This window comes from Streptomyces guryensis, from assembly GCF_021261325.1.
GTDB lineage: Bacteria > Actinomycetota > Actinomycetes > Streptomycetales > Streptomycetaceae > Streptomyces > Streptomyces guryensis.
Genome location: NZ_JAJSBI010000045.1, coordinates 1 through 45431 on the forward strand (window position 1 = coordinate 1; position 45431 = coordinate 45431).

A 45431-nucleotide genomic window follows, 5' to 3' on the forward strand; every position below is an offset into this window, starting at 1 on the left:
GGGCAGTTTCCCTTCGGTCTTGCGTTTCCGACTCTATCAGACCGTTTCCCGATCCGATTTCCTCGGCGCTTTCCAGGTTCCCGCTTTCGCGTTTCCCTTTCCGGCGGCTCCGACTTTATCAGAGATTCTGAGTCGGATTTCCCGCCCCGATCGGGGACTGGTTCCGGTGCACGAGGCGGCCGGGTTCCCGTTCTGGCGGAGCCGTAAACGTACTGGAGCGGGGCGCCCCGATGCAAATCGAGGCACCCCGCTCCCTGTTCACACGTACGAGGAGTCGTACGTCGGTCAGACCTCCACCACCACCGGGAGGATCATTGGCCTGCGCCGATACGTGTCGGAGACCCACTTGCCGAGGGTGCGGCGGATCAGTTGCTGCAACTGGTGCGGCTCCACCACCCCGTCCTGGGCCGAGCGTTCGAGCACCTCGGTGATCTTCGGGAGCACCTCGCTGAAGGCGGAGTCCTCGATGCCCGAGCCACGGGCCTGCACATGCGGGCCGCCGGTGATCTTGCCGGTGGAGGAGTCCACGACGACGAACACCGAGATGATGCCTTCGTCGCCCAGGATCTTCCGGTCCTTCAGGGCCGGCTCGCCCACGTCGCCGACCGAGAGCCCGTCGACGTAGACGTAACCCGCCTGGACCTTGCCCGAGATCTTTGCCTTGCCCTCGACGAGGTCGACGACCACGCCGTCCTCGGCGATGACGATGCGGTCGTGCTGGACGCCGGTCATGGCGCCCAGCTCGGCGTTGGCACGCAGGTGGCGCCATTCGCCGTGGACCGGCATCAGGTTCTTCGGGCGGCAGATGTTGTAAAAGTACAGGAGCTCGCCGGCGGACGCGTGGCCCGAGACGTGCACCTTGGCGTTGCCCTTGTGGACGACGTTCGCTCCCCAGCGGGTCAGGCCGTTGATCACGCGGTAGACCGCGTTCTCGTTGCCGGGGATCAGCGACGACGCCAGGATCACCGTGTCGCCGTTGACGATGCGGATCTGGTGGTCCCGGTTGGCCATCCGCGACAGGGCCGCCATGGGTTCGCCCTGGGAACCCGTGCAGACGAGCACGATCTCGCTGTCGGGGAGATCGTCCAGTGTCTTCACGTCGACGACCAGGCCCGGCGGGACCTTCAGGTAGCCCAGGTCCCGTGCGATGCCCATGTTGCGGACCATCGAGCGGCCGACGAAGGCGACCCGGCGGCCGTACTCGTGAGCCGCGTCCAGGATCTGCTGGATGCGGTGGACGTGGCTGGCGAAGCTCGCCACGATGATGCGCTTGCGGGCGCTCGCGAAGACCTGCCGCAGGACGTTGGAGATGTCGCGCTCGGGCGGGACGAAGCCGGGCACTTCGGCGTTCGTCGAATCGGCGAGGAGGAGATCGATGCCCTCTTCGCTCAGTCGTGCGAACGCGTGGAGGTCCGTCAGACGACCGTCCAGCGGGAGCTGGTCCATCTTGAAGTCGCCGGTGTGGACCACCATGCCGGCCGGGGTGCGGATGGCCACGGCGAGGGCGTCCGGGATGGAGTGGTTGACCGCGACGAACTCGCAGTCGAAGGGGCCGACCCGTTCGCGCTGCCCCTCCGCCACCTCGAGGGTGTACGGGCGGATGCGGTGCTCCTGGAGCTTCGCCTCGATGAGGGCGAGGGTCAGCTTGGAGCCGATCAGCGGGATGTCCGGCTTCTCGCGCAGGAGGTAGGGGACGCCGCCGATGTGGTCCTCATGGCCGTGCGTGAGCACGATGCCCTCGATGTCGTCGAGGCGGTCCCGTACGGACGAGAAGTCCGGCAGGATCAGGTCGATTCCGGGCTGCTCCTCCTCGGGGAAGAGCACTCCGCAGTCGACGATCAGAAGACGACCGCCGTACTCGAAGACCGTCATGTTTCGGCCGATCTCGCCGAGACCGCCGAGCGGGGTGACCCGCAGCCCTCCTTCAGGGAGCGGCGGGGGCGGGCCGAGTTCAGGATGCGGATGACTCAAAAGACTCTCCTCACCACACGCGCCACGTACCGGTGGGCACGTGGCGCGCGTGACGTTCGTGCATGAGCAGTTGTCGTTGTGGGCTGCGGGCACCGGTGGCCCGCCTATTCAGTTGTGAAGCCTGTGGTGCCAAGTCTGTTGTCAGAGCTGTACCCCGCCTGCAGCAAGATCGATCTTGAGCTGGGCGATCTCTTCGGGCGTGCACTCCGCCATGGGGGCGCGCAGGGGCCCCGCGGGCAGGCCCTGGAGGGCGAGGGCGGCCTTAGTGGTCATGACGCCCTGGGTGCGGAACATACCCGTGTAGACCGGGAGCAGCTTCTGGTGGATCTCGGTGGCCTTCTGGACGTCGCCGGAGACGAACGCCTCGACGAGGGCCCGCAGGTCCGGAGTGACCACGTGGCCCACGACCGACACGAAGCCGACCGCGCCCACGGAGAGCAGCGGCAGGTTCAGCATGTCGTCGCCGGAGTACCAGGCGAGCCCGGAGCGCGCGATGGCCCAGCTCGCGCGGCCCAGGTCGCCCTTGGCATCCTTGTTGGCGACGATCCGCGGGTGCTCGGCGAGCCGGACCAGCGTCTCGGTGTTGATCGGTACGCCGGAGCGCCCGGGGATGTCGTAGAGCATGACCGGCAGCTCGGCGGCGTCGGCGACGGCCGTGAAGTGGCGGTACAGGCCCTCCTGCGGGGGCTTGTTGTAGTACGGCGTCACGATCAGGAGGCCGTGTGCGCCCACCTTCTCGGCGGCCTTGGCCAACTCGATGCTGTGGTGGGTGTCGTTGGTTCCGACGCCGGCCACGACGTGGGCACGGTCGCCGACCGCCTCCAGTACGGCTCGTACGAGATCCGATTTCTCCGCGTCACTGGTGGTGGGGGACTCGCCGGTGGTGCCGTTGATGATCAGGCCGTCGTTGCCTGCGTCCACCAGGTGGGCGGCGAGTCGCTGCGCGCCGTCGAGGTCGAGTGCGCCGTCCGCCGTGAAGGGCGTGACCATGGCGGTGAGGACCCGCCCGAAGGGGGTCTGCGGAGTCGAGGTCGGAGCCATGGGTAACACGCTACTCGGTGCCCATTGCGTGGTCTGCCCTTGGGGTGCGGGATAAGTCCGGACAAATGCGGAGCCCGGTACTGCCTGCTCGGGGGTTCAAGCAGTACCGGGTCCGTTTGATCAGGCTAGATGAACTTCCCCAAATGCCGCAATACGGACACCTGGCGAGGTCGGCCGCACATCTGTCCTCGACCGGGGAACGGGGGGTGCGCTACGGCGCCACACGGCCGTTCCCATTGAAGGCGGCGTAGGTGAGCGGCATGAGCTTGGCCCACTCGGCCTCCATCTTCTCGCCGACCATCTCGATCTCCCGCTGGGGGAAGGACGGGACCTTCGCCAGCTCGTGCTGGGTGCGCAGGCCGAGGAAGTGCATCAGCGAGCGGGCGTTGCAGGTGGCGTACATCGAGGAGAACAGGCCGACCGGGAGGACGGCGCGGGCGACCTCGCGGGCGACGCCGGCGGCGAGCATCTCCTGGTAACGCTCGTAAGCCTGGATGTACGATTCCTGCATCGAGCGCTCCACGATCTCCTGCTGGGCTTCGGTGCCCGCGACGAACTCGTACTTGCCGGGTCGCCCCTGCTGTACGAGTTTGCGGTCCTCTCCCGGCACGTAGAAGACGGGCTGCAATTCCCGGTAGCGGCCCGACTCTTCGTTGTAGGAGTTGTGGACGACGACTCCGTTGGCCAGGAAGTTGTGCCAGGGGCCTTCCACGGTGAGGTCGTACGTCATCTCCTCACCGTCTTCCTCGATCGAAACGACCGGATCCGGAACGGCCACAGCGATCTTTCCGCCGCGCCGGGCGAGCTTTTGTTCCGTCGCACTCTTGGTGGCGTGACAGGGCTCGCAGGCGGGTGCCAGATTCCGCTCGTCGAGGGCCCGGGTCAGGTCTTCGGCCACAGGAACGACGTGATCGAGAGCAAGCTGCTCGCGAGGGAAGGACCGTCCGCAGAGGTGGCAGAGATCGGTCTCGCGAATCAGCCGGTCGCGCTGCATCGAGGTCCAGACTCCCACACCGCGACGAAGGCTCGGGGGAACGAGCCTCTCGGAGGGGCGAGGCGCGGTCCCGGCGGACATGACAGCATCGCCGACGGCGAGCTCACCGGCCTTCCGCCAGCCGTCCGGAGTGAGCACCGCGTGGTCGACGGTGGAACGTAGAACCTTGCCACTCTCAGTGGTGATCCTGATCAGTGGCTTGATGCCCGATTGGATGACGTCCAGGATCTGAGCCCGCTGAGCGGTCAGCGTCTCCTCGTCGTAGCAGCGGACGTGGTTGCGCCGCACCGATTCGAGCTTGCGCAGCCTGGTGGACGGGTGTTGTTCGCGGAATTCGGCGACGGCGGAGTCGGCCGCCTCACGGTTGTCGTACAGCCCGAGGTAGTGGTTCGTCTCTCCACGACGGACCTGCGCCATCCACTTCTGTGCGCGTGCATGCCAGGTCACGCCACCCGCGGAATGCGGCAAGTGGTCCTCGACGCCGAGATGCCACAGCTTGTAGAGATCCTCGATGGAACGCCGCCGGAGATTGCCCGCCTCGCTTACCAGCGTGATCTCCGTGTCACCGGCGACGCACCAGCCCACCCGATGCCGCATGAACTCGCGGAAGACGAAGATCGGGGCGCTGATGAAGAAGGTCATCGAGTTGTGCTCGAACGGACTGCCGTGGCGGTCCCGCATCAGGTAGTTGATCAGGCCCTTGGAGCGCTCGGGGTCCTTCGTCAGCTCGTCCAGGGACTGCTCGCCGGCGGTGGAGACGCGGGCGGCCCACAGCACGTCTGAGTCGGCCGCGCTGTGCTTCACCAGCTCGACGCTGACATCGCTGCGGAAGCTGGGCTTGAGGTCGTCGGCGGGGGTGTCGGTCACGGCTCGGAGGGTCCTTCCATCACTTCTGGCGGGCGGCGCCCACTCTACGGCCCGCCACTGACAACGGGGCGTTCGGTGGCGGGTCGCGACATACGCCAGCGAATTTCAGTGAATTCGGCGAAACCGGGCACCTTTTGGGGCACTCGACCGTCTGTGTAGATGACAGTCACTCGTTCGATCCCGAGAGGAGAGGCTCCACCCATGTTCCGTCGGCGTGAGCCCGTCCCGTTCGCCTTCGTCGCCGAAGCCGACAGGTTCCGCAGCAATGTCGCTCCCCCGCCCCGTCAGCGGGCGTCCGCCGGTCAGATGGCCGGGCGCTGGCTGCTCGGACTCACCATCGTCGCCGGGCTGGTGGGCTCGCTGGTCCTCGGTATGCCTGCGCTGTCCGCCACGGCCTCCACTCCTGCTCAGCAGTCACAGGCTTCTCAGGGGCACTGACTCCATCGGACCCCCAAGGGTGGTGAGCAGGTACACCGGCGGATAGCCTCACCGGGCACAGCCCATGCATGGATTGAGTGAGGACCAGCCGTGCCCCTGCCCTTCCTGACGGCCGACCGTGCGTATGAGACGGCGGACGATACCGCGCTGCCCTTCGACGACCGCGACCGCTGGCGGCGGCCCTACCGTCCCGGGCCGTGGCGCGTGGGTGTGGCGGCACTCTGGCTGTTGCTCGCCTCGTTCGTACTGTTCGCTGCGGTCATCATCGCGTTCACCGCTTCGGCCTCCGAGGCCGGCGTGGTCTTCGGTATCGCGCTGGCCGTCATCGCGGGCTCCCTCAGGCTGCTGCGCATGGGCGCCTGGGTGAGCGCGCGCGGGCTGCGCCAGGTGGGCTTCTTCGGCACGCGTACAACGCCTTGGGAGCGGGTCGCCGCCCTGCGGACGGTGCAGCAGCCGGTGCGCTGGCTCGGGCTGCCGCGCACGGTGCAGGGGCAGGCGCTGATCCTCGTACGCAGCGACCGTCCGGCACAGGACGGGCCGGTGCTGCTGACCACGCACGGCGTCGACTTCCTGGCGCGGGCCGGGTCCTTCGACCGGGCCGCGGACACGATCGAGGCATGGGCGGCGGAGAACAGGCACGGCTGACCCTGCGCTCGTACGCGAAGGGGCCGGTCCGCGGTGAGCGCGGGCCGGCCCCTTCGGCGTACGGCTGAGGTGTGGTCGTCGACCTCAGGCCTCGACCGTTCTGCCCTCGTGCAGGGCGATGGCGCGTTGCATGGCCTTGCGGGCGCGTGGGGTGTCGCGCGCGTCGTGGTAGGCGATGGCGAGGCGGAACCAGCTGCGCCAGTCGTCCGGAGCCGCCTCCGTCTCGGCCTTTCGCCTGGCGAAGACCTCGTCCGCCGAGTCGCGGTCGATGCGGCCGCCGGGGGTGCGCTTCAACTCGTCCACGGGCAGGCCGCCCTCGGCGTCGAGTTCGGCGGCGAGGGCGTTGGCCCTGCGGACGAACTGGGTGTTCTTCCACAGGAACCACAGGCCGATGACCGGCAGGATCAGCACCGCCACGCCGAAGGTCACGGTGAGGACCGTGCCGGACTGGATGAGCATGACGCCACGGCTGCCGACCAGGACGAAGTAGAAGACCAGGACGGCGGCCGTTATGGCGTAAGTGAGCTTGGCTCGCATGGCGGGTGTCAGCCCAGGTCCAGGAAGTGTTCCAGGCCGAAGGTCAGGCCCGGAGTGGTCACCACGCGGCGTGCGCCGAGCAGGATGCCCGGCATGAAGCTGCTGTGGTGGAGCGAGTCGTGCCGGACGGTCAGCGTCTCGCCCTCGCCGCCGAGCAGGACCTCCTGGTGGGCGAGCAGGCCGCGCAGGCGGACGGCGTGCACGGGGACCCCGTCGACGCTCGCGCCGCGCGCGCCGTCCAGTGCCGTCTCCGTGGCGTCCGGCGCCGGGGCGGTGCCCGCCGCGCGCCGCGCCTCGGCGATGAGCTGGGCGGTGCGCGTGGCGGTGCCGGACGGGGCGTCGACCTTCTTCGGGTGGTGCAGCTCGATGACCTCGACGGACTCGAAGTAGGGCGCGGCGATCTGCGCGAACTTCATGGTGAGCACGGCGCCGATGGAGAAGTTGGGCGCGATCAGTACGCCCGTCTCCGGGGAGGCGGCCAGCCAGCCGCCCAGCTGCGTGAGGCGCTCGTCGGTCCAGCCCGTCGTACCGACGACCGCGTGGATGCCGTGGCTCAGGCAGTACTCGAGGTTGTCCATCACCGAGGCCGGCGTGGTCAGTTCGACGGCGACCTGGGCGCCGGTCTCCGCCAGCGTCTCCAGCTCGTCGCCCCGGCCGAGGGCGGCCACCAGCTCCATGTCCTCGGCCGCCTCGACGGCCCGTACCGCCTCCGAGCCGATCCGGCCCTTGGCACCGAGGACCGCCACGCGCAGCTTGCTCATCTTCTTGCTTCCTTCAGGAGAGGACTTACGCGACCGCTTCGTGCAGACGGGACGCCTGCTTGTCCTTCAGCGGGCCGATGACCGACAGCGACGGGCGCTGTCCCAGGATCTCGCGCGCGACCGAGCGGACGTCGTCCGGGGTGACCGAGGCGATCTTGGCCAGCATGTCGTCGACAGACATCTGCTCGCCCCAGCACAGCTCGCTCTTGCCGATACGGTTCATCAGCGCGCCGGTGTCCTCAAGACCCAGGACCGTCGAACCCCGGAGCTGGCCGATGGCGCGGCCGATCTCGTCGTCGGACAGTCCGTGTTCGGCGACGTGGTCGAGTTCGTCGCGGCAGATCTTCAGGACGTCGTGGACCTGCGAGGGCCTGCAGCCCGCGTACACGCCGAACAGGCCGCAGTCGGCGAAGCCCGAGGTGTACGAGTACACGCTGTAGGCCAGGCCGCGCTTCTCGCGGACCTCCTGGAACAGGCGCGAGGACATGCCGCCGCCGAGGGCCGTGTTCAGTACGCCGAGGGCCCAGCGGCGGTCGTCGGTGCGGGCGAGGCCCGGCATGCCGAGGACGACGTGGGCCTGTTCGGTCTTGCGGCCGAGCAGTTCGACGCGGCCCGCGGTGCGGAGGGTGCGGCTGCCGTCGCGCGGGGCGATGGGGGCCGCCGCACCGTTCTTGAAGGCACCCGCCTTCTCGAAGGCGGCGCGGACCTGTCGTACGACCTTGTTGTGGTCGATGTTGCCGGCGGCCGCCACGACCAGGTGGGTCGGGTCGTAGTGCTTCTTGTAGAAGCGGCGGATGCGGTCCGCGGTGAGGGAGTTGACCGTGTCGACCGTGCCGAGGACCGGGCGGCCGAGGGGGTTGTCGCCGAACATCGTGTGCGCGAACAGGTCGTGCACGCAGTCGCCGGGGTCGTCCTCGGTCATGGCGATCTCTTCGAGGATGGCGCCGCGCTCGACGTTGACGTCCTCTTCGAGTATCAGGGAGCCCGTCAGCATGTCGCAGACGACGTCGATGGCGAGGGGCAGGTCGGCGTCGAGCACGCGCGCGTAGTAGCACGTGTACTCCTTCGCCGTGAACGCGTTCATCTCGCCGCCGACCGCGTCGATGGCGGAGGAGATGTCCAGCGCACTACGGCGGGTGGTGCCCTTGAAGAGCAGGTGCTCCAGGTAGTGCGTGGCGCCGTTCAGGGCCGGCGTCTCGTCGCGGGAGCCGACGTGGGCCCAGATGCCGAAGGTCGCGGAGCGGACCGAGGGCAGGGTCTCGGTGACGATGCGCAGGCCGCCGGGGAGGGTGGTCTTGCGGACCGTGCCGATGCCGTTCTCGCCCTTGATCAGGGTTTGGGTACGGGCGACGGCCCGCGCCTCCGAGGAGGTGCGGGCCGTCGCCTTGAAGCCACGGGGCGTCACTTGTCGCCGTCGTCCTTCGTCTCGTCGCCTTCTTCGCCCTCGATGACCGGGATCAGGGAGAGCTTGCCGCGGGAGTCGATCTCCGCGATCTCGACCTGGACCTTGGCGCCCACACCGAGCACGTCCTCGACGTTCTCCACACGCTTGCCGCCGGCGAGCTTGCGGATCTGCGAGATGTGCAGCAGACCGTCCTTGCCCGGGAGCAGCGAGACGAACGCACCGAAGGTGGTCGTCTTGACGACCGTGCCCAGGTAGCGCTCGCCGACCTCCGGCATCGTCGGGTTGGCGATGCTGTTGATCGTGGTGCGGGCCGCCTCGGCGGAGGGACCGTCGACCGCACCGATGTAGATGGTGCCGTCGTCCTCGATCGTGATGTCGGCGCCGGTGTCCTCCTGGATCTGGTTGATCATCTTGCCCTTGGGGCCAATGACCTCACCGATCTTGTCCACGGGGATCTTGACCGTGATGATCCGCGGGGCGTTGGGGGACATCTCGTCCGGCGTGTCGATCGCTTCCATCATCACGTCGAGGATGTGGAGGCGGGCGTCACGGGCCTGCTTCAGAGCGGCGGCCAGAACCGAGGCCGGGATGCCGTCCAGCTTGGTGTCGAGCTGGAGCGCGGTCACGAACTCCTTGGTGCCCGCGACCTTGAAGTCCATGTCGCCGAAGGCGTCCTCCGCACCGAGGATGTCGGTGAGGGTGACGTAGTGCGTCTCGCCCTCGATCTCCTGGGAGATGAGGCCCATGGCGATACCGGCGACGGGGGCCTTCAGCGGCACACCGGCGTTCAGCAGCGACATGGTGGAGGCGCAGACCGAGCCCATGGACGTCGAGCCGTTGGAGCTCAGCGCCTCGGAGACCTGACGGATCGCGTACGGGAACTCCTCGCGCGTCGGCAGGACCGGCACGAGGGCGCGCTCGGCGAGGGCGCCGTGGCCGATCTCGCGGCGCTTGGGGGAGCCGACGCGGCCGGTCTCGCCGGTGGAGTACGGCGGGAAGTTGTAGTTGTGCATGTAGCGCTTGCGGGTCACCGGCGAGAGGGTGTCCAGCTGCTGCTCCATACGGAGCATGTTGAGGGTGGTGACGCCCAGGATCTGGGTCTCGCCACGCTCGAACACCGCGGAACCGTGCACGCGCGGGATGGCCTCGACCTCGGCGGCCAGGGTGCGGATGTCGGTGACACCGCGGCCGTCGATGCGCTTCTTCTCCTTGATCACGCGCTCACGGACCAGCTGCTTGGTGAGCGAGCGGTACGCGGCGGAGATCTCCTTCTCGCGGCCCTCGAACTCCGGCAGGAGCTTCTCGGCGGCGAGCGCCTTGACGCGGTCCAGCTCGGCCTCGCGCTCCTGCTTGCCGGCGATCGTCAGCGCGGAGGCGAGCTCCGGACGGACCGCGCCGGTGAGCGCCTCCAGGATGTCGTCCTGGTAGTCGAGGAAGATCGGGAACTCGCCGGTCGGCTTGGCGGCCTTCGACGCGAGGTCGGCCTGGGCCTTGCAGAGCACCTTGATGAAGGGCTTCGCGGCTTCCAGACCGGCGGCGACGACCTCTTCGGTCGGCGCCTCGGCGCCGCCCTTGACCAGCTGGATGGTCTTCTCGGTGGCCTCGGCCTCGACCATCATGATCGCGACGTCGCCGTCCTCCAGGACACGACCGGCGACGACCATGTCGAAGACGGCGTCCTCGAGCTCGGAGTGCGTCGGGAACGCGACCCACTGGCCGTTGATCAGCGCGACGCGGACGCCGCCGATCGGGCCGGAGAAGGGCAGACCGGCAAGCTGCGTGGACGCGGAGGCGGCGTTGATCGCCACGACGTCGTACAGGTGGTCGGGGTTGAGCGCCATGATCGTGGCGACGACCTGGATCTCGTTGCGCAGGCCCTTCTTGAAGGACGGGCGCAGCGGGCGGTCGATGAGGCGACAGGTGAGGATGGCGTCCTCGGAGGGGCGGCCCTCACGGCGGAAGAAGCTGCCGGGGATCTTGCCGGCGGCGTACATCCGCTCCTCGACGTCCACCGTCAGGGGGAAGAAGTCGAGCTGGTCCTTGGGGTTCTTGGAGGCGGTGGTGGCCGACAGCACCATGGTGTCGTCGTCCAGGTACGCCACGGCGGAGCCGGCGGCCTGCTTGGCCAGGCGGCCCGTCTCGAAGCGGATGGTGCGGGTGCCGAAGGAGCCGTTGTCGATGACGGCCTCGGCGTAGTGGGTCTCGTTCTCCACTAGCGTTTTCTCCGTTACTTTTCGTCTTTTGTCCCGATCCGCCCGTGTGGCGGGGGGACGTGGGCGGAGAAGCGCTCCGTCTGGTGCGGGCCGGTCTTCGATCGAAGCACCCGGGTTCGCATTGCCCGGGGGCCACTACCGAGGACCGGCGGCGGCGAGGCGCGCTTCTCCTCGTGGTATTGCGTTGTGCTACCACACTACAAAGCGGGTGTGACACTCCGCACGTTTCCGTACGTACGGCAAAGGGAGCGGTCCCCGATCGTTTCGGGAACCGCTCCCTTCATCACGTCTTACTTGGCGCCCGCCGCACCACGGCGGATGCCGAGGCGGTCGACCAGCGTACGGAAGCGCTGGATGTCCTTCTTGGCGAGGTACTGCAGCAGGCGACGGCGCTGACCGACCAGGATCAGCAGACCACGGCGGGAGTGGTGGTCGTGCTTGTGGGTCTTGAGGTGCTCGGTCAGGTCGGAGATCCGGCGCGAGAGCATGGCGACCTGGACCTCGGGGGAGCCGGTGTCGCCCTCCTTCTGACCGAACTCGGCGATGATCTGCTTCTTCGTAGCGGCGTCGAGCGACACTCGTACTCCTCGTAGTCTTCAAGTTGCCACCGAGTGCCCCCGGTCTTTGTCTCGGGGGAGCTTCCGTTACTCGGGAGGCGGGATCCGTCGGCCGCGGCCTCCGGGGCCGACAGGTGAACCTGCGGGGCTCCGGGGGTGCGTACACAGACGGCCGTCACACAGGGTACCAGCCGGTGGGGCCGCTACTTCACGGCCATGCTCTCGATGCCCAGGACGAGAGGGACCCACCTGGGCTGCCCCTTGGCGGGCCCGTCTGCCGATCCCGCCGGCCTGGACGGCCAGGACGGGTGGCTCGGCGGAGGGGATGTTCAGGTCCCGGATGCCCTTCGCGGCCGAGTAGGTCCACAGGACCTTGCCGGTTCTCGGATCCACCTTGCGTGCCTTGTAGGTGGTGGCGTCCGTCGAGTCGGCGGGGGCCTTGTCGTTCCAGCACTGCCGGCGGACGAGCAGGGCGCCTCCGCCCGCTGCGCCCGTGTCCTGGCAGGAGCCGGTGGAAGTCGTCTGCCACGCGCGCGTGCCGTCGTTCATGCGGTACGCGTAACGACGGTCTTGTTGATGCCCTTGGCGAGGAACTTGTCCGTGGCCCACATGCCGGGCATCTCGTAGTGCTCGCCCGGGCAGAGGTCGCACACGGAGAAGCGGAAGGCCATCTTTCCGGTGGTGTTCGCCGGCTTCTTCTCGACGGTCTCCCGGATGTCGAGCAGTCCTTGCCCGGTGGCCGCCCCGGTCGGCGTCTTCGTGCCGTGGCCTGCGCCCCACAGCAGCCGGCCGCCGGTGCCGGCCGCCGCGACCAGCACGAGGGCGAGCAACGCCGGCGGCCACTTCGGGCGGCGCTCGGGCCGTGGGGGCTGCGCGGGCGGGGCGAGCCGCGTGTACATGGAAGGCGGCGGGCCGAAGCTCACGCGAGGGCCCTCTTCCTGGGACGTCTTCTGTGCGGTCTTCCTGTGAACGGCGCCACGGATTCCCGGGCGGCGGTCACACAGACGCCCCACCCCCTGCGTACAGGGGGTGGGGCGTTCGGCTTTTCTCGGCGGGTGGGTCTCAGTTCCCGATACCGCCGCGGACCTTGCCGTAGATGTCGAGGACGGCCAGGCAGACCGGCACCAGGGAGAGCAGGACCAGGGAGTCCGCGAGGTCGAGCATGCGGCCCCAGAACGGGGAGAGCCCCTTCTGCGGCACGATCAGGGCGATCGCGATCAGGAGCAGCACACCGGCCGCGACCGAGGCGCCGAGCCACAGGGTGCGTACGTTGACCGGGCCGTGGTTGTTCTGGAGCAGCTGGATGATGATGTCGGCCGGCGGAGAGATCGCGAGGCCGAGGACCAGCAGGCCGAGCGTGATGACACCGGCCACGAACAGACAGGTGACCTGGGCGGTGTAGCGGAACAGGCGCGCCCGCAGCATCGCGGCGAGGCCGGTGAACAGGGCCAGCAGCTGTGCCCAGCCGCTGTCGCTGAAGCCGAGCACCGCGCCGCCCGCGCCGACGATGACGGCGGCGCAGCCGCCGACCAGGCCGAGCAGCAGTTCGTGGCCGCGGCTGGTCTGGGCGACGATGCGCTGGACGTCGACGGCCTCGAGGTCGCCCTCGCGGCCCTCACGGCGGGCCCGGGCGAGGTCCTCGGGGTTGCGGAAGCCGATCGGCAGCTTGGCGAACCGGGCCGACCAGCCGGGCAGGAAGCCGACGACCGCCAGGGCGACCACCGAGGTGCCGGCCGCGATCTCCCGCGGTGCCGCGTCGGTGAGCACACCGCAGAACACGGCGAGCGTGCCGATCGCGGAGGCCAGCGCGGCGGCCACGAACGGGGCGTCGCCCTGCGGCAGCAGCATGATCAGCACGACGGAGAACAGCAGTACGGCGACGCAGCCGACGAGGAACTGAAGCCTTCCCGGCCCGTCGTGTGCCCCCTGCGCGATGACGCCGGAGCCCGCGATGAGCGCGTGCGGCAGCGCCGAGATGCCGAGCGCGACGGCGGAGCCCCGGTCGTCGTACACCCGGGCCCGTACGCCCGCGAGTGCCGTCAGGCCGAGTGCGGTCACGCCCGCGAGGATGCCCTGGAGGCCGTGCATGTCGTGCCGGATCGGGTCCGCGAACCAGAAGACGAAGCCGAGCATGACCAGCAGCAGCGATCCGGCGACGAGGCCGGCCACCCGCATCAGGTTGTCGTTCCAGCTGCGGGTGTCCTGCTTGACCGCGGCGGCGATGGCGTCCACGACGTCGTCGTGGACGGCCGGCGGAAGGGAGTCGGCGAAGGTCCGCAGCAGCAGCACCTCTCCGTCCCTGACCCGGTGCTCCAGCAACGAACGACTCGCGTCGAGCACCTGCCCCTCGCGGGTCACCAGGTGATAACCGGCGAGACTGGTGTCCGACTGGGCCAGGCCCGAGAGCCGGATGATCTCAGGAAAGAGGTCCTGGATCGGCAGGTCCTCGGGCAGCGCGACATCGACGCGGCTGTCCGGCGCTGCGATGGTGATTCGGCAGAAACCTGTCGAAGTCCCCGTGCTCACCTGGTGTTCCCCCTGCTAGACAAGGCTGCTTCATGCAGTTCGTACGACGCGAAGCGCCACCCTATCCCTTGCCGTACGGGGTGTTGGGACGCCCTCCCTCAATTCTCCCCGTACCCCCTCGGCATCTCCATCCTCCTGGCTCTCCGGTGGACCGGGGGCATCAGTAGGATCGACGACTGCACGCGAAAGACGCCTACGCGAACGGGAACTCGTCGCGGTACACGGGGGCGTCGATGCCAGGACGTTTCAATCACGAAGGATGAGTGCATCGGTGAGCGTCGTCATCATCAAACGACCACCGCGGATAGTGCCCCCGGTGGTACCGGACGGCGAGGTCAGACTGGAGACGCCCCCCGAGATCCCTCGTGAGGGCGACGAGAGCATGCTGATGAACCTGCTGCCCATGATGGGCATGCTGGGTTCCGTCGGCTTCTTCTTCATGCCCAACCTGCCCCCCTACATGAGGGTGGTCGGCGGGCTGATGCTCGCCTCGACGCTGGCCATGGCCATCGCGCAGTTCGCCAAGTCCCGGCAGGGCGGCGGCGCGGGGATGGCGCAGGACCGGCGTGACTACTTCCGCTACCTGGAGCAGGTCCGCAAGGACGTGCACAAGACCGCGGAACTGCAGCGGCAGAGCCAGCTCTTCCAGCATCCGGACCCGGAGCAGCTGTGGGCGGTGGCGGCCGACGGCAAGCGGCTGTGGGAGCGGCGCCCGACCGACGCGGACTTCGCCTCCGTTCGGATCGGCCGCGGCGTCCAGCAGCTGAACACGCCGCTCGTCGCCCCCGACACGGCGCCCAAGGAGGAGCTGGAGCCGCTGACCGCGGCGGCCATGAAGGCGTTCCTCGACGCGCACGGCAGCCTGCACGACCTGCCGGTCTCCATCTCCCTGCGCGCCTTCTACCACGTGACGATCGCCGGCGACACGGACACGGTCTACGGCAACGCCCGCGCGACGCTGTCCCAGTTGGCGACGCTGCACTCGCCGGAAGACCTGATGGTCGCCGTGGTGGCGCACCCGTCCGCTGCGGCGGACTGGGACTGGATCAAGTGGCTGCCGCACAGCCAGCACCCGAAGGCCAAGGACGGGGCGGGCTCGTCCCGGCTCCTCTTCGACGACCTCGGGGAGCTGGAGGAGGCGCTGGCGGGCCAGCTGGACGACCGGCCCCGCTGGAACCGGGACGCGAACCCCGTCTACGACCAGCCGCATCTGATCGTGGTCCTCGACGGCGGCACCGTGCCACCGGACTCCGAACTCGCCAGTTCCGAGGGGCTCCAGGGCGTCACCTTCCTGGAGATCGCCCCGGGTGAGCTGGAGGAGGACCTGCGCGCGGGTCTGACGGCGTATGTGAAGCCGGAGCGGATGCAGCTGTTCGTCGGCCACGAGTCGGCGTACACCGGCAAGGCCGATGTGCTGAACCCGGAGCAGGCCGAGTCCCTGGCCCGGCAGCTGGCGCCCTTCCGGGTCGGCTCCGCGGAAGAGGGCGAACCCCTGCTGTCCAACCTGGACTTCACCGACCTCATGGGCATCGGTGACGCGGGCACGGTCGACGTCTCCCGCACCTGGCGGCCGCGCACGCTGCACGAGCGGCTTCGGGTGCCGATCGGTGTCGGCGAGAACGGCGAGCCGGTCATGCTGGACCTCAAGGAGGCCTCGCAGGAGGGTATGGGCCCGCACGGCCTGTGCGTCGGCGCGACCGGTTCCGGCAAGTCCGAGGTGCTGCGCACGCTGGTGCTCGGTCTCGCGGTCACGCACTCCTCGGAGACGCTGAACTTCATCCTCGCGGACTTCAAGGGCGGTGCGACCTTCGCCGGTATGGCGGACATGCCGCACACCGCGGCCGTGATCACCAACCTCGCGGACGATCTCACCCTCGTCGACCGCATGCGTGACTCGATCATGGGTGAGACCCAGCGCCGCCAGGAGCTGCTGCGCTCGGCCGGCAACTACGCCAACCTGCACGACTACGAGAAGGCCCGGGCCGCCGGCGCCGCCCTCGAACCGATGGCGTCGCTGGTGATCGTGCTCGACGAGTTCTCCGAACTCCTCACCGCGAAGCCGGACTTCATCGACATGTTCATCCAGATCGGCCGTATCGGCCGTTCGCTGGGTGTCCATCTGCTGCTGGCCTCGCAGCGCCTGGAGGAGGGCAAGCTGCGCGGCCTGGACACCTACCTGTCGTACCGGATCGGTCTGCGGACCTTCTCCGCCGCCGAGTCGCGTACGGCGATCGGTGTCCCGGACGCATACCACCTGCCGTCGATCCCCGGTTCCGGTTATCTGCGCTACGACACCGACACCATGGTCCGCTTCAAGGCGGCGTACGTGTCGGGGCCGTACCACGGCGAGGGCCCGTCCCGGGTGCACCGCTCGACGCAGCTGCGGCCCGCGCTGTTCACGGCGGAGCAGGTGGCGCTGCCCCCGCAGCCGGTGATCGAGGAGCCGGAGCCCGACAACCGGGTGGACGACGCGCTCGCCGACACCGTCCTCGACGTTCTCGTCGGCCGGATGGTCAACCAGGGTCCGCCCGCCCACCAGGTGTGGCTGCCCCCGCTGGAGGAGGCGCCCTCGCTGGAGCAGCTGCTCCCCCAGCTCGCCGTCTCCCCGGAGCGCGGCCTGACCGCGCCCGAGTACACGGCGCTCGGCCGGCTCAACGTGCCGGTCGGTCTGGTGGACAAGCCGTTCGAGCAGCGGCGTGACGTGCTGTACCGGGACTTCTCGGGCGGTGCGGGCCACGGTCTGTTCGTCGGCGGTCCGCAGTCCGGCAAGTCGACGCTGCTGCGTTCGCTGATCTCCTCGTTCGCGCTCACCCACACCCCGTCCGAAGTGCAGTTCTACTGCCTGGACTTCGGCGGTGGCGGCCTGATCGCGATGGAGGACCTGGCGCACGTCGGCGGGGTGGCCAACCGTCTCGACGCCGAGAAGGTGCGCCGTACGGTCAGCGAGGTCGAGGGGATCCTGAACGCGCGTGAGGAGTACTTCCGCGCGAACAACGTCGACTCGATCCAGACCTACCGGCAGCGCCGGGCCGCGGGCCAGCTGCCCGACCAGATCTGGGGTGACGTCTTCCTCGTCATCGACGGCTGGGCCACCTTCAAGACGGACTACGAGCTGCTGGAGTCCACCGTCACGGAGATCGCGACGCGCGGTCTCGGCTTCGGTGTGCACGTGATCCTGACCGCGAGCCGCTACACCGAGGTGCGGCCCGCGCTCAAGGACATGCTGCAGAACCGCATCGAGCTCAGGCTCGGTGACCCGACGGAGTCGGAGGTCGACCGCAAGGTCGCGCAGAACGTCCCCGCGAGCGTGCCGGGCCGTGGTCTGACGCAGGAGAAGCTGCACTTCATGACCGCGCTGCCCCGGGTCGACGGCTCCTCGACGACCGAGGACCTCTCCGAGGCGACGTCGATCCTCCTCCGCGGTATCAACGACAACTGGCAGGGCAACCACGCTCCGGCCGTACGGCTGCTGCCCACCATGCTGTCCTCGGACCGGCTGCCCAAGGGGTTCGAGCACCCGGACCGCGGTGTCGCCATCGGCATCGACGAGTCGTCGCTCTCGCCGGTCTTCGTCGACTTCGAGTCGGACCCGTTGTTCATCGTGTTCGGTGAGAGCGAGTCCGGTAAGTCCGCGATGCTGCGGCTGCTCGTCAAGCAGATCACCGAGCGCTACACGCCGGACCAGGCGAAGATCGTCATGGGTGACTACCGGCGTGCGCACCTGGAGGGTGTGCCCGACTCGCACCTGTCGCGGTACTGCGCGTCGGCGCCCGCCCTCACGGAGACGCTGGAGGGCCTGGCCGGTTCGATGCACCGGCGGATGCCGGGCCCGGACGTCACGCCCGAGCAGCTGCGCAACCGCTCCTGGTACAACAGCCCGGACGCGTTCGTCATCGTCGACGACTACGACCTGGTGGCGACCGGCGTGAACCCGCTGGCCCCGCTCCTGGAGTACCTGCCGTTCGCCCGTGACGTCGGTCTGCGCATCATCATCGCGCGCTCCTCGGGCGGTGCGAGCCGGTCGCTGTACGAGCCCGTGATGCAGCGGATGCGCGAGCTCGGCGCCCAGGGTCTGGTGCTCTCCGGCGACCGGGCGGAGGGTGCGCTGCTCGGCAACATCACCGCCTCGCAACTCCCGCCCGGGCGCGGGTACTTCCACACGCGGCGACGCGGTGGACAGCTGATCCAGACGGGCTGGCTGCCGGCCCGGTTCTGAGCGGCGACTGCTTCGGCGCAGGGGGCGGTACCCACACGGGTGCCGCCCCCCTGTGTCAGTGGTGACCGCTATGGTGACGTGCGAGAGAGAACGAGTGAAAAGACGAGCCACGGGGGGCAGTTGTGCCGTCGGACTTCATGGACTCCGATCCCAAGGTCCTCAAGACCGAGGGCTTCAACATGTACACGGTCGGCCAGGACTTCTCGAAGGCCGTGAAGGCCTTGCAGGACGGACTGACCGCGCTGGAGGGTACGGGAACCCCGCCCTGGGGTGACGACGATATCGGCGAGAAGTTCGGCGTCGCCTACACGGGCCTGCGCGACGGCATGTACCAGTCGATGGGCAGCCTGGCGGAGCGGCTGGCGGGGATGGGGATCGCCTTCACCAAGATGGGCGTGGCACACGAACAGAACGAGGCCGACCAGCTGGACCTGTGGAAGGCGACGACGGCCGAGTACGACGGCCAGGTGAAGGTTCCGCCCGGCGTAGCACAGGGCACGTTCACAAAGGCGCAGAACACCTGATCCTCATCGGATCCGCGGCAGCCGGCGGCATGGGCCGCTCCTGCGCAAGTAGGGTGAGTCGAGTTCGTCGTCACATGTCAGGAAGAGGCTCCGCAGCATGACCGAGGTACGGAACAACGAGATCGAGACTCCGGCCGAGATCAAGGCGCGCAAGGAGCGGGAGCGGGACGAGCTGTACGCCCTCGACATCTCGGGGGTCGAGTGGCACAGCGCCCCCGGCACCGAGGAGCACGAGGAGCGCGTCGAGATCGCGTACCTGCCCGAGGGCGCGGTGGCCATGCGCTCCTCCCTCGACCCCGACACCGTGCTGCGGTACACCGAGGCGGAGTGGCGGGCGTTCGTACTCGGCGCACGGGACGGGGAGTTCGACCTGGAGCCGGCTCCGCACAACGGCGGGGTGCCGGCGGAACAGGCCGACCAGTAGCCGACCCGCACCGGCCGGGACGGCCATCGCTCCGTACCGCGGGCAGCGCCGGCGCTCGGACAGCGTTGAGCAGGTGACGAGCCAGTGGTCAGTACAGCGAGAATCCGCCGCTGTGCCGCCCCTGGCTCTTCTTCCCGGACTGCGCGGACTGGTCCTCGGACCTCCTCGGCTCGGACTGCCCCGAAGGCGAAGAGGGGTCACCGCCGGTCAGCGGCTCACCATGCCTGACCTGGTCGCGCTCCTCCTCGGAGAGGGACTCCCACTGGCCGCGCAGGGAGGCCATGCCGCCGCCCAGGGCACGCGCCACCCCGGGGTCGTCCAGGGCGTCGCGGAGCGGGAGCCGGCCGGAGAGCAGCTTCTTCGCCGCGTCCTGCAGGTCCTTGCCGACGCCGTCGTTCTCGGACAGCCCCCGCAGGGCGGAGTTCAGAGAGCGAATCTGCTCCGGTTCGAGTGCCTCGTCCAGCACACCGCGCTCCGGCGAATCGCCCTGCGGGTTCGGTGAGTTCTCGGGTCGCCTGGTCATGCCGTGTCTCCTCGCTGCCCTCGTCTCTCGGACATCCGAAGTATCTCCCGTCACGTGCGGAGGATAGTCTGCGCCGGTCAACCTCTTGTTGATCTTTGTTTCGTGCACTCAAACGCATCCAGCCACGGGGTCCACCAGGCATGTCCACGCCTCCTCCGCAGTACCCGAACCAGCAGCCGTACGGGCAGCCGCAGCAGCCGTACGGATACCCGCAGCAGCCGCAGGCCCCGTACGGGTATCCGCAGCAGCCACAGCCGCCCCAGCGAGGCCCTCAACGCCCGCCGCAGGGCGGGCCGTTGCGGGTGGTGAAGGCCGTCGCCATGGTCGTCGTGCTCTTCGGCGGCGTGGGCTACTACGTCTGGGACTACAACACCAGCCCGACGGGCGGCAAGGCGAGGGCGGAGGCTTCGGCGTCCGCGTCCGCCGCGGCTCACGACCCCGAGATCGGCGACTGCGTCAAGGTCAAGGACCCCAAGGGCGAACCGGTGACGACGGTCGTCGACTGCAACTCCCCCGAGGCCGAGTACAAGTTGGGCGAGATGGTCCCTGGCGCGAACATGGAGTGCGGGTCCAGGTACGACTACGGCATCCAGTACCACCGCAGGACGAGCGGCTACACGTTGTGCTTCACCAAGGTCTGAGCTGAGCCGTGCTCCGGCGCAGGACCTGCAACGGTTTTGTGACAGCAACACCCTGAAGTTGCGGGCGGGTGAGTCCGTAAACTTTGCGAACGGCTGTACTTCTGTGTGACATCCCTTGACCGATGAGGGAGTTGTACGGCCGTGTTGTCTGACGGGGGTGCTTTCTGCTGTGTCGATGATGTTGCCGGACGAGCTCGAGTGGGTTCTCGAGATGCTCGGCTACCGCTGGCCGACGGCGGACGAGGACAAGCTCAAGGACTCGGCCAAGCTGTGGCGGAAGTTCGGCGACGACGTCATCGAACTGCACACCACGGCGAACCTGAGCGCCGGCCAGGTGGTCGCGCACAACGCCGGCGACTCGATCGACGCGTTCAGCAAGACGTACCGCAAGTTCGACAGCGGAGGCGGCGACGGCTACCTGGGCAACGCCGCCCAGGCCGCCTACCTCATCGCGAACGTGATGGAGGCCTGCGCCTACATCGTGGAGCTCGCGAAGTGGGCGGTGATCGCCCAGCTGATCGCTCTGGCCATCGAGATCGCCGCGGCCCAGGCCGCGGCGCCCTTCACCTTCGGCCTCTCCGAGGTCGGCGCACTGGGGGCCACCCAGGTCACCCGGCTGATCGTGCGCCGCCTCCTCGACGAGCTCAAAGAGGCGCTGCTCAACGCGGTCGTCGAGGCGATGAAGGAGCCCGCGATCTCGATGATCGAGGCGATCATCACCGACCTGATCCGCCAGACCGTGAACGTCGGCTTCGGCGCCCAGGAGGGCTACGACCTCGGCGCGACCGTCAAGGCCGGCGCCGACGGCGCCTGGGACGCCATCAAGCAGACCCCGCAGACCCTCGCCGAGGGCGTCCGCGACAGCCTGGGAGAGAAGGCCGGGCACCGGGCCCACCATGCCGTCGACAGCCGGATCGACGGGCACGGCGGGGGGTCCGAGGGCGGGCACGGGGACGGGGACTCGCACTCGTCCGACGGTGACGGTGACTCCAACTCGTCCGGTGGCGACGGGAGTTCGAGCTCTTCGAATGGAGACCGGGACTCCAACTCGTCGGACAGTGAGGGCGGTTCGAACTCGTCCTCCGACTCGTCCTCGTCCGGCTCCCACTCCAACGGCTCCGACTCCAACGGCTCCGACTCGTCGGGATCTGACTCCTCGACGTCGACGCGTTCGGGCCACGACGTGGGCACGAACATCGGTGGCGGGATTTCCGCCGACACCGGCGGCAACAGCATCGGCGGGCTGGATCTGGGAGCGGGGCCGGGATCCGACTCGGAGGCCGGGTCCGACTCCGGAGCACCTGGGCCGACGCTCTCCCACTCGGGTCCGACGCTGTCCGACTTCGACGATCCCTCACCGAGTGGAGCGTCGTCGGGCGGCTCGGACTCCGGGGGTGCGTCCGACGGTCCGAGTGCCTCCGGGCCGTCCCACTCCGGCGGCGGTTCCTCCGTGTCGGGCCTCGCGTCGCCGACCGTGCATTCCGTGTCGGCCTCCGCGTCGTCAGGGGGAACGTCTCCGTCGCCATCGCCGGGCGGTCACGGCGGGATCAGCACCAACATCGACAGCCTGGCCGCCACCGCCCCCACTCACACCAACGCGGCGCCCACGGCTGCTCCGACGACCAGTGACCCTTCCTCCAACGGTGCGGGCGGAGGCCGCGCGGACGGCGGCTCCGGCATACCGGCTTCGCCCCTCGCGCCTGCTGCAGCGGGAGGGGTCGGCGGCGGCTCGCAGCACGGCGCTGCGACCGGCAGCAGCACGCCGTCCGGCACGAGCCCGAGCAGCCCTGCACCCAACTCCGGTACGGCGAAGCCCACTTCGGTCACAAGCTCCGGTACGACCGCGTCGGCATCGGCGTCATCGACGACGGACGGCCGCGTCGGCGGTGGTGCGGGTCTTCGTGTCTCCGGTACGGGGGACGGGCGCATCCCCGGTGCGACGGACGGCCGCGCTCCCGGCACACCGGACGGGCGGACACCGACCCAGCGCACCCCCGGAGGCACGACGCCGGGGGACGGTACGACACCGAGGAATACGTCCGGCACCACGCCGAGGGACGGCACCACGCCTCGCAACACCACTGACACCAGGCCGGGCGACGGCACCACGCCCCGCACCACCCCCGGCACCAGGCCGGGCGACGGCACCACGCCCCGCACCACCCCCGGCACCAGGCCGGGCGACGGCACCACGCCCCGCACCACCCCGGACCCGACCGGCAGCACCCGTACCAACACCCCGGACCCGACCGGCAGCACCCGTACCAACACCCCGGACCCGACCGGCAGCACTCGCGCCAACACCCCGGGCCAGAACTCGAACACGAGCGCCGCGAATCAGAACCCGGCCCAGTCGTCGTCCCCCAGGACCACCTCGCCCTCCAGCAGCACCTCCACGACGACGCCCTCCACCTCGACCGGCTCCGGTTCGGATCGCACCTCGGCGCCGGGCAACGGCACGTCGGACTCGTCGACGCCGAGTGGCCGTACCTCCGACTCATCGAGTCGGCCCGGCCCCGCCAACGCCCCGGGCACTCAGGACGGCGCGTCCGGTGCCTCCGGCTCCCAGAACCGGCAGGGCACCGGTACCGACCCCACGCCCAACAGGCCGCCGCAGCAGCCTGCGGGCAGCCCGTCCGGCTCCCTGCCGCAGCCGGCCGCTCAGCCCAACAACCCGCAACCACAGCACCAGCAGCTGGTGACGCCGGTCCCGGTCCACACCGTCGTACGCACCCCGAGTGCCCCGGCGGCGCCCTCGCACACGGGCCCCGCCACGCCACCGGCACCGGGCTCGCCCCAGGCCGCCCCCGGCAGCCCCGACCACCAGCAGCATCCGCAGCAGGACAGCCTGGAGGACATCCGCACCGACCTGGACCACCACCCCGGAGGCCTGACGGAGCCCGACCCCGCCGATCAGCAGGCGCTGGTCGACGCGGTGCCGCACAACGAGGACGGCACCCCGCAGCGCTTTCCCGACCCCTTCGGCTCCTGGTCACAGCTCCAGAACGACGGTGGCAACACCGTCCCCGGACGCAGCAACAACTGCGCCGACTGCTCCCGCTCCTTCCTGGAGACCTGGTACGGCAACCCCCAGGTCTCGGCCCCGCGGACCCTGGACACCGACGAGCACGGCAAGCCGGACTACTGGTCCCCCGAGGACAACGCGAACGACAACCAGATCCGCTGGGCGGGCGCCCCCCACACCTACGCGGGCCGGGGCGACGACCCTCACACGCCCGCCCGTATCGCCTGGGACCTCCAGCAGGCCGGACACGGCGCCGCGGCCATCGTCCAGGTCGGCTGGCCCAACAACGGAGGCGGCCACGCCTTCAACGCCGTCAACCACCACGGCAACATCATCTGGATCGACACCCAGACCGGCGACGTCAGCCACAACCCGCTCCACATCGCCAACGCTGAACACGTCTGGCACATCCCCCTGGACGCCGACGGCAACCCGCTCCACCCCGCGGTGCCCGAGGCCAAGGACTCCGGGGACCAGAACGACGACGCGCAGACCCAGAGCGACGGCGAAGCCCAGTCGGAGAACTCCGAGCACAACGACGGACAGCCGGACGACGCCCAGCCCCAGACCCAGACGTCTCAGAACGACGCCTCGGGCGACGCTCCGAAGCAGGTCGACGGCCCTACGCAGCAGCCCTCCACCACCGACCCGAACACGACGAAGGACGAGCCCGGAGACGAGAACGGCCGACCGCAGAGCGAGACCGACAACCCGTCCGAACCGGACCGCGCCCCTGATGGCCGGGAGAGCTCCCAAAACGCCCACGACGGCCGCCAGTCATCCCCGGCCGACGGCAACACCGATCCGCGTCAGGAGCAGTCGCCCGACAGTCCCACGGAACACAAGCGCCCGTCCCCGGACGAGGCGCCCCGCCCCGACGAGCAGGACCGCACCTCCGGCAAGGAGTCCGAGCAGCCGACTCCGAGGGCGGAGACGGACACCCGGGACGACCCCACGAGTCACCGGGACACACATCAGCGGAGTTCCACGCCCTCGGACCCGCGTGCGGCCGACCCGCAGCACCGGCACACCACGGACCCGCACACCCCGGATCCCCGTACCTCGGACCCACGTACGCACGATCCACGTACGCCCGATCCCCGCGTCTCGGACCTGAGAACGACCGATCCGCGGACGTCGGAGCCGCATCGGGACGCCCCCGAGCAGAAGCATCCGGAGAGCAACGACCACCCCGACGGTCAGCGCCCGGACACCGAGCCGGGGCCGGACCAGTCGCACTCCGATCACCCCGATCACCCCAATCACGGCGATCACAGCGATCACGGCGATCACGGCGATCACGGCGATCACGGCGATCACGGCGATCACGGCGAGGATCCGCGGTCGGAGACGTCGGACCGGCCCGCGCCCCCGGACCGGGCCCACCCCGAGAGCTCCGCCCCGTCGGCGGCCGACGACCACCGTGACCGCCCCGGCAAGATGACCAAGGACTCCGCGGTCCCCGCCCACGAGAGCCTGCCGGACGGCAGGAACTCCGATGCGTCCCACTACGTCAAGGACTCGGTCAACGGGAAGAAGCCGCTGTACGGCGACATCGCCGCCGAGCAGTCGGCGCAGCCGCCCAGGCCTGTGCACCCGGAACACCCGTCCGGTCCGGCGGAGCCCGCGGGCGACGGTTCGAGCGACCCGGACCAGCGCAGGCAGCGTGATCTGGACGTACTCGCGCGGGCCAATTCGAACGACCCGAAGGACAGGGCCTGGTTCGAGAAGTACTACCACCCGAGGAGCGGCTACCGCCGGAGCGTGACCGCACCCGCCGAGGACGGCCGTCCCGTCCCCCAGCTGCATCCCACGAACGATGCGAACGCTCCCTGGATGCTGGCCAAGGACGCACCGGAGGCCGATCCGGAGTCCTACATCGACGAGGGTGCGGATTCGGGTGAGCGGCACACGGAGATCTCCGACGAGAACCTGAAGCGGCTCGACCAGGCCGCCAAGGAACGTCAGGACGCGATCGACGCCGACGACCAGCCGCACAAGGACCGCAAGGCGGCCAAGGACGCCTATGAAGCGAACAAGACGCCGGAGAATTTGAAGAAATTCGAGGAAGCCGACGCGAGGCACAGTCCTCTGCACGGGAAGATGACGCGGGCCAGTGAGGATTACGGCGAGGCTGTCGCCGAATTCCATGTGATGCCTCAGCATTTCGAGACGTACGACCGCGTCGACGACCGGGCCATGGGCAACAACCGGTTCGACCAGATCTGGATGGACCCCAGCACCGACCCACCCCAGTACGTCGTCGTGGAGGCCAAGGGCTCGCTGGAGGCCGGTCTCGGCGACCGGCGGGGGCTCGCGCCTGAGGCCGGCTCCGACCAGCCCGTCTCGCCGGGCGAGTCCGGCCAGGACCAGGGTGACGGCGCGCAGAACGACGACCAGGACGGCCAGGACAGCCAGGACGCACCGAGTCCTGGTGTGCCGAGGGTCCGGCAGGGCACTCGCACGTACTTCGAGACGATTCTTCATGAGATGGAGGCGCGCTCACGCCGGAACGAGCGGACCGCGACGACCGACGCCGAACTGGAAGCCGCCCAGGTGGAGCGGAAACTGGCAGGCGACCTCAGGAAGGCGCTGGAAGCGAACCCGTCGCGGGTCAAGTACATACTCGTCAAGGGCAACTCCTCCGGGGGCGAGCACCAGGGCTACGAGATGAAGCAGTTCGACATCAGAACGGAAGCAGAGAAGGAGCGCGATGCAGATTCCGCGACATGAGTTCCCGACGCGAAATTCCGCGAGGATCCTCGCAACCCACACCAAGGACTTCTGGGAAGACGTCGACGGGCTGCAGAACGAACCCTCGTGGTTCTCGAACGTCCTGGCCACCGCCATCGAGCTCTTCGGTGAGCACTGTGTCCTGGACCCGGAGTCCGACAAGCTGGAGACCTGGGAAGCCTGCGTCACCGCCATGCAGGTCGGCTCCGCCCTCTTCGCGTCGGCGCAGGCCACGACCGGGACCATCGAGTGCCGTATCGGTCACAAGATGCACACCGTCCGGGCCGGCGCGCTGCCCCGTGCTCACGCCGGCAACTGGCTCAAGGCGTTCTGGTTGGCCTGTGTCTGCCGCGAGAAGAAGCGGATGACCGAGCTGTGCCAGTTTCCCGCCTCACGTCTTCGGCAGGCCGACGGGGTTCTCGACGAGTACATCTACGACTGGGTGGAAGCGCTCCAGGCCTATTGGCTCAAGCGCCCGGAGTTCGGCGACAAGCTGGTGGCCGCGGTGGACGGGACGGACCCCGCCGCCCTGCGACACGCGCCGCGTGACGGCGTACTGAAGATCATGTATCCGCCGATGAACCTCCTGACCCAGCTGGCGCGCGGTGACCAGGAGAAGTTCAACAACGAGCTGGCCAAGGCCGTGGAGTGGCACAAGGAGTACTGGACCCGCGACGAGGACCGCGCACTGACCGCCGAGGGCCTCGTGGCTCTGGGCCCGCTGGCCGTGTCCTGCCTCGCCGTCCAGGCCGGCTTCACCATCACCGTCGAGTCCGAGTACCTGCCCAAGCATCTCCTCGAAGGTGCCTGGGTCAACGAGTTCCCCACGTAACCAACCAGGCCGACCGACCAGCACCAGAGAGGAAGCGCATGGCTCCCGACACGCCCGCCCCAACACCCCAAGCTCCGCCCACCACCCCGGACCAGGCCGTCGAGATCGTCCTCAGCCGCTACGCCCAGCCCAGACTCCCCGACGGCACCCCCGCCGAGCTCCACGTCCACGAGTTCGACATCGGCTACCTGGTGTACGCGGTCTTCCCGCCCCCCGCCGAGACTGCCGGCCCGCCCCGCCCCGCCCCGCCCGGCGGAGCCAAGATCGTGGTGTCGAAGGAGACCGGTGAGACCGTGACCGTCCCCAACTTCCCGACCGAGCAGGCGATCGCGCTCTACCGCAAGAACGTCGAGCGCGAAGCCTGACGTCCACCCGTAACTCCGGCACACGCGAGGACCCACACCGATGACCGCCCCGACCACCGGCTACGCACCCCATCCCTACATAGGCGGCCGCACAGCCGTGCTGCGCGCACTCGCCGCCTGGCGGACGGAGCAGCCCGGTGCGCCCCGCGTCATCGTTCTCACCGGCAATCCGGGCAGCGGGCGTTCACACCTGCTCACCGGCTTCCTGATGCTGTGCGATCCGGAGTTCCGTGGACGGCTGCCGCTGGCGGACCTCGACCCGTCGACCGTACCGCCCGAGCTGCCCGCCCCCGCGGTGCCGAGCGCGGCGGGGCTGACCGCGGCGCAGCTCGGCCGGCTGATCGCGGAGCACTACGGGCTTCGGCCCACCCGCGTCGAAGAGGTGTACGGCGCCCTGGGCGCCCTCGGCCGGACCGAGACCGTCGTCGTGCCCGACGTCGACCGGGCGGGTCCGGTGCGTACGACAGGCGAGCCGACCCGCGTGGTACGGGAAGTACTCAAGCCCCTCGCCGCCACCGCCAACATCCGGCTGCTCGCGGACGTGCCCCGTGACCTCACCACCGAACTCGTCTCTGCACTCCCGCCCGGCACCGCGCAGGTCATCGACCTGGACGACCCGCAGTGGGCCGACCCGCACAGCCTGGTGCTGCAGGCCGACGCGCTGCTCAGCCCGGAGTCCGGTGCACCGGAGCTGCCCTTCACCGCGGATCCCTCGATCCGGCGCGCCCTCGCGGAGGCGATCGGACGCCGGGCCGGCACCAGCCCGCTCACCGTGCAGCTCGCCGTACAGAGCATCCTGACGAGTCCGGGCACCGCCGCCCCGCACGACGAGACCCTTCTGCCCTCGTCCCTCGGCCAGGCACTCGACCTGCACGCCCGCCGCCTCGGAGCGGATCCGCAGACCCTGCGTCACCTCCTGACGCCGCTGGCCCTCGGGGAGGGCGACGGTCTGCCCATCGACCTCTGGATACGGCTCGTCAACGCCCTTGCCGGCGAGGACATGAGCGGCGCCCTCGCGAACAGCGGCGAACTGGCCGGGCCGTTCGTCGAGTCACTCCGGCGGGACGGGGACGGCAGCGCGCGTACGCTGCTACGGCTGCTGCACCCGGCCATCGGCGACGAGATCCGCGCCGGGCTGCCGAACGTCCGCGCGGCCCAGGCCCAGATCGCGATGACTCTGCTGGAGGCAGTGCCGGACCAGGACTGGGGCAAGGCCGACGCGTACGTACGCGACCACATCGCGGGCCACACGCTGGAAGCGGGCCTGCTGCCCCAACTCCTGACGGATCCAGGGTTGTTCGTGCACGCCGACCCCGTACCGCTGCGGACCGCCGTCGAGGCCGTACCGGCAGGGGAACTCGGCGCACCGGCCCGTACATATCTGCGCACGGCCCCTTTGCTGACCCGCACCCAGGCCCCCACGACACTGCGCGCCGCCCTGCTGGAGACCGCGTTCGTGGAGGACGGCCTCCCCGAGTACGCCGACGCCATCCACGGCCGGCTCGGCCTCGACCTGCCCTGGCGCACCCTGTGGAGCGTGTCCGTACCCGGCATCAGCGCGGTGGCCGTCGGCAGCCTGCCCCGTCCGGAAGGACCGGCCGATCCCGTCGCCGTGCTCGGCGTCCCGGCGGGCACGCTCGTCCACGCCCTCGCAGGGCCGGACGACCTGGGCGACATCGACCCCGGGCAGGTCCTGCGCCTCACCGAGGAGGAGCGGGCCGCCGCTCCGCTGGGGCTGAGCCGCGGCGCTGACCACGTGCGCGTCTGGGACCGGGCGACGGAGGACATCGTGGCCGCACTGGTCTCCGACACCCCCGTCATCGCGGCCGCCCTCTCCCCGGACGGCATCCTCGTCGTGGCAACCGAGCGCGGGGCGAAGGCCCTCCGCATCCCCGGACGACCTCTCGGCCGAGCGCGGTCCGTCTGACCGCCACACCGAGGACGCCGAGGACACCCGCGAAGAGACGACACCCTTCACGCAGCCCGCTCCGGCTCCGCCGTCCCCCTCCTGATCTCACTGATAACTTGCTGCTTCTGCCAGTTACCTCCATTGAGTCCACGGGGAATCATGAGCCAGCCGCCGTTCCAACCGCCGCAGCCTCCACAGCCTCCACAGGCACCGCAGAACTACCCGAACCCGTACAACCAGCCCGCCCCACCGCCGCAGCAGCCGGGGTTCGGACCGCCGTCTCCCCTTGCACAGCCGCCGATGCAGGCCGGGCCGGCACCCTTCCCAGGGCAGCCACCAATGCAGCCGGCGTACCCGATGCAGCCGGGACCGCCCTTCCAGGCGCCTCCCTTCGGGCAGCGGCCGAACGCAGGCGGTAATGCCGTCGGCGCGGTGTTTCTCGGGTGGTTGGTCTCCTTCGTCGTCTCGGTGCTCTACACGGGTCTCGTCTTCGCCACGTACAAGCAGATCACGACCACCACCGCGTCCAACACCCTCTACCTGGCACACGCACTCCTCAACGGAGCCGTCGTCGGCGCCCTGATCGGCAAGGTGGGCCGCGACAGCAACGGCGCCCGGATCGGTGGAGCCGTCATCGCCGCGCTCGGCGCGTTCTTCGGCTACGCCAACGCCCTTCCGCTCATCCTCGCCAAGGAACAGTCGTTCATGGCGCTCAAGAACCTGCTGGAATACGAACCCTTCTTCCCGGCCAAGGCCTGGTGGCACAGCGAAGCCACCGGCGGAGTCGACTGGTTCTCCGTACTCGGCCTCGTACTCGCTGCTGCCGCCGCCTGGGGCGTCGCCTACCTTGTCGGCAACAAGCGCCGTCCGGCGTGACTTGTACGCTGCTGTGCCGCCCTGCCTCAGCGGAAGGCGGGGCCGTCACCACGACGCGCCGTCGCTACGGCGATGAGCGCCCTCGTACTGTTCGGCGGTACAGCGGTGACCGCCGGCCTCGGGGACGGAATGCCGCTGCACCCCACCCTTCGATCGCACAGCCTGCCGCCCAGCAACTCGCTGCCCCGTACCGGGTGTACGAACCGGATACCTCCGGTGGGCAGGACTGCACGGGGCTGGCGCTGGTGTACGACCCCGCGGCCGTGCCTCAGCGCTGAGCCGACCGCTTTCCGCCGACCGAACCGTGCACGGGGGCGTCCCGTTCGGCACGTTCGCGTTCGAGTTCGGCCTGCTGCCGTGCGTCCCAGTCCGCGAACTGGCCCTTGGACTGCTGGCGTTCGACGTACGTCTGGTCCTCGGCCGCCCGGCGCATCTCGTGGAGCCTCTGGTAGACGGCTTCGGTGTAACGCGGGTCCTGGAAGGCGTCCTTGACATCGGCCCGCCCGCTCAGCACCTCACTCGCCATCTCACGCAAGGCCGGGTCGAGCGAGGTCGCGCCGGCGATGGTGCGCAGGGAGCGGCGCAGCCGCAGGGCCTGCTCGGGGTCCTGGGCGATCCCCATGAGTTCCTCGTCCTGGATCTCCCGGTCCGCGGTCATGGGTGCGGCCGTCCTTCCTGTCGTGTCCTGTCGTGTGCCACCGGTGAGGGACGTCACCCGAACTCGCTCCGAGCCCAATCCTGCGCGCCCCCGGAGGCGTGCGCAGAGCCGGAGCGCGCCGTCGAGTGGGATGCCGCGGTCCTGTTGGAGGACGCCTGCGTCGTGTGGGAGGAGCCCGAGCCCGCCTCGGAGGAGCTGTCCGCCGCCCCGTCGGACGACTCTCCGGCGTTGCCTCCGTTTCCGGAGAGCGTGTCGACGCCGTGCTGTACGCGGTTCCCGACCGCCCCGGTGACCTTCTCCGTCGCCTGGTCGACGGCGTTGTCCACGTGGCCCTGCACGTCCGTGTAGCCCGCCAGGGTCGACCCTTCGCCGCCCTTGACCTCGTTCTTGAGGCCGTCCAGGTACTCGCCGCCCGCCTTCTCGGCGATGTCCGTCGTCTCTCCGAGGTCGATGCCGGACCGCTCGTCGAAGTGGGCCTCGATGCTCTGCTGGGCGACGTTCTGCGCCATTCCGACGGCGGCTTCCTTGGCCTTCTCCTTGGCCGCGTCCACCACCTTCTCCTGGACGAACTGCTTCGCCTCTTCCTTGATCTTGTCCTTGGCGAACTGCTTGACCTTCTCCTTGGTGATCTTCTCGAGCTGCTCCTTGGCGATCTTCTTCAGGGCGTCCATGGTGGCGTGCTCCATGGCCTTGGTGATCGCCTGCATGACCTCCGTCCTGAGCTTGTTGAGCAGCTCCCGGACGATCACCCGCGCGGCCTGGGTCGCACCCAGCGCGCCGACCTCGGACAGTCCGAAGGTGAAGGGCGCGGACGCCTGCGCCGCGATGATCTCCACGGCCAGGGCGATGAGTTGCGCGATCACGGCCAACTTCGCCGTGAGGACCGCGATCGCGGCCGCGTCGAAGGCGAGGGCGATCACTTCGCACGCGTCCTTCGCGTCCGGGATGTACCTGTCCTGGCCGTTCGTGCCGGTGTAGGCGCCCCAGCCCTTGGTGAATTCGTCGACGGCCGTACCGGCGTTGCTCGCGAGGATGGTGCGGGCGAATCCTTCGCCCTCCGTCTGGATCGTTTCGAGATCCTTGCCGAAAGCCCGCCAGGCCTCGGCGACGTCGTGCAGTGCTTGTTCGTCGGCCTCGGGCCAGCTGTAGCCGAGCAGATCGAGCACCCAGACAAGTTCGCTGGGCAGTGTGAGCGACATGCCAATATCCCCGAATTTAATTAGAGTTGGCCCGAGATCCCGTCCATCAGAACATAGTTCGACGATTCCGATTCGTCGTAGTTATGCGCCATGTCCTGCAGGTTGTGCCCGATCTTCTCCAGCCGCTTCCCCAGGCTGTCCATCGATGTGAAGATTCCGTCGCGAACCGGCGTGTAGACCTGCCCGAAAATGTCCCCGAAATCCGCATCGGCCCATGGCTCTCCAAGCCCTTCGAGGGTGTCCTGGAGACGCTTGGATGCCTTGGTGAAATCGCCCCCGAGCTCAGCGAAGTTCACCCCCTGCTTGCGGAGCACTCCACTGTCCACGTCAAAGGCTTCGAACGCCATTACTCTCCCCCGAGCTTCACTTGGCGCAGTTCATATAGGACGACAGACGGATACCTTAGACTCCTCGCGCACGACCCAGCAAACCGTCAGTCAAGATCGTCAAGTTTCCCCGGGGGACGACCAACAGTGGTGACAACACAGTCGAGTTACGGCAGCGCAGGCAGCCTTTGGGTGGGCAGACTCGTCGGTCTGGGGCTGCTCCTCGTGGCCGCGGCCGTCGCCGTGGTCACCATTCCGGAACTGCGCAGCGAACTTGCAGGCGACGGCACCAAGGGAACCCTCACGGTTTCTTCATGCGAAACACACACGAGGACCCACTACGGCACGCACAGGCGTACGACACAGCTTGAGTTCAGCTGCACCGGTAACTGGACCGCAGAGAACGGCAAGTCCAGTTACCAAGACGTCGCGGTGAACACGTCATCGCGTTTCGAGACCGGCGCGAAAATCCCTGTCGTACAAGCGGACGACACCTTCGAACTGCCCGAGGACCGGGCCCCAGGAAAAGACGCCGCGATTCTCGCGCTCTGCCTCTCACTGATGGCTTTCGGCATCTTCTGCCTTCTCACCGGATTCGGCGCCCGCAACGGCCCCGCCCTCTCGGACTCCTGGCAGCGCCTGCCGGCGACAAAGGTCACCGGCCCCGTCCTCGGTGGCGTATTCGGCCTGGGCGCCCTGGCGGCACTCGTCTGCGCACTCGCCCTGTAACAGCCGCCCGTATCCCCCCTGAGGAACCCCCAATGACACAAGTACAAGGGAACGCCGCGCCGAACGCCGCCGCAGCGGGAGACCGGGCGAGCCGTGGCCGTCTCATCGGCGCAGGACTGATCCTCGTGGGACTCGTCCTCCTGGCCCTCGGCGCCTACCTGGGCCCCTACACCTACGCCACGTCCACACCGGGCAGGCTCACCGTCCAGACCTGCACCGTCGAGTACAAGTACCGCAGTTCGTCGAGCAGTTCGAGTTCGCGGAAGAAGACCAGGACCAGGTGGTGCTACGGCACCTTCACCTCCGACGACGGCACCGTCAAGGACCTCAACGCCGAGCTCAGGAGCGACGCCCTGTACACGCGGGGCCACGTCATGAAGGCCCGTCAGACCAGCGACACCTCCTACCTCCAGGACCACGGCTGGGCCCGCGCCATCGCCGTCGGCTGTGCGTGGGGGTTCGGCGCCCTGATCGCCCTGGCCGTCGGACTCTTCTGCGCCATCACCGGCTTCCCCTACGGACAGGGGGAGAGCCGGCGCCTGTTCCGCGCCACCCTGGTGACGGTCGGGGTGGGCGTACTCGGCCTGGTGGTCAGCCTGTTGGTGGTGTTCTTCACGTGACGTGGGGCCCGGCGCCTGTCGTCATGCGGGGAGACTGGCGGTGCCGGGCCGTTCGTCGATCGGCTGAAGTCCACTCCTTGATGGCCTACGGAGTGGTACTACGCGCTCAACCTCTTCCAGTACCGGCTGACCGGCTACGTCCACGACGGCGAGGCCACCTACCGGGTCGAGGGCCAGAAGCGCTGGGGCTCGACACCCGAGAGCGGTGGACGTGCCGGAGGGTGAGCAGTTCGGCGACGGCCTCCAGCCAGCGGGCGGTCTCCTCCTCCCCGTCGATCCCGTCGGCGGCGGTGGCCGCGGACTCCAGCCACGCACGCACTATGGCCACCGCTTGCTCGCCCGGCACCGGCTCGCGCAGCTCGGCCGCGTACCGGACACCCCCGCTGCGTACCACCTTGGCGAGGAAGGCCACCGCCCGCGGCTGGATGCCGAGCCGGTCCAGCAGAACGGCGGCGCCCACCGCGCCGTCGCCGAAGAGGGCGGTGCGGTCCGGTCCGGCAAAGGAGAGGCCGTACCGCAGCATCGCCGGGATGTCCGACTGCGCCAGCTCGTCGTCGGTCCGGCCGGGGGGCGACGTCTGCGGCGCGGAGGTCATGGCTTCCTCACGGTGACGGTGTAGGTGTGGATGGTGGCTCGGTACTTCTTGTCGGGGGTGGGGCTGCCGCTTGGGACAGGAGACGGGGTGACGGGACCGCCGGCATCGCCGCCGCCGGCGCAGGCACCGCGCGGACACTGGATGAGCCGGATCCTCGTCGTGCCCGGACCGACGGCCGTGAAGCCGAAGAAGTCCGTTCCACTTCCACCGCCGACGGCGTCGTCGTCGGCCTTGATCTCCTCCTGTTTGCCCGTCCTCCGGACGACGTCAGCGTCGGGCTTCGGCGATGTCAGGTACCACCACTCCCCCGTCGCGGTGTCGACCGGAACGGACAGCCTGAACTCCTCCCCCGCATCCACCTGTATGTGCTTCTCACCCAGCTCGTAGGTGTCCGGCCCGGTGCTGCCGCAGCCCGCGAGCACGGTCATCAGCAGGGCGGGAAGGGCGAGTCGGCGCAGGGCGCTGCTCATGACGCTCACTTGGCGGTCGGCTATCGGTCGGCGGGCAGGTGGACGGCGTACGCGTCGGGCATGCGGGAGTCGGAGGCCTTGTCCATGTGGCCGTTGACGAAGTCGTCCTCGCCGACCCAGGTCGTTTGGCCCCACGGGTTGTAGATCTGCAGCATGTCGCCCTCCTGGCCGATGATCATCATCTGGTGTCCGACCCGGCCGCCGTCCTTCTCGTGCCCCTCCACTTCGAAGGGGACGGGTTTGCCCTCGGCAACGGACTTCTCGATGTCCGGCAGCACGTCACGGCGCTCGTCCGCACCGCGAACCTGCTGGTACTCGTACTTGCTGCCGGTGTGGGGGCTGATCTCGTCGTTGGCGATCTCGTTCTGCCCGTCGCTGTCCATTCCGTCCGGAACGTCGGACCACCAGTGCAGGTAGTCGCCGTCGCCCTCCTCGTTCAGGCGCAGTTGTTCGTCGTGGAGACGGTGGCGGAAGGCGTCGGGGTCGTTCTCCTGCCCGGACGGCCCGCCGGTCAACTCCAGCGCGTAGAGGGGATCGACCATGGCGCGGGCGGTCACGGTGCTCGACGGCACACAGGTGTTGCCCTCCTGGGACCACTTCTGGTCGCCGAACCACTGGTAGTCGGTGTTCCGGTTCGACCCGTCCGGATTGAGCCCCTCGTCCCCCTTGCTGTCACCGGCCGTGACGATCGGGCTGAGGTGCTGCTGAAGCCAGTACGGGTCCTTGCCGTGGATCGTGTCGCGGAACTGGCCGACCTGGTCCACGTCGTAGCCCGCCGCCAGCGCCTTGACCAGATACGCCCGCTCCTGCGGCGTCTTGGCATCCGCGAGCATCCGCTCGAATCGGGCCTCGTCCTGCGCGTTCATCTTCTCCATGAAACGGCCGGAACGCTCGAGGTCGTCGGCGGTGAGGAGTTCGTTCTCCTCCTGCGGGCCCCCGAACACGCCGACGTCGGCGAGGACGAGGCGGTCGGCGGCGGACATGTTGTCGGTGTGCATGTGCCCGGCACGGGCCTCGGCCGCGTACTTGTTCAGCTCCCGCGCCGCCGCCCGGGCCGCGTCGTCCGCCTCCTGCGCAGCGGCGTAGAGGTAGTTGGCCCCCGTTCCCGCGATGTCCTGGGCCCGCTTGCGGTCGGCTTCCTCGTCGTCCGTCTCGACCATGTCGTCGAAGAAGCCGTCCTCGCCACCGAGCATCGTGCGGGCCTTCCGCAGCTGCTCGCGGCCGTCGCCGTCCTTGGACTGGGCGGAGGTGAGTGCGTCACAGAGGTCGTAGAGGGCCTTGGACGCCTTACGGAACGCCTCGGCCATCTGCTCGGAGGAACGGCCGGCCGCCGTCACCACCTCGGCCGCCTTGGCTCCGGTGCTGCCCACCCACACCGACGGAAGCCCTGCCGCGGCGACCTTCTCGACCCGTTGCTGTACGTCCGCGCCATCGTCGGCCTGGCTCTTGTAGCGCTGGGCGATGGCGTCCAGGGTGCTCGGGGAACCGACCGGCGCTGAGACACCGAGGAGCTTGCCGATGGCCGCCAGGACCTCGTTCTTGCCTTTCTTTGCGGTCGGTGGTGGATTCGCCTGCGTCGGCCATGTGGTGAGAGCCCCGTTGTCCTTGCTCAGGTGTCTTGCTCAGGTGTCAGGTGTCAGGTGTCAGGTGTCAGGTGTCAGGTGGAAGCACACACGCCGGCCGGGTGCGCACGGTCGCCGGTGTGTCGAGCTATGTGGCGGGTGCCGGTCCGTCAGTCGAAGTCGGCGAGGCTCGGAGGAGGCGTGCCCGGGGTAAGGCCAGTGGTCGTCCCCGGGTGGGCAGCGGCCGGTGCGGGCATGGTTGTCAGGCCGACGCCCGCACCCGCGGAGTGCAGCGCGAGGATGGTTTCATGGTCGGCGCTCTCGTACTTCCGCTGGGAGATGCCGACCTTGTCCGCGAACTCGTGCAGCGCGGCTTCCAAGGTCTTCGCCTCGGACTGCCAGGCGGCTGCGAAGTTGTCGTAGGCGGGGCCGGAGTCGCTGTGCGGGCTGAACGGGTCGGGCTTCGGCCAGTTTCCCGCTGGATCGCCACGGCGCGCGGCGGCGAGGCCGACCAATCGCGGTCTGCACCGCCGCCGCCGCGCCGGTGCCTACGAAGCGGCCGTGGGCAACGCCACGAGGGCGTAGGAATCGCCGTTGACGCTGGCGCCGACTGAGCTGACGTAGAGCACACCGTTGTGCCAGAACGGCCTCTCACTGCCGCCCATGTGCGTGTGCACCTCTTCCGGATACTCGACGACTGTCGTCATCGCGCCGTCCTTGGGGTTGAACTCCACGAGCTTCGGCTTATTCGCACCGTCGGTGACGTACGCCAACAGACGCTTGCTTCCTGTGCCCCTGAGCGGGATGTACTCAAGTGTGTTGGAAGCCGGTGCGTTCCACAGTTCCTTTCCACTGTCCAGGTCATAGGCAACCAGCGTCTTCGCTTCTCCCTTGGTGCTTCCCTGCTTGGCCGTCCCCATGAGGAGGATGTTCCCGACACCTGCGACCTGTTGCATCGGGCTTCCGTCCTCCTCCGGGAGGACGTGGTACTTGTCCGCCATCCCCTGGAACTTGCCGCGCCGCTCACCGGTCTTCTCATCGAGCGCGAACACACCCTTCGCATCTCCACTGATGACGAGAGGGGAAGTGGAAATCGCAATATCCGCTTCATCCTCGCCAAATCGCTTCGTCCACTCTGCTTTGCCGGTGGCCGGGGCCACGAGCGATACCTCGGTCCACGGCTTCCCGGTGAAAGCGTCTCCCTTGACGCACGATGTCGTACGGACCAGGTTCTTTCCGCCGGTGTATGTGCCGGTGTCGCAGTCGCTCGGCACGACCTTCTTCACGTCCCAGGCCCTGGTGCCGTCCGCTGCCTTCAGCGCCACCTGCTCCCTGTCAGTGGTGATGACGAGTGTCTCGCCCGTACGCGCCACCGCCAGCTTGGTGCCGGAATTGAACTCGTCCTTCACCTTGAAGCCCTGGTGCCACAATTCCTTGCCGGAGTTGAGGTCGTACGCCGCTACGTGGTCGCACTTGCCATGGGATCCCGCCGCGCCCGAGGCGCCATAAGCAACGACGCCGATCCCGCCATCAGAGACGGAGGGGGCGAGGCAGGCCTGGTTACCCGCGCCGGGCAACGGCGTGGCCCACAGCCTTTTGCCAGTGTCACGGTCGTAGGCCTTCACACCATCGGACAAGGTCTGAATCACAGACTTGTCGGTGAACCATGTGCCGTCCACCTCCTGCTCGCTCAAGGACCACGCCGCGTTCGTCGGCACGCTCCACAGCGGCTCAGTGGCAGAGTTCGCCAACACGTACCACGCGGCTCCTCCGGCTCCACCGAGCACGACGAGTGCGACAACGAGCAGCACGATCAGCCCGGTCTTCTTCTTCCGCGGTCGGGCAGACGGGACAGGCGCTCCGGGGTACTGCTGTGGATGGCCGTAACCCGGCTGGGGAGCCATCGGATACTGCGGGGGCACCGGCTGTTGAGGATAGCCGTAGCCGGGCTGTCCCGGTGGCGTGGCGGACGGCTGCTGCGGGTAGCCGTAACCGGGCTGTCCCGGCGGTGTCGCAGGTGGCTGTTGCGGATAGCCATACCCCTGCGGCGATTGGTAGCCCTGCTGAGGCGGCACGGGTGGCTGTTGCGGTGGAGGGGGCTGCTGCCCGTAGGGACCGGAACCCGGCACGGGGCCGTTGGCGCTCATCGGATGTTGCTCCTGACGTACTGGGCCCACGCGGTCTGGAATTCGCTCTCGTTCATGCCAACTGCCTTCTGCAGCTGCTGATCGAGGTTCGTGGGATGCCTGTAGTGGTCCACGACAAACTCGAAGAGCGCTTCCTCGCCGCCCTTCTCCGCGATGAAACGATTGGCCAGATAGCTGAGGGCGTAGTTCGCGCCGACCGAGTTGTACGCCGACGAGAAGTCCTGGCCGGGCAGTGTGCCGTCGAACTCCTCCCCTGCCATGTCAGCACGTACCTGCTGGTCACCCAGAGTCGGGTCGAACCGATAGGAGACGTAGTCGGCAAATCCCTCGACAACCCACGCCCGAATGCTCGTCTTCTCGTCCTGGCCGTAGGCACCCGGGTCCTGGGGCTGCACAAGAGCGTGCGCGATTTCATGCCGGGAGATCTCTCCGACGCCTCTGCGCCACGCGGATGAAGTGAACTGACCCGCCGACGTATCCATCTTGATGCGCGCGCCGCCGTACTCAAGCCGATCCTTGTCGCTGCTGCCGGCATTGAAGGCGGGCATGGGCACGCTTTGCCCAGCATCCCACCCCACATCAGAACCGTCGTTGTTGTACAGCTTCGAGTACGTCTTGCGGTTCGGCTCAAGTACGACGAGGAAGCCGTCAGGGGTGTTGGGGACCGACGACGCCTTCGATCCCCACAGCTCGATGTCCTTCTCGGCGCTCTGCTCGACGACGGGCGCGAAACGAGCGGCATCAGCTGCGTTCTTCTTGGCCGAGATCGTGATCGTGTGTGCCTGACGCTTGACGTACATGTCGTCGTAGAGGTCCCAAGGGGCGGGATAGTAGACCGCGTTGGCCATGGCGCTCGCGCCCGGAGATCCCCCGACCTCACTGATGCGCGGGGCGGCCGAGTCGGACTGCTTCTCGACTGTCCACCGATACCACTCGGAGACCGGTCGAACGTCAACGCCCTTGATCTGATGAACAAAGGCGACATCCAGCGCGAGTTTCACATCTGAGCCGTACTCATCCGAGCCGTCCCCGGTCTGCTGGAGGACCATGTACTTGCTCTCCGCGAAAGGAACCCTCCGCAGATTCTCGAAGATCTTGCGCTGCTTGTCCCTTGCCGTGCCAACGAACGGCTTCAGGAACTCGTCTTCGTTTCCGCTCTTCAACGCATTGGTACGGCCGTTGAGCAAGGTGTCGATCACGTCCGAGCTCAAGATCTGCTGTTTCTCGTCGCCGCCGTCCTGGGCGCCGGGCAGCGAACCCCCGCCGACAGCCTTGTACAGAGCCAGCCCGCCGACTGCGAAGACGGCCACCACAGCCAGGACCAGCAGTCCGATGACGACGCGCTTCAGCCCTTTGCCCTCACCGGAGTTGTCAGGCGGTGGCGGCGGTGGCGGATACCACCCTTGCTGCTGAACCGGGGCCCCGTACGGGCCGGCGTTCCCCGGCCCTCCTGGTGGCGTCGAATAGGACATGGGCTACCTCTCGTGCGGTCATTCGAGCGGATGAGGGGCACGATGCGGTCCGGCCACACGTGGCTGAGGCCCGAGTGGCTCACCCGGGCCTCAATGGGCGATGCGTGCAGGCTCATGGAGCGGCACCCGCATGCCCGACTTACCCTCCCCTTATGTTCAGGCAACACCCTATGACCTCGGCCAAGGCAGTCCTTACTGACTTCTATGGGGCTCCCGTGCAGAAACTGTGATCAGAAGCGACAAGGGAGGCGTCTGGCGGAGCACTCCCCTCCGGGTCGCGCACCGTGGCCTGCGCCGCGCTCCATGCCACCAACACCGCGGACGCACGCTTCCTGGTGAAGGAGGAGCATGGGGAGCCCGACCACGTCAACGAACTCCGGGGGCAGCCGGGGCGCGTGGCGAAACCTGCGGATGCTCGACGGGACGACAATGTCGGCATCGGCACGGGGTAGATACGCCCGCTGGACCACGGCCCGTACATGCGCAAGCTCGTGGAGTACTTCCGGGCGCGGAACCGATCCGCGTTCGCACAGCCGGACAGCCGGTGGTCGATGGGCTTCGAACAGGTCGGCTGAGCCCGCGCCCGTTCGAGCGTGGGCTGCAGGCCATCTCCGACTCCGGCCCTCAGCGGTAGCGGAGGACGTGCAGAGAGCGCACCCCAATATTGTCCGGTGACGTAGGGACATCACGGGCGGCGTCGATCAGCACGAGGCCCTGGGGAGTGTGGGCAGCAACGACGAGCAAGCCGACCGACTCGCGGCCCCGGCGGTCCCCGCGACGGACCCAGACCACCGCGCGAGTTCCCTCGGGCGAGGTGGCGAGTTCGGCCAGGACCGTTGCCCATTCCGTGTGGTCCGTGACGGAGACCACGGGCCCCAGTCGGCCCATCGTCTCCGGCATCCACTTCACCGGCCCCGGCTTCGGCGGGAGTTCGAGGCCCTCGGCGCCCGGCTCGGTACCACCGTCCCAGCGCGCAAGCCACCCCCATGGATCGGAGTTGGGCAACCCGAACGGTTCCCCCTCGTCCTTGGGTACGACCAGAGCGGCGTCCAGCATTGCGTCGGCTGGACGCCCGCCGGCGAGGAACGCCTTGCTGTTGCAGGCGAACAGCCAGCCGCGCGCGAGTTCGTCAGCGGGCGAGGGCTGAACCAGGGCGACTTCGCCCCTGTATGCATCCAGAAGCCAATCCTCCGCCTTCCCGATCGCCGACGCGAGATCAGGAGCCTGACGGTGCCAGACAGGCGCCCCCGGCCCGGCTTCATTGCCGCCGCCACCCGCGAAGCGGGCCAGGGTCAGTCGACGGATCCCGGTGGGCTCAAGACGCGCCAGCCGACCCGCCTGTGGATCGAGAAGCACCACCTGACCATCCTTGTTGTGTGCGTAGACCAGGTGTCCTGTCGCCTCGACACCGTAGGCTTCACGACGGATCCAGACAGCGCCACGGGTACCCGGGCCCAGCTCCTGCACCGCGGCGATCACCTCGTCCCAGCCCGCACAGGCCGACACCTCGGCGGCGGGGAAGTGCCAGTGGATCATACGGTCCCACCAGCCCGGTGCCTCATGGAACGGCAGCCACGGCAACGGCGTGGCCCTGCCGCCGTTCAAGGCGGCGTTTGCGGCCAGCAGACAGCCCCGTGCGTTGGTGCGAAGTGCCTGCGCGGCGGGATCGCGCGGCCCGGGAGCACGGTCGAAGGCCTCCAGATCCTCCCAGGGATCGTCGGTGGCAGGGTGGAACGGAAGGCTGCCGGACTTGGGGACGGCGAGCAGCGAGGTCAACATGGGGGTGACCGGGTAGCCAGGCACCGGCCGCGCACGGCAACCGAAGACCCATGACTGCGGCCTCTCGGCGACCGGGCCGGAACCGGACAGTTCTACCATTCCGCGATAGGTCCGCCGCAACCAGTCCTCAGCCTGCGATGTCGGATCGTTCATGGGCTCAGAACGGCTTCCTGGGCCGCTGCCCCGTGGCCAGCCACGTCTTCGACTGCTCAGTGGTATACGCGGAAGGAGGGAACCCCACGAACGACCCGTCCTTGAAGACTACGACCATCCGCACCATCGGCGCCTGGGTGATATCCCCGGTGTCGAGGTGCTCCTGACTGTCGAATCGCACGGCCCACGCCATGTCGTGCTCGACCGAGAGCTCCGGTTGCATCACGATGGTCGGCGGACCTTCTCCGTAAATTTCCCGCAGGTGGACACGGGCCGCCTCGACGGCTTCGTCTCTCGTCATTCTCAGGACCCGATCGCTCTTTCCACAGGACTCAATGCTTCAAGGAAACTACTTGTAGGGCATATAACGGACTTCGGTGACGTTCTTCTCAAGGCTGCCGAGCTTTCCGGTCTGCCCGTCCAGGAAAACGACTCCATTGCGGTCGTTAATCACGTTGAAGACGTGCGCGGTCCCGTCCGGTCTGGATATGTAGACGACACCGCGGGAGCCGACCCCCCGTTTGTCCATGTCATCGATGATGGAATCGTAGCTTGTGTTGTGCTGCCATTCGGCGTTCGGGTTGCCAAGCTTCTCCTGGCTCGGCCAGGCCGGCTTGTGCAGCGGTTCCGCGACAGAGTCGTGGCCGTCCAGACGCCCATCGATCGCCTCCACGTTCTTCGAGCAGTTCTGGTTGTATCCGGGTACGTTGTCCCAGTAACGGTTGCCGTTGACATCCTTGAGCCACGGATACTGATCGTCCAGGAACCTGGCCTGTGTCTCCGGATCCGTGACGTCGTAATGAATGGCCTTCGCTGAGACATGGTCCGTCGACTGGGCCAGATGCCCCCACTCATGATGCGCTTCCTTGTCCGCCGTGGTGGGATCAATGGTCCAGCCATCAGGCAGCGCGCTCCCGCTGTTAGCCGCTCCGTGCTCCGCCACGTTCTCGGCTTCGTCTTTGGCGGCGTTCTCGGCCACACCGACGACCTCGCGTTCGGCCACCGACGCCTCGGCGCTGGCGCCGTCGGTGAGCACACCGGAGGCGACGTTGGTGATGAGCTTGCCGAACGCCTCGCCCGGGTCGGAGCCCCACCCGGAGCCGACCATTGCCGAGACCATTTCGGTGGGGTGGTTGGAGGCGTGCAGGAGCCCGGCCGCCGTGGTGTTGACCTGGTCCAGCCACATCGCCGGGTGGGTCATGTTGTACGGGTCCATGGGGTTCAGGCCGCGGGCGAACTTCAGCATGTCCGCGGCCCCCTTGACGACACCGCCGACGACATGGCCAACGGCGAGCGAGGATCCGGTGGTCAGGTCCTCGCCGTCTGCCAACAGGCGAGACGTGAAACTTGGCTCCTTCGGAGCCGTGTTCGTGGCAGCCTCGACCGCCTGGGCTGCGGTTCGCGCCGCGGAGTCACGCTGCTCGCGAGCATGATGCAGATCCGAATCCGCCAGGGCCATCTCCACCCCGTAGTGATCGCCGTCGAACGTTCCCGGCTTAGTGGGGGCCGAGCCCGGGTCGAGTCCGGCGGACACCGCCAGGTCGTACGTGGCGGCCTGCGCGTTGTATGCGGCAACCTGGTTGTTGTACGCCGCCTGGGCTCGCTGGTAGGCGTCGCTGGCCTTCATGTACCTGTCGAGGCACTGCTTGGCCTGGCCCTGCGCCCAATGCACCATGTGCGCGTATGTCTCCAGCGCGTCGGCGGCCTCCTGGCAGGCGTCGGCGGCGGTCAGCCACTGCTTGGCGTGCGGAGTGAACTTCGCACGGAACGCATCCGCCGCGTCGCCCTGCCAGTGGTCGTGGTCCAGCCGCTGCAGCCCCGACCCGGTCGACTCGAACGCACCGTAGAAGTTACGTAGATGACCGGCGGCTTTGCGGATCCTCGCTGGATCTCCGTGGAGCAGTTCCTTGGGGTCGTCGGTGTCGCCCAGCTCCTTCTCCGGGATCTCCACGCCGAGGCTGTCGGCTGCGCTGTCACCCCAGCCGTCGACCTTCTTCGCCGCACCATGCAGGCCCACCATGTCCAGCCCGGCCCCAGCCACGTGCGCCGAGCCGTCGACTGTCTCGCCGACCACCTTCTTGCCCGTGTCCCAGGCCTCACCCAGCAGGTCCCCGATGCCCATCCCAGTCCCCGACTACTGGCTCTTCTGCTCAGGGCCGAACATCTCGTCCTGCGCCTGGTCGTACTCCGCGCCATATCCGGTCGCGTCCGCCAAGTGTTTCTGCACGCCCATCGGACCGTCCATCATGTCCCGGCCCTCGGCCTTCCACGTCTGCGCCGAGTGCTGGAGCGTCTCCTGCATCGACTTCTCCGAATAGTCCGCGTGCCGGAAGTCGTTGAACGAGTTGTCCGACAGCGTCTTGCCCCAGGACTGGGCCTCCACCTGCTCCTGCGTGAGGTGCGGATTGCCCATGTCCGCGTTGACCACGTCCTTGAGCGTCTTCTCCGCGTACTGCTCCTGGTCGTAGTACAGCCCGGCCGACAGCCCCAGCCGCTGCGCGATCTCGTTGCCGTCCTGTACGAGCGTGCGCACGCCCCACGACCACCGCTCGCAGAACCCGTCGAAGGCACTTCGGAGCCCGGCATTGCCCAGTTCCATGCCCGTCAACTCGACGTTCGAGAAGCCCCGGCCGACGTCGCCACTCTCGTCGATCCCCAGCGACTTCAGCTCGCCGATCGCCTCGTTGATGCCCTGCGCTGCCATCTTCAGCGCGTCCGGATCGACCTGGTAACCCTCGCTCACGCCGCCACCGCCGCCGGCGGTACGATCCCCGCCACCGGCGGCAGCAGCCCCGGCCACGGCCCGGCCACGTCCACCGCGATCCCAGCGGGGACGCCGACCGCGGGAACCGCCACATCCAGCAACCGGGCCCCGAACACCCTCATGTACGGCACTTCCGTATCTGGTCCGATGCCCCGCGCGACCAGGAACCGCCTCAGCGACTCCTCACAGGTGAAGGCATACAGCCACCTCACACCCCCGGTGTCCGCCGACCACACCGCCTCACCGCTCAGCGGCACAAGCACCAGCGCCCGCCGGAACTCATCCACCAGCGCCGCACCGTCCAACCACCCCTCGTGCGATCCGGCCAGCCGTTCCGCCAGCCCCTGCCCCGTATCGCGCATCGCTCCACTATCAGGCATCCCTCAGGCACCACCGACCGTGAAGCTATGGGCTTTGCTGGGTTGTTGCCCCGGCTTTGCTGGATTTTCGAACTTGATCCGTTCGCTGCCTCGCACCTGACGTGCCGTCAGACCCCATACCCCTGCCGTGGTGGAGGCGCTGGGCGTCAAGCGGAGACAAGGCAAGGAGTACCGTCGCCGATCACGTCGGGGCGACCTCGGGTCGTCGGCAGGCGACTATTGGGGAACCCGGTCGTCGGCACACCACACGGAAGTCAGAACCTGATCGTCACTACACCGTCAGATGTCCATCCAGATCAAGCCGGTGGATCCGGGCTGAACGGCCACTGACACACGTGTCACCGCCGTCGCGCCTCGCGTGGACAGGCAGGACTCACGGAGTGCCGCGCCCGACTTGGAAACGCCGACTCCGTGGGCATCGTCTCGCCCACGCGATGGTGTCCCGCCGAGTGGTGTAGTAGCGATCTCTGCATAGCCCCTGGTCATGGGGCGGCCATCGCGCAACTCTCCGAGTAGCGAAGCTCGTTGAGTGAGAGGTGACGCGATGGCCTTGT

At 68.4% G+C, this 45431-nt stretch carries 37 protein-coding genes and 3 pseudogenes; 13 read left to right on the forward strand and 27 right to left on the reverse strand.

The genetic code is table 11. The annotated features are described in order from the left end of the window. Positions 1-285: 285 nt before the first annotated feature. From LJ657_RS45625 to LJ657_RS45645, 5 genes and pseudogenes are all read right to left on the reverse strand, one after another. Positions 286-1971: a ribonuclease J gene (locus LJ657_RS45625; protein WP_232655627.1), complete on the reverse strand. Its 1686-nt coding sequence runs from the start codon at positions 1969-1971 to the stop codon at positions 286-288. A gap of 141 nt (positions 1972-2112) precedes the next feature. Then, a complete protein-coding gene (gene dapA / locus LJ657_RS45630; RefSeq protein WP_232655628.1) occupies positions 2113-3012 on the reverse strand; it encodes a 4-hydroxy-tetrahydrodipicolinate synthase in 900 nt (299 codons plus the stop codon). Positions 3013-3223: 211 nt separating this feature from the next. Further along, positions 3224-3673 (reverse strand): annotated as a pseudogene (gene thyX, locus LJ657_RS45635) (FAD-dependent thymidylate synthase); the annotation flags it as partial. A 3-nt stretch (positions 3674-3676) separates the two neighbouring features. Continuing rightward, a pseudogene (locus LJ657_RS45640) lies at positions 3677-4603 on the reverse strand (HNH endonuclease); the annotation flags it as partial. Continuing rightward, positions 4583-4873: pseudogene (locus tag LJ657_RS45645) on the reverse strand (FAD-dependent thymidylate synthase); the annotation flags it as partial. The pseudogenes LJ657_RS45645 and LJ657_RS45640, both read right to left, overlap by 21 nt. A 201-nt stretch (positions 4874-5074) precedes the next feature. Between LJ657_RS45645 and LJ657_RS45650 the strand changes: the two are divergent. Together LJ657_RS45650 and LJ657_RS45655 are read left to right on the forward strand one after the other, a co-directional pair. Further along, positions 5075-5311, forward strand: coding sequence for a hypothetical protein (locus tag LJ657_RS45650; protein ID WP_232655629.1), 237 nt, complete (start codon positions 5075-5077; stop codon positions 5309-5311). A gap of 90 nt (positions 5312-5401) precedes the next feature. After that, complete coding sequence (locus LJ657_RS45655; RefSeq protein WP_232655630.1) at positions 5402-5956, forward strand: SCO5741 family PH domain-containing membrane protein; 555 nt, start codon at positions 5402-5404, stop codon at positions 5954-5956. 84 nt (positions 5957-6040) lie between these two features. Here the strand turns inward: LJ657_RS45655 and LJ657_RS45660 are convergent, their stop codons facing one another. The 7 genes from LJ657_RS45660 to eccD all read right to left on the reverse strand — a co-directional run bounded on the left by LJ657_RS45660 (position 6041) and on the right by eccD (position 13955). After that, a complete protein-coding gene (locus LJ657_RS45660) occupies positions 6041-6493 on the reverse strand; it encodes a tetratricopeptide repeat protein (RefSeq protein WP_232655631.1) in 453 nt (150 codons plus the stop codon). An 8-nt stretch (positions 6494-6501) separates the two neighbouring features. After that, a complete protein-coding gene (gene dapB, locus LJ657_RS45665; protein ID WP_232655632.1) occupies positions 6502-7254 on the reverse strand; it encodes a 4-hydroxy-tetrahydrodipicolinate reductase in 753 nt (250 codons plus the stop codon). Positions 7255-7279: 25 nt separating this feature from the next. Then, complete coding sequence (locus LJ657_RS45670) at positions 7280-8659, reverse strand: M16 family metallopeptidase (RefSeq protein ID WP_232655633.1); 1380 nt, start codon at positions 8657-8659, stop codon at positions 7280-7282. Continuing rightward, positions 8656-10872, reverse strand: coding sequence for a polyribonucleotide nucleotidyltransferase (locus LJ657_RS45675; protein ID WP_232655634.1), 2217 nt, complete (start codon positions 10870-10872; stop codon positions 8656-8658). The genes LJ657_RS45670 and LJ657_RS45675 overlap by 4 nt, the downstream gene beginning before the upstream one ends. Positions 10873-11162: 290 nt before the next feature. After that, the gene (gene rpsO, locus LJ657_RS45680) at positions 11163-11450 is read right to left on the reverse strand and encodes a 30S ribosomal protein S15 (protein WP_016432306.1); all 288 of its coding nucleotides are present in this window, start codon (positions 11448-11450) and stop codon (positions 11163-11165) included. A 524-nt stretch (positions 11451-11974) separates the two neighbouring features. Then, positions 11975-12352, reverse strand: coding sequence for a hypothetical protein (locus LJ657_RS45685; protein WP_232655635.1), 378 nt, complete (start codon positions 12350-12352; stop codon positions 11975-11977). 139 nt (positions 12353-12491) lie between these two features. Further along, a complete protein-coding gene (gene eccD, locus LJ657_RS45690) occupies positions 12492-13955 on the reverse strand; it encodes a type VII secretion integral membrane protein EccD (protein WP_232655636.1) in 1464 nt (487 codons plus the stop codon). A gap of 271 nt (positions 13956-14226) precedes the next feature. Here eccD and eccCa point away from each other — a divergent pair, with 271 nt between their 5' ends. The 3 genes from eccCa (at position 14227) to LJ657_RS45705 (ending at position 19119) form a co-directional block, all read left to right on the forward strand. Then, positions 14227-18171: a type VII secretion protein EccCa gene (gene eccCa / locus LJ657_RS45695; RefSeq protein WP_232655637.1), complete on the forward strand. Its 3945-nt coding sequence runs from the start codon at positions 14227-14229 to the stop codon at positions 18169-18171. Between the two features lie 137 nt (positions 18172-18308). Then, entirely contained in the window at positions 18309-18695 is a 387-nt protein-coding gene (locus LJ657_RS45700) for a hypothetical protein (protein ID WP_232655638.1), read from the forward strand. A 97-nt stretch (positions 18696-18792) separates the two neighbouring features. Then, positions 18793-19119, forward strand: coding sequence for a DUF397 domain-containing protein (locus LJ657_RS45705; protein ID WP_232655639.1), 327 nt, complete (start codon positions 18793-18795; stop codon positions 19117-19119). An 88-nt stretch (positions 19120-19207) separates the two neighbouring features. On the opposite strand, the gene LJ657_RS45710 is transcribed toward LJ657_RS45705, so the two are convergent. Then, positions 19208-19642, reverse strand: coding sequence for a hypothetical protein (locus tag LJ657_RS45710; protein WP_232655640.1), 435 nt, complete (start codon positions 19640-19642; stop codon positions 19208-19210). A 140-nt stretch (positions 19643-19782) separates the two neighbouring features. Here LJ657_RS45710 and LJ657_RS45715 point away from each other — a divergent pair, with 140 nt between their 5' ends. The 6 genes from LJ657_RS45715 (at position 19783) to LJ657_RS45740 (ending at position 30023) form a co-directional block, all read left to right on the forward strand. Further along, positions 19783-20283, forward strand: a complete 501-nt coding sequence (locus LJ657_RS45715; protein WP_232655641.1) for an LppU/SCO3897 family protein — start codon at positions 19783-19785, stop codon at positions 20281-20283. 175 nt (positions 20284-20458) lie between these two features. Further along, complete coding sequence (locus tag LJ657_RS45720) at positions 20459-26041, forward strand: toxin glutamine deamidase domain-containing protein (protein ID WP_232655642.1); 5583 nt, start codon at positions 20459-20461, stop codon at positions 26039-26041. After that, positions 26022-26873: an immunity 49 family protein gene (locus tag LJ657_RS45725; protein WP_232655643.1), complete on the forward strand. Its 852-nt coding sequence runs from the start codon at positions 26022-26024 to the stop codon at positions 26871-26873. Before LJ657_RS45720 ends, LJ657_RS45725 begins: the two co-directional genes overlap by 20 nt. A gap of 38 nt (positions 26874-26911) precedes the next feature. Next, entirely contained in the window at positions 26912-27238 is a 327-nt protein-coding gene (locus LJ657_RS45730) for an SUKH-4 family immunity protein (RefSeq protein ID WP_232655644.1), read from the forward strand. A 40-nt stretch (positions 27239-27278) separates the two neighbouring features. Further along, positions 27279-29165, forward strand: a complete 1887-nt coding sequence (locus LJ657_RS45735) for an ATP-binding protein (protein WP_232655645.1) — start codon at positions 27279-27281, stop codon at positions 29163-29165. 414 nt (positions 29166-29579) lie between these two features. Continuing rightward, on the forward strand, positions 29580-30023 hold the full coding sequence (locus LJ657_RS45740) for a hypothetical protein (RefSeq protein WP_232655646.1): 444 nt from the start codon (positions 29580-29582) through the stop codon (positions 30021-30023). Positions 30024-30291: 268 nt separating this feature from the next. Here LJ657_RS45740 and LJ657_RS45745 read toward each other — a convergent pair whose 3' ends face one another. The 3 genes from LJ657_RS45745 to LJ657_RS45755 are packed head-to-tail and all read right to left on the reverse strand — an operon-like array spanning position 30292 to position 32227. After that, positions 30292-30681, reverse strand: coding sequence for a hypothetical protein (locus LJ657_RS45745; RefSeq protein ID WP_232655647.1), 390 nt, complete (start codon positions 30679-30681; stop codon positions 30292-30294). Between the two features lie 53 nt (positions 30682-30734). Next, the gene (locus LJ657_RS45750) at positions 30735-31880 is read right to left on the reverse strand and encodes a WXG100-like domain-containing protein (protein WP_232655648.1); all 1146 of its coding nucleotides are present in this window, start codon (positions 31878-31880) and stop codon (positions 30735-30737) included. Between the two features lie 20 nt (positions 31881-31900). Next, positions 31901-32227 (reverse strand): hypothetical protein, encoded by a 327-nt coding sequence (locus LJ657_RS45755; protein ID WP_232655649.1) that lies wholly within the window; start codon positions 32225-32227, stop codon positions 31901-31903. 204 nt (positions 32228-32431) lie between these two features. On the opposite strand from LJ657_RS45755, the gene LJ657_RS45760 reads away from it, so the two are divergent. Continuing rightward, complete coding sequence (locus LJ657_RS45760; protein ID WP_232655650.1) at positions 32432-32935, forward strand: hypothetical protein; 504 nt, start codon at positions 32432-32434, stop codon at positions 32933-32935. A 32-nt stretch (positions 32936-32967) separates the two neighbouring features. Next, complete coding sequence (locus LJ657_RS45765; protein WP_232655651.1) at positions 32968-33555, forward strand: hypothetical protein; 588 nt, start codon at positions 32968-32970, stop codon at positions 33553-33555. A gap of 106 nt (positions 33556-33661) precedes the next feature. Here the strand turns inward: LJ657_RS45765 and LJ657_RS45770 are convergent, their stop codons facing one another. From LJ657_RS45770 to LJ657_RS45825, 11 genes are all read right to left on the reverse strand, one after another. Beyond that, the gene (locus LJ657_RS45770) at positions 33662-34150 is read right to left on the reverse strand and encodes a hypothetical protein (protein WP_232655652.1); all 489 of its coding nucleotides are present in this window, start codon (positions 34148-34150) and stop codon (positions 33662-33664) included. Beyond that, positions 34147-34620, reverse strand: a complete 474-nt coding sequence (locus LJ657_RS45775) for a protease inhibitor I42 family protein (protein ID WP_232655653.1) — start codon at positions 34618-34620, stop codon at positions 34147-34149. Before LJ657_RS45775 ends, LJ657_RS45770 begins: the two co-directional genes overlap by 4 nt. A gap of 20 nt (positions 34621-34640) precedes the next feature. After that, on the reverse strand, positions 34641-35990 hold the full coding sequence (locus LJ657_RS45780) for a peptidoglycan-binding protein (protein WP_232655654.1): 1350 nt from the start codon (positions 35988-35990) through the stop codon (positions 34641-34643). A 362-nt stretch (positions 35991-36352) separates the two neighbouring features. Continuing rightward, positions 36353-36697 (reverse strand): hypothetical protein, encoded by a 345-nt coding sequence (locus tag LJ657_RS45785; protein ID WP_232655655.1) that lies wholly within the window; start codon positions 36695-36697, stop codon positions 36353-36355. A gap of 33 nt (positions 36698-36730) precedes the next feature. Continuing rightward, positions 36731-38329, reverse strand: coding sequence for an outer membrane protein assembly factor BamB family protein (locus LJ657_RS45790; RefSeq protein WP_269787695.1), 1599 nt, complete (start codon positions 38327-38329; stop codon positions 36731-36733). After that, complete coding sequence (locus LJ657_RS45800) at positions 38326-39801, reverse strand: hypothetical protein (RefSeq protein ID WP_232655656.1); 1476 nt, start codon at positions 39799-39801, stop codon at positions 38326-38328. The genes LJ657_RS45790 and LJ657_RS45800 overlap by 4 nt, the downstream gene beginning before the upstream one ends. 624 nt (positions 39802-40425) lie before the next feature. Beyond that, on the reverse strand, positions 40426-41733 hold the full coding sequence (locus LJ657_RS45805) for a YrhB domain-containing protein (protein WP_232655657.1): 1308 nt from the start codon (positions 41731-41733) through the stop codon (positions 40426-40428). A 4-nt stretch (positions 41734-41737) separates the two neighbouring features. Beyond that, on the reverse strand, positions 41738-42034 hold the full coding sequence (locus LJ657_RS45810; protein WP_232655658.1) for a YrhB domain-containing protein: 297 nt from the start codon (positions 42032-42034) through the stop codon (positions 41738-41740). Between the two features lie 48 nt (positions 42035-42082). Further along, a complete protein-coding gene (locus LJ657_RS45815) occupies positions 42083-43855 on the reverse strand; it encodes a putative T7SS-secreted protein (RefSeq protein WP_232655659.1) in 1773 nt (590 codons plus the stop codon). A 12-nt stretch (positions 43856-43867) separates the two neighbouring features. Further along, positions 43868-44476, reverse strand: coding sequence for a hypothetical protein (locus LJ657_RS45820; RefSeq protein WP_232655660.1), 609 nt, complete (start codon positions 44474-44476; stop codon positions 43868-43870). After that, positions 44473-44859 carry an SseB family protein gene (locus LJ657_RS45825; protein ID WP_232655661.1) on the reverse strand — a complete coding sequence of 129 codons (387 nt, stop codon included), beginning with the start codon at positions 44857-44859 and terminating at the stop codon, positions 44473-44475. Before LJ657_RS45825 ends, LJ657_RS45820 begins: the two co-directional genes overlap by 4 nt. Positions 44860-45431 lie beyond the last annotated feature (572 nt).

Bases quoted from the DNA above. Each gene is read 5' to 3' on its own strand.
- LJ657_RS45725 (WP_232655643.1), top strand. From the start codon at position 26,022: ATGCAGATTCCGCGACATGAGTTCCCGACGCGAAATTCCGCGAGGATC.
- LJ657_RS45705 (WP_232655639.1), top strand. From the start codon at position 18,793: ATGACCGAGGTACGGAACAACGAGATCGAGACTCCGGCCGAGATCAAG.
- LJ657_RS45825 (WP_232655661.1), bottom strand. From the start codon at position 44,859: ATGCGCGATACGGGGCAGGGGCTGGCGGAACGGCTGGCCGGATCGCAC.
- LJ657_RS45720 (WP_232655642.1), top strand. From the start codon at position 20,459: ATGATGTTGCCGGACGAGCTCGAGTGGGTTCTCGAGATGCTCGGCTAC.
- dapA (WP_232655628.1), bottom strand. From the start codon at position 3,012: ATGGCTCCGACCTCGACTCCGCAGACCCCCTTCGGGCGGGTCCTCACC.
- LJ657_RS45750 (WP_232655648.1), bottom strand. From the start codon at position 31,880: ATGTCGCTCACACTGCCCAGCGAACTTGTCTGGGTGCTCGATCTGCTC.
- LJ657_RS45730 (WP_232655644.1), top strand. From the start codon at position 26,912: ATGGCTCCCGACACGCCCGCCCCAACACCCCAAGCTCCGCCCACCACC.
- LJ657_RS45715 (WP_232655641.1), top strand. From the start codon at position 19,783: ATGTCCACGCCTCCTCCGCAGTACCCGAACCAGCAGCCGTACGGGCAG.
- LJ657_RS45710 (WP_232655640.1), bottom strand. From the start codon at position 19,642: ATGACCAGGCGACCCGAGAACTCACCGAACCCGCAGGGCGATTCGCCG.
- LJ657_RS45755 (WP_232655649.1), bottom strand. From the start codon at position 32,227: ATGGCGTTCGAAGCCTTTGACGTGGACAGTGGAGTGCTCCGCAAGCAG.
- LJ657_RS45810 (WP_232655658.1), bottom strand. From the start codon at position 42,034: ATGACGAGAGACGAAGCCGTCGAGGCGGCCCGTGTCCACCTGCGGGAA.
- LJ657_RS45765 (WP_232655651.1), top strand. From the start codon at position 32,968: ATGACACAAGTACAAGGGAACGCCGCGCCGAACGCCGCCGCAGCGGGA.
- LJ657_RS45800 (WP_232655656.1), bottom strand. From the start codon at position 39,801: ATGTCCTATTCGACGCCACCAGGAGGGCCGGGGAACGCCGGCCCGTAC.
- dapB (WP_232655632.1), bottom strand. From the start codon at position 7,254: ATGAGCAAGCTGCGCGTGGCGGTCCTCGGTGCCAAGGGCCGGATCGGC.
- LJ657_RS45660 (WP_232655631.1), bottom strand. From the start codon at position 6,493: ATGCGAGCCAAGCTCACTTACGCCATAACGGCCGCCGTCCTGGTCTTC.
- LJ657_RS45745 (WP_232655647.1), bottom strand. From the start codon at position 30,681: ATGACCGCGGACCGGGAGATCCAGGACGAGGAACTCATGGGGATCGCC.
- LJ657_RS45775 (WP_232655653.1), bottom strand. From the start codon at position 34,620: ATGAGCAGCGCCCTGCGCCGACTCGCCCTTCCCGCCCTGCTGATGACC.
- LJ657_RS45805 (WP_232655657.1), bottom strand. From the start codon at position 41,733: ATGAACGATCCGACATCGCAGGCTGAGGACTGGTTGCGGCGGACCTAT.
- LJ657_RS45650 (WP_232655629.1), top strand. From the start codon at position 5,075: ATGTTCCGTCGGCGTGAGCCCGTCCCGTTCGCCTTCGTCGCCGAAGCC.
- LJ657_RS45790 (WP_269787695.1), bottom strand. From the start codon at position 38,329: ATGAGCGCCAACGGCCCCGTGCCGGGTTCCGGTCCCTACGGGCAGCAG.
- LJ657_RS45700 (WP_232655638.1), top strand. From the start codon at position 18,309: ATGGACTCCGATCCCAAGGTCCTCAAGACCGAGGGCTTCAACATGTAC.
- LJ657_RS45815 (WP_232655659.1), bottom strand. From the start codon at position 43,855: ATGGGCATCGGGGACCTGCTGGGTGAGGCCTGGGACACGGGCAAGAAG.
- LJ657_RS45770 (WP_232655652.1), bottom strand. From the start codon at position 34,150: ATGACCTCCGCGCCGCAGACGTCGCCCCCCGGCCGGACCGACGACGAG.
- LJ657_RS45735 (WP_232655645.1), top strand. From the start codon at position 27,279: ATGACCGCCCCGACCACCGGCTACGCACCCCATCCCTACATAGGCGGC.